Below are 57,671 nucleotides of genomic sequence, written 5' to 3' on the forward strand. Positions count from 1 at the left end.
AAAATAAAAAAGATTAAAAAAATATTCACCAACAAACACTAGATATAGTGTTTTTTTCTTATATACCACTAAAAAATCACAAAATCTAGTCTTTTATTTTAAAAAAACAAGTGTAAAATGAAGTTAGACTTTTGAGTTGGGATGTGTTTTTTTGAAACTAACAGTTTTTTGTGGCTCCCGTTTTGGTAATAAAGAAAGCTATAAATTTATTGCCCAAACGTTAGGAAAATATATGGCTCAAGAAGAGATTGAGCTGGTTTATGGTGGATCAGAATCGGGTATCATGGGAGTTTTCAGTCAGACTTTACTAGAAAACAATGGGAAAGTCACTGGTATCTATCCAACAGGGCTTTTTGATTCTGAGTTACCGAATACAAATGTAACAACTTTTATTCCTACCGAGACAATCGACGAACGAAAAGTATTGTTATTTGAACAAGGAGATGCTGTTTTGATCTTTCCTGGAGGATTGGGAACCTTAGAAGAGTTTTCTCAACTTTTATCTTGGATGGCCATTGATTTAACAGCGAAGAAACCAATTGGTATTTTAGATATCGGAGGATATTATGAAGGTTTAAAGACGTTATTAGAAACGTTTGCCAAAGAAGAATTTATGGATGCCAAATGGCTGGATTACGTCTTTTTTTCAAATAACCCATTAGAACTAGTCGATTTATTACGCGCAGAAGTAAGTGAAACACAACAATTATTAGAGGAGGCAAATTAATGAGTCAAATTTATTTAGCAGGTCCATTCTTTTCAGAGGAGCAAGTCGAGCGTGTTGCTCGTATCGAAAAAGCATTGGAAGAAAATCCAACGGTGACTGGTTTTTATTCGCCAAGACATCATCAAGAAAGTAATTATGAAATGTTTAGTGCAGGTTGGGCACAAGAAGTTTATGAAAAAGATATGGCAGAATTAACAGCAGCTGATTACGTAGTAGCTATTTTAGATTATGAACATCAAATCATTGATCCAGGGACAGCTTATGAATTAGGGGCAGCAACAATGATGAAAAAACCAATGATTGTTTTCCAAGAAGAGACTGTTCCAACTAATTTGATGATTACTCAAAGTTTGCATACTTATTTAAAAACAGTTGACGAAGTACGTGACTACGATTTTAAAACATTACCAGTAACGAAATACGTAGGCGAGTACTTATAGAAATAGAAAGAGGAAGGATTGCATGTCAGTGATATTAATTTCAGGAACGATTGGTGCAGGAAAAAGCAGTTTGACAGATATGCTTGCGAAAGAAATCGACTCAAAACCATTTTATGAAAGTGTTGAGGACAATGAAGTGTTACCACTTTTTTATTCAAATCCAGAACAGTATGCTTTTTTATTGCAAATTTTCTTTTTGAATAAACGATTTTTAGCGATGAAAAATGCTTTAGTGGATGATGATAACGTGTTAGACCGTTCGATCTATGAAGATAGCCTGCTATTTCATTTAAATGCAGATCTAGGTCGAGTGACCGATATTGAAGTGCAACAATATGATAATTTATTGGATACGATGCTTAACGAGTTAGACGATGTTGCTCCTAAGAAACGTCCAGACTTGATGGTTCATATCAAAGTGTCCTTGGATACAATGTTGGATCGCATCAAAAAACGGGGTCGTGATTATGAACAGCTGGAAAGTGATGAGACACTTTATGACTATTATCGCTCTTTAAATCAACGTTATGATCAATGGTATGAAGATTTTGATGTTTGTCCGAAGATTCAAATCGATGGTGACCGCTTCGATTTTGTTGAAAAGCCAGAACATGCAAAAGAGGTCATTGAACAAATCCAACAAAAATTAGCAGAATTAAGCGATGTAGAGGCAGGGAAATACTTTACTGAGAATCAACATGCAAAAGGACAAGGACTGGGTCAGTAAACAGTCATAATGTTCCATTTTAAAAAGATGATGACATCGTTCATTTTAAGAAACAAGCTGGAAAACCTCCAAGATAGTCGAAACGATTTGGCGGTTTTCCAGCTTGTTTTTGATAGAGCGGTTCCTGAAAAGACATGATTCGAAAGAACACAGTTCGATAGTAATCAATTTATCAAGGAAAAAGCTGTTTTTGGCTAAGTGAAAAAGATAGTAAAAATAGATCAAAAGATTTGAACGTGTCTTTTGACATCTTCAAATCTTTTGACCTATTGGTATCCTGCCATACTTATACAAAATAAGGCCGAGACTTTATTTAACAGTTAAAACATCCGCATGTCTTTCTTTCGTATAGGATTCAAATGACTTAAATGAATCTTTTACAGTTTTATGACAGTGATCGCAAATACTTAAGCTTCCTTGATCACTAAATTCGGTATGAATATTTTTACTGGTTGTACAAGTACAATAATCATGACTATCAAATATACTCATTTTTTTCTCCTTTATCACATTGTGCTTACCCAATATACCAGAAAGAAATGGCAGAAACAAAAAAATTAAGAGAAATTAACAATTTCTCTTAATTCCGGTTAATTCCTAGCGAGTGAGCCATGTCAGCTCTCGTTTTTTTGTACGAAGTGACAAGAAAACAGCCAGAACAGTTGCAAGTTTTTTCAAAAATAAAAGCTGTTCTAAAAGTTTTTCCTTTACTGATCAGGTCAAGTCGGTCTTTTTAGGTCTTTTACAAACTATAAATATTTCCGTCCTGATCTTTGATTCGGTAGTTTCCGATCTTTTTGAAGGTAACGGATACTTCTTTACCATCTTCTTTACCAGAGATGGTATAAGTGTCTGCTTCGGTCTTGATCTTGATATCATTGAGTACTGTTTTTTCTTGAGAAGTACTTGCGGTATCTTTTTCAGTTCCTGTATAGGTACGTGTCCATTCCATTTTATGATCGCTAAAAATGATTTGCCCACTGACTAAATTCATGTCTTTGCGGACTTTTAATGAATAGTTACTGTTACTGATATCCTCTTTTTCAGCTTGTAGAGTCGATGAATCTGTCGTTTGGTCTGCTGAATTACCAGAGCCACCGAATAGGCTGCATCCTGATAAAGTAAAACAGCTGACAAGCGAAAGAACCATGATGACTAATTTCTTCAAAATATTTCCTCCATTGTATGATACAGCTTTAACTACAAACGGTGTGAATCCTCTAGTCAACCAAGTTGGCTGGATTTCTGTCGTTGCGTTTACTGTGACTAATAAATTAGTATAGCTTCTATTATAAGATTTAGGAATACTAGCTTTTGTCTATTCCATTGAAAAAAGGTGTTTATGTCTCTTCTATTCAATCTCATTTCTTTACAGATGTCAACTCCCCTTCAAAAGGACTGGTTTGCTCAGTACAGCAAATGAAGTAGGGGTGTACGAGTCGTTTCAACTAAATAAAACGTTTGCTAAATTAACTTGTAACTGGTGTAAACGTTTGCTATATTGAGTAGGGAACAAGTATTATTTAGCAAATAAACTGAACTCTTTAATAGAAGGTGTGAGTGGATGACAAATTATCAATTTCCAAGTAATTTTTGGTGGGGATCAGCCGCAAGTGGCCCGCAAACAGAAGGTCGTGTTGCTGGCGATGGTAAAGGAGAGAATATTTTTGATTATTGGTTTAGCCAAGAACCAGAAAAGTTCTTTAATCAAGTAGGTCCTGAAAAGACATCACAAGTGTACACGAAGTATAAAGAAGACGTTCAATTAATGAAACAAACTGGACACAATAGTTTTCGTACTTCGATCCAATGGAGTCGCCTGATTCCTGAAGGGACTGGCGAAGTGAATCAACAAGCTGTTGATTTTTACCATGCGTATTTCGATGAATTGATCGCTAATGGCATTGAACCATTTGTGAATTTATATCATTTTGATATGCCGATGCCTTTGCAAGAAAAAGGCGGATGGCTCAATCGGGAAACGGTTGAAGCGTATGAAAGGTATGCTAAGATTTGTTTTGAATTATTTGGGACGAAAATCAAAAAATGGTTTACCCATAATGAACCAATCGTGCCAGTTGAAGCTGGGTATCTTTACCGTTGGCATTACCCGGAAGAGTCCGATATGAAAAAGGCGATCCAAGTAGGCTATCATGAAGCGCTGGCTTCTGCATTAGCCGTCAAAGCGTATCATTCCATGGCGTTAGATGGTTCAATCGGAATCATTTTGAATCTAACACCAAGCTATCCTCGGGATGAAAACAACCCAGAAGATGTCAAAGCAGCTAAATTAGCTGATGCCTTTTTTAATCGTTCGTTTCTTGATCCAGCAGTTAAAGGTGAGTTCCCACCAGAATTGATCGCCATTGTGAAAGAATTAGACATGGTACCAGCGATGCAAGAAGATGACTTAGCGATCATTAAAGAAAATACCATTGACTTATTAGGGATCAATTATTACCAACCAAGAAGGGTCAAAGCAAAAGAAACACCGATTGATCATGAAAATGGACCAATGCCAGAAGATTATTTTGATAATTATGAAATGCCAAATCGTAAAATGAATCCTTATCGTGGTTGGGAAATTTATGAAAAGGGAATTTATGATATCTTAATCAATGTTCGAGACCATTATGGTAATATTGACTGTTTCATTTCTGAAAACGGTATGGGTGTTGAAAATGAAGCACGTTTTATCGAAGAAGATGGGATGATCCACGATGATTATCGCATTGAATTTGTCCAAGAACATCTAAAATATGTTCATCAAGCAATCGAAGAAGGTGCTAATTGCTTGGGGTATCATATGTGGACGTGTATGGATAACTGGTCGTGGACCAATGCTTACAAAAATCGTTATGGATTTATTTCCGTTGATTTAGCGAATGATGGTAAACGGACGATCAAAAAATCTGGTCACTGGTTTAAAAAACTATCTGATACCAACCAATTTACAATATAAAAAAGTCAACGTTCCTCTTGCTCCGTTTAATAAACGGTCAAGAGGAATATTTTTGTTTGTTTGAAAAATTAGAATACAATGAAAACGCTTTTGAATGTATATAAATAAAGAATGTTATTTGATATCTTTATAAAGTAAGTATGCTTTTTAAGTGATTTTTTCAGTTTTTATCAATTGTAACCGTTTCTATATGATTAAAATACGAACGTTATCTTTTTTTGGAGGAAGTGTGAGCAGATGGTTTTCTTTTCAAGATATTTACACAGAATTAAATCAATCTACACATAGAAGCGTTAGCATTGATTATAAGGTAGAAATTATTAACACCTGTAAAAAGAAATTTTATTACGTGAGGGGCTATGAAAAATGATTGAGGTTATCAATCTGAAGAAAGTATTCGATAATGGGTTTGAAGCACTGAAGTCTGTTGATTTTCAAATCGAAAAAGGGGATTTGGTTTGTTTGCTTGGCCCTAGTGGTTGTGGAAAATCAACGATTTTGAATTTGATTGCGGGGTTATTAAGCCCTAGTCATGGGGACATTCGTTTTAGTGGAGAGTCGGTGGTACGAACGGAACCGAAAGATCGGAATATTGGTTTTGTATTTCAAAATTATGCTTTATACCCGCATATGACTGTGGTTGAGAATATTATGTTTCCATTGACGGTTGGCGAAAATAAAATCAAAAAAGCAGAAGCTAAAAAAATATCACAGGAATATATGAAACTAACGAATATCGAAGAACTCCAAGATAAAAAACCAGGGACTTTATCAGGTGGACAACAACAACGTGTGGCTATTACACGAGCCTTAGTCCAGAAACCAGAAGTTTTATTATTAGACGAGCCCTTAAGTAATTTGGATGCACGCTTGCGATTAAAGATACGAGAAGAAATCCGTCGTTTGGTAAAAGAAGTTGGAATCACTACGATTTTTGTGACGCATGATCAAGAAGAAGCACTTTCGATTAGTGACAAAATTATTTTACTGAATGAAGGTGTGATTCAACAAAATGATATTCCGCAGAATTTATACTTAGACCCGGCTAACCTTTTTGTTGCCAATTTTATCGGTAACCCGATCATCAATACGTTACCGGTCGAGGTCAATGTTCGTGAAGGGAAAATCAGCCATACGGATTTTCAAATTCCTCTGACGAAACTGGAATCCGCTCAATTAAGAAAACCATTAGTGGATGGAAAATATATCTTAGGGATTCGACCAGAAGACGTTTTTCCAACGACTAACGGATTGTTCGAAGTACAAGTTTCTGGAGTTGAATTGATCGGACGTGAACAGATTTTGAATTTTTCGCTCGCTGCGAAACGTCTGAAATCGATCGTTAGTATTGAAAAGCTCATCGAAGAAGATACGGTACTCTCTTTTGATTTCCAGTACCATAAAATGTTTCTTTTCGATGACCAAGGGGAGCGGGTGTACTAATGTTCAAAAAAGCATATGATCCAGAAAATCAACCGAAAGCTTGGTTCTTCTTACTGCCATCATTGGTCATTATTGTTTTGTTCAGTATCTATCCGTTGTTCCGTTCACTAGCGATGAGCTTTCAAAAAGGCTCCTTAATCAATCAACAATTTGCAGGAATTGAGAATTATCAGCGTGTGTTGTCAGACCCAGTCTTTATCAAAGCATTAAGAAACACCGCATTATTTGCTTTTACAGTTGTTCCTATTTCATTGCTCCTTTCACTGGGAATCGCTTGGGTGATCTTTGAAAAAGTGAAACATAAGACTTTTTTTGAAACGATTTTTTTCATGCCTTATGTGACAAGTACGATTGCTATCGGGATCGTCTTTCGCTATTTTTTCAACGGGTCCTATGGGCTCATTAATTATTTGCTGAATTTTTTAGGATTTGAATCAATCAATTGGTTAGATAATGTTTCGATGAGTATGACAACGTTGATCATCTTTGGGGTTTGGACCAGTCTCGCATTCAATATCATTATCTTATTGGCTGGTTTAAGAAATATTGACGAAGAGCATTATAAAATTGCTCGAATGTTTGGAGCAGATGCTTGGGAGATTTTTAGTCGGATCACGTTTCCTCAATTGATCCCAACGATCACCTTCTTGTTGACTGTCAATATCATCGGAGCGTTTAAAGTCTATACTCAAGTCTATGCTTTGTTTGGTGGGCAGCCAGGGATCGCCAAAAGTGCTACGACAGCGGTCTTTTATATTTACGATAAATTCCACATCGCTGGTCGACCAGGGATCGCTATGGCGGCGACGGTCATTTTGTTCCTCGTCATTTTACTGATCACATTTATTCAAAATAAATTGTTGAAGAAAGTAGGGAGAAGAGGATGAAAAAAGTTGTTACAGGACTCTCATTGCTATTTATCGGAATTTTAGGGATCGTAACGATTTTTCCATTTATTTATATGATTTTAGCTGGGTTGATGACATATAGTGAGGCAACGAGTATTCCGCCAACCATACTGCCAACATCATTTCAATGGGGAAATTATACGGAGGTATTTGAAAAAGCACCATTTTTACGTTATTTCTTCAATACCGTCTTTGTTTCGTTAGTAACTACGATCGCTACAGTCATCACATCTGTTTTAGCGGCTTTTGCGTTAACAAGTCTGGAATTTCGTTTTAAAAAATTGATTATCGGGATCATGATCTCATTACTAATGGTTCCTTATGAGTCCATTATTTTTACGAATTACAATACGATTTCACGAATGGGATTACTAAACAGCTATAGTGCATTGATCATTCCTTTCTTGACCAGTATTTTTTATATTTATTATTTGAACGGGTATTTAAAGAGTATTTCCAGTACCTTTTATAAAGCAGCTAAAATCGATGGTGCCAGTGATCTAGAGTATATTTGGAAAATTTTAGTGCCGATGTCTAAACCAGCATTAGTCACGGTGGGTATCTTGACGTTTATTTCAAGTTGGAATTCATTTTTATGGCCACTGCTTGTGACGAACGAGAAAAAATTCCGCCTGTTAAATAATGGTTTAGCTGCTTTTACCTCTGAAAGTGGGAGTGACGTTCATTTACAAATGGCGGCGGCGACGTTAACAGTTATCCCGATTTTGATTATTTATTTGATTTTTAGAAAAGAAATTATACGAGGAGTGGCGAAAAATGGAATCAAAGGATAAAACAGTGATTACTTTCCATAGCGGAATCTTAACGATCGGTGGAACGATCATTGAAGTTGCCTACCGCGATTCACACATCTTTTTTGATTTTGGCACAGAGTACCGTCCAGAATTAGACTTAGCTGATGAATCTTTAAATACATTGCTTGAACATCGATTGATTCCTGACTTGAATGGATTATATGATCCAAGGCTGTTTGATCAAGTACAGCACATACAAACAGGAGAAAGAGAGCCGTATCAGCATACAGCCGTTTTCTTATCTCACGCTCATTTGGATCATTCAAAAATGATCAATTATCTTGATCCAGCAATTCCTTTATACACTTTAAATGAAACGAAGCAAATCTTACATTCCCTTCATCGAAACAACGATTTCTTGATTCCTTCTCCTTTTGAAAAAGAAGGGTTTGTACGTGAAATGAATGGATTATCTCCTTATGAAACTGTTCAGATCGGAGAAATCAGTGTGGAGATTCTACCAGTCGATCATGATGCGTATGGTGCAGCTGCTTTACTAATCAAAACGCCTGACCGATTCTTGACTTACACTGGTGACTTGCGTCTTCATGGATATGACCGGCAAATGACAGAAACGTTTTGTCAAAAATCATTTCAGACTGACTTATTGATGATGGAAGGCGTCAGCATCAGTTTTCCTGACCGAGAAATAAGCGAACAAACGCCAATTGCTACGGAAGAAGAGCTAGTTCAGCGCTTTTGTGAACTGGTCGATCAATATCCTAATCGTCAAATTACTTTCAATGGGTACCCAGCAAACCTTAAACGCTTTGAAATGCTGGTGAAACAATCCCCGCGAACGATGGTTTTAGAAGCGAATATGGCTGCATTAATGAAAGAAGTTCTAGGAATGGATGTGCCCTATTACTATTTAACGGATAGTCCAGTCATTCCGATTCTTCAGTCAGAATTAGAATATCCCTACGAAGTTTTACGCAACGATGAAACAACTTTTGTTTGGCAAGTCGTTGATAATATAGAAAACTTGCAAGGAGGAGGTTTATACATTCATAGTGATGCCCAACCATTGGGAGATTTTGATCCACAATATGCTGTCTTTTTAAAGATTTTAGCTGAAAAGCAAGTTGAATTTGTTCGATTATCGCTGTCTGGACACGCATTTCCAGCTGATTTAGCTGAAATCATCGACAAGATACAACCAAAAGTGTTAGTGCCGATCCATACGTTAAAACCCGAGAAATTAGTCAATCCTTATGGAGAAAGAATTTTGCCAAAACGTGGCGAACAAATTATTTTATAAGAGAAAAGGGAGAGTAAAAAGAAGATGAAAATGAAAAAATGGGCTTCTGTGTTTGTGGCTGCAGCAGCAGTATTTGCGTTAAGTGCTTGTGGAAAGAATGAAAAGGTAGATAGTTCAAGTGAGGATATCGTAACAGAAATCAATGAAAAGACAACGATCAACTTCTGGCATGCGATGAATGGTGCGCAAGAAGAAGCATTAACTAAACTTACAGATGACTTCATGAAAGAAAATCCTAATATCAAGGTAGAGTTGCAAAATCAATCGCAATATTCGGATCTTCAAGCAAAAATCAATTCGACATTACCTTCACCTAAGGATCTGCCGACAATCACTCAAGCTTATCCAGGATGGCTATGGAATGCCGCTCAAGATGAGATGTTGGTTGATTTAAACCCTTATATCGAAAATGATACGATTGGCTGGAAGGATCAGGAAGAAATCCGTGATTCATTATTAGAAGGTGCTAAAATTGATGACAAGCAATATGGTATCCCTTTTAACAAATCAACGGAAATGCTTTTCTACAATGCAGATCTATTAAAACAATATAACGTTGAAGTACCGACGACACTAGCAGAATTAAAAGAAGCTTCAAAAACGATCTATGAAAAATCAGATGGGCAAGTGGTGGGTGCTGGGTTTGATTCATTGAATAACTACTATGCGATTGGTATGAAAAATCAAGGTGTTGATTTTGACAAAGACTTAGCTTTAGATGGGAAAGAATCACAAAAAGTGATCGATTACTATGCTGAGGGCGTCAAAGATGGTTATTTCCGAATTGCTGGATCGGATAAGTACTTGTCAGGTCCTTTTGCAAATGAACAAGTGGCAATGTTTGTTGGCTCGATTGCTGGAGAAGGTTATGTGAAAAAAGATACTGAAGGAAAATTTGAGTATGGCGTTGCGCCGCGTCCTGAAAAAATCAATTTGCAACAAGGAACGGATATCTATATGTTCAGTAGTGCCAGTGCTGAAAAACGCACAGCTGCTTTTGAATATATGAAATTTTTAGCGCAACCGGAAAACCAACTGTATTGGGCAAATATGACTGGTTATATGCCAATCGTTGAATCGGTTCTTGAAAGTGATGAATACAAGAATTCTACAGAAACAAAAGTACCACAATATTTAGAAGCAGCTACTTCTGATCTATTCTCGATCCCTGTGATTGAAAACGCAGATCCTGCTTATAATGAGGTACGTTCGATCATGGAAAACATTTTATCGAATACGAATCAAGATACGAAGAAACTGATAAAAGATTCCGTTCCTCAATTGGAAGATGCTTGGAATCAATAAACAATCGAACGAAAGAACGTTAAGAACGTTAGCTTGTTTGCTTTAAGCGGTTGTGACAAAAGTGTTTAACATCAAGAAATAAGAAGGAGTTTCCGAAATTTTCTTCTCAAATTTTGGGTCAATTTCGGCTTATTTTTCGAAGATGCTGCTTTTGTCTCGCTGTGAACAAGAGGCTGTGAGAGAAGCGTTTAGCAAGAGGTCGTGAAAACATCGGGTAGCTCTGATGACAATAAGAAAGAATTTTTTGAAACAGCTTCTCATGTTTTGAAAAATTCAGGCTTATTTCAAGGAGCTGATGTTTGAACACCGTTTAGCAAGAGGCTGTGAAAGAAGCGTTCAACTCCGAGCGAATAAGAGAGGATTTTTTAAAATAGCTCCTCATATTTTAGAAAATCATCGCTTATTGTTGAGGAGTTGCTTCTTGAACGCCGTTTATTCGTTTTTAGAGAGACTAAAAGAGACTGAGGCAAGTTTTGGTTCAGTCTCATGAAATGGGAGACAAGTATGAAAATAACATTGTTAGCAACTAGTGACGTCCATGGGTATATCTATCCAACGAACTATGCGACGGATCAAGAACAACCTTATGGCTATGCAAAAATTGCCAGTAGGATCAAACAAATCAGAGAAGCTAGCCCAGACCCTCTTTATGTCATTGATAACGGTGACTTCATTCAGGGGTCACCTTTTAGTTACTACTTAGCAAAACACCAAGATCACCACGTCTCAGAATTAACGAATGTCTTAAATGAAATGGATGTGGATGCTAGTATATTAGGAAATCATGAATTTAATTATGGCTTATCTTACTTAGAACAAGCTATCGCTAGTTATCATCATCCTGTATTATCCGCTAATATTTTAACGAGCAAAGGCGATCCTTATTTTGGACAGCCCTATGTGATGATTGAAAAACAAGGGATCAAAGTGGCGATTTTAGGGTTGACCACGCAATATATCCCCCATTGGGAACAACCTGAAACAATTAAAGACCTACAATTTGTATCTGCAGTTGAAGCAGCGAAACAGTATGTACCTAAACTTAGAGAATTAGCAGATGTAGTGGTTGTAGCTTATCATGGTGGATTCGAGAAAGATTTAGAGACTGGCGAACCCACCGAAGCATTGACTGGCGAAAATGAAGGCTTCCAACTACTCCAAGAAGTAGCTGGGATGGATGCGTTGATTACTGGGCACCAACATCGAGTGATTGCTGCGAAGGTAAATGGTGTGCCGATTATCCAACCGGGCTATCGTGGCGAATTTTTAGGTAAAATCGAATTATCCTTGGAACGAACGGTTAATGGTTATCGTGTTTCGGACGGAAAAGCAGAACTGATTTCCTTAGTAACTGACGAGGCAGATGAAGACATTCTTTCGCTTGTTCAAAAAACAGAAAATGAATTGCAAACATGGCTTGATCAACCAGTGGGAGAGGTACAAGGAGACATGAAAATCACTGATCCGATGCAAGCACGAATCGTGGAACATCCTTATATTGAGTTTATTAATCGGGTGCAAATGGCTGCCAGCGGAGTATCGATTTCTGGAACGGCTCTGTTCAACAATGAAGGTCAAGGATTCAATGAAACTATTACAATGAGAGAAATTATTACCAATTATATTTATCCTAATACTTTAGCAGTTCTTAAAATTACAGGGCAGGATCTAAGAGATGCCTTAGAACAAACAGCAAACTTCTTGGCAATAGAATCAGGCGAGATCGTATTTAATCCTGCGTTCATTGAACCTAAACCACAGTATTATAATTATGACATGTATGAGGGCATTGATTATGAGATCGATTTACGTCAACCAGTAGGGCAAAGGATCACTAAATTAGCCAGAGTAGGCAAACCGATCCATCCTGAGGAAGAGCTGGAAGTAGTCATGAATCAGTACAGAGCGGTCGGTGGTGGGAATTATCACATGTTTTCTGCCGATAAAATCATTCGTGAAATCCAAATCGATATGACTGAACTGATTGCTGATTATTTAAGAAAACATCAACAAATTCATGCTGAAGTAAATCATAACTTTCGGGTAATCAAGTAAACAAGGGGGACAGAAATTAGTGAAGTCTGTCTATTCAAGTCTATTCAAGAAAAGAGCAAGCCAAAACGAAGGTAAATAAATCGAAGCATGCAATTAACAAAATTGTTTATCAAAACTAATCCAAAAGGTAATTGTTGTAAATGATTAACAGTCTCAAGTGTTGTAAGTTTCAGGTTATTTTCAATGTACTTATAACGTTTTTTTGGTGAAAGTATGATCTTAGAAACGTTCTAAATTTGCTTTACTATAAATTTAGTTACAACCTTTTTTATAAAACGATCCATCAGTATGGGTTATTTATAAAAAAATTTTCGTTATTTAATATCTTTTTTTACTTTTTTGTCTTTACTCTTCATTTTTTGTATATAATGGAATAGGCAAATTTGAATGGGAGTGGAGAAAGGTATGAGAAAAAAACGTCCTTTTCTTCTCTTTTGGTTAGTTGGTTTTTTCTTACTGCTTTTTTTATCAGCCGCAGTTTCAGGAAAAATGACAGCAGATATCGCTCAACTAGAAACAGAAAAAATCATTGCAAGTAAAGAATCAGTAGATAAATTTAAAAAAGAATTTTCTACTTATTGGTGGAAGGATTACAAGATAGTAGCCAACTATGATAAGGGAGAATTAGAGCTTTATTTGCCAAAAGACAAGGAAAGTAATCAGTTTATCAATATTGATGATGTCTTAAGTGCTATTTCGTTAAGACAATATCAATTCAACGATAAACATTTGACCGTCTTACTTTTAACCAATGACGGAGAAAAACTAGCTCGATTAAAGAACGGAAAAGTAATAACCAGCTATTCAGATAAGGTGAATCGTGAGGTTGTTAGTACCCGTCTGAAAGATTGGATAAAAATGAATAAAGAAGTCAAAGAAAATTCTGATACGACTCAGGTTGAGCCGACTCAGGAAAGTTCTTCTGAACGTTCGGAAACAATTCAAAGTACGACCCAAAGTAAGTCCAAGACGCAATCGAGTCGTACAACTAAAAATAGCACAAAAAACAGCAAAGCAAGTCAGCAACAGAAGGCAAAGTAACACGAGTATTTTAGTAAGAGTACGCAAACTGGGAAATAGATGAGACAGCCCGTCTTTTCCAGCTCAAGTACTGAGAGGTGCATGATAGTCATTCATTTGAAATGATGAAAGTTCATTTGTTTTTACTAAGTTACTGTTTTCTGCTGAATCTTTGACTGATTGTTCTTGCTTCATTCGATAACTAGAACTATTGTAGTTCAGGTTGACCAAAACAAAAACAGCTAACAAAAACTCCTCAGGATGGACATATTTAGTCTGAGGGGTTCTTTTTTTTGGCATAGATATCCATAATTGCTCCCTTCATTTCTAAAAAAAATCTTAAAATAACCCTTTTTTTAGGAAATTTTCATTTTTTAGGAGCAGAATAAAAAAAAATAAAAGAGAGAAGTGATACTTGTGACACATTTGAAAAAATTGTGCCAAAATCGTTTGCTGATTGTTTTGACAGCTAGTTTTTTCTTTTGGCTGAAAACGATCTTTGCCTATTACGTTGATTTTTCATTGGGCGTTGAAGGCAGCATCCAATACTTTATTCTGTGGATTAACCCAATTGCAACGACATTGTTGTTTTTTGGTTTAGCATTATATATAAAAAAATTGAAACCCGCATTGATTGTTCTTTTAATCATTGATATTTTAAATACGCTTTTGCTTTATTTGAATATTATTTTTTATCGAGAATTTACAGATTTCGTGACCGTAAAGTCTATTCTAGGCTTTTCTAAAGTTTCACAAGGTTTATCAGGAAGTTCCTTTGCATTAATGAGACCTCATGACATTTTGTATTGGTTGGATATATTAGTATTTGTAGGACTCATCATCTGGATGTTTGTTAAAAAAATACCAGTAAAAAGTCCTACAGTCTCTAAACCAGTGGCGATCGCAGTTACTTGTCTGTCAGCGTTGATTTTTTCAGGAAATTTAGCGCTTAGTGAAGCAAATCGTCCCCAATTGTTGCAACGGACGTTTGACCGTTCTTACATCGTCAAATATTTGGGAATCGATGCCTATACTATTTACGATGCTATCAAAACAGGGATGACAAGTAGTGTTCGTGCGCATGCAAGTAGTAATGGTGTGGAAGAAGTGAGAAAATACACCGAAAATCATTATGCTGCTCCTAATCCAGCAACATTTGGCGTGGCTAAAGGGAAAAACATCATTGTCCTGCATTTAGAAAGCTTCCAACAATTTCTAATCAATATGAAGGTAGATGGTCAAGAAGTAACGCCATTCTTAAATAGTATCTATAAGAATCAATCAACGATCAGCTTTGACAATTTCTTCCATGAAGTTGGGCAAGGAAAAACAAGTGATGCAGAAAATATGTTAGAGACGGGAACTTTTGGTTTACCACAAGGTTCTTTGTTTACCGAGCTAGGTTCAGATAACACGTTCCAAGCTGCTCCAGCAATCTTGGCGCAACAGCAAGGTTATACGAGCGCGGTTTTCCATGGGAATGTCGGGAGCTTCTGGAACCGAGATCATGTGTATAAAAATTTAGGCTATGACAACTTCTTTGATCGTTCTTATTTCAATAGTTCAGATGAAACGTTGGGATATGGTATTTTAGATAAGGACTTATTCAGAGAATCAGCTAAATATTTGGAACATTTACAACAACCGTTCTATACTAAGTTTCTTTCGGTAACCAATCATACGCCATACTATACAGACGATAAACATTTTAATTTCCCATCATTGAAGACTGGCAATAGCAGAGTAGATGATTACGTCCGGACAGCTCATTATTTAGATCAATCGTTGGAACAATTCTTTACGTATTTGAAAAAATCCGGTATCTATCAAAATTCGATGTTTGTCATCTACGGAGATCATTTTGGAATATCCAATACGGATAATAAAGACTTGGCGAAAGCTTTAGGAAAAGACCCTGCTACTTGGGATGATTTTGATAATGCTCAAATGCAGCGAGTGCCATTGATGTTCCACATTCCAGGTTATAAAAAAGGTGAGATCAATCATGAATATGGTGGCGAAATTGATGTGTTACCTACCCTGTTACACTTAGTAGGAATCAATGATAAAGACTATATCCATTTTGGTACAGATTTGCTTTCACCACAGCATGATCAGTTGGTTGCCTTTAGAAATGGTAATTTTGTGACACCTAAATATACCGTTTTAGATGGAAAAACTTATGATAACCAAACAGGGGAAATCATTGATCCTAAAAAAGCTGGTATCCAAAAAGAAGTGGAAAAAGATCAGAATCAAGTCAAAACGGCTTTAAGTTTATCTGATAAGTTGAATCAAGAGAATCTATTACGTTTCTATGTACCAGATAACTTTAAAACGATTGATCCTAAAAAGTATGATTATAAAAATGATGCAGAGAAAAATGAAACCATTGAAAAACAAAAAGGAAGCAAGTCCACGAGTGTTTATTCTAAAAATGGAAATAAAACAACGACTAACCTTTACCCTGCAGAAACAGATGAGAATAATTAAATGAATAGTTGATAAAACTTCCAAAAAAGTCGATTTGTTTTCACTTTTTTGGAAGTTTTTTTTATATAATTCGTAAACTTTTTTATTTTAGCGTATGTAATTAGTGAAGGAAACAAATTTTTTACAGCGATTCTTTTGGAAGTGAAAAATCCGAGGAAATTTGGATAGGTGTAAAAAATGATGGCTGAATTCAGTTGAATCAAATAAAAATAGAAAAGGAAAATAGGATAAACTTGTCAGCTATAGGTTGACCGAAGAATAAAAATCAGAAACAACAAGGAGGGGAAACGTTTAATCAAAACAACAACTGGTAATGAACGAACATGTACATATAGAAGCACAGATCCAAGCAGCTAATTTATTTTTCAACACTTTGGCTAAACATTTCTTATCATACAAACGGTCATGTGATACGTGTTGTAGAAGTGTTACAAGAAGGATGAAAGATCAACTGTTTCGTACATGGCACTCACTCAGTTATTGGTTTTGGTAACGATCAATTATGTATGATGGAGAATTAATCAAGCAACTTCGAGTGAATCGAAAGTTGACACAAACACAGTTAGCAAAGGGAATCTGTTCTAAAACATCTCTAGTAGGAATCGAAAATCATACCGTAAAGAAGATCTCTTTTTGTACACTAAAAGCCTTCTTGGAACGCTTAAATATTTCTTTGGCCGAATATGAATGGTTACGTAATCAGCTTGAAGAACCCAAAAAAACGAAGAAAAGTCGGCATCTTTTAAATAAAATCCAAGAAGAGAACTTTGATCCTTATAAGGAAATTGCCAACAACCGAAAGCAATATAAAAAAACAGCTGATTTATACTATTTAATGTTAAATCTACAGATGTTTTGGCAGACGAATGGAAAAATGGAGTTGCAATTAGAATTTCTAGGATATGAGTGTCGTACGATTGAAGAATACTTTATGAAAATCAGGGAATATGGTCATTTTGAGTTAGATATTCTTTCCAAGTATCCCTATATTTTCAGTGATTCATTTCTAGACAATCATTACTTGAAAATCAAAAAAAGAATGCGACAAATGACCGATTCTTTGAATGAAGACTATTTATTTACATTTTTAATGAATCTCACGCTTTATTATATCGATAAAAAACGTTTCAAAAAAGCGCGTAGTATCAACCTCGATATGTCTCGCAGTTTGGCACACAAAGAAAAATCAACAATCATTTATGAAAGTTTGATGACAGAATACTACAGAAAGCTAATTGCACAAGCCTTAGGTGAACCACTTTCAAAAGAGTTGAATACTTTTTTTACGGTCATCGAATATACCCTAGGCAAGAAAGAGCGCAAACGTCTTGAAGAGAAACTCTTGGAAGTGATAAAAGAAGAAGAGAAAAAAATGATGCTGTTTGAACAGATTGCCAAGATAGAACAAGAATAAGTAAGACAAGTGAATAAGAGTAGAAAAGACCTTGCAACAATCATTGACTAAACGAACTGTCAGGTACTTTTCTGCTCTTTCACTCAACTATCAGTAAGAGCAAATCTGTTTGGTCATTCAGGATGAACGATCTCAGATTTTTGCTTTTTTGTATCGAATAATGGGAAAAAACGATTGATTTCATTGGTTGCAGCATCTCTTGAATCAGATGCATGAATGATATTTTCAGTTCCAGGTAAGGCATAATCTCCACGAATCGTTCCAGGAACAGCATCTACAGCTTTAGTTGCACCGACCATCTTACGGACGATATCGATGACATCCTCTCCAGCTAAAACAAGATAGACTACTGGTCCCGAGGTCATATAATCAATCAATTCATCGAAAAAGCTCCGACCACTTAAGTGATGATAATGCTCTTGTGCGAGTTCTTTTGTCATTGTTGCAAACTTCATTTCAGTAATTGCTAATCCTTTTTCTTCAAATCGTTGGATGATCCGCCCAATTAAATGACGTCTGACACCATCCGGTTTGATAATGACCAATGTACGTTCCATCTGATACACCCCTTTTTTTGTTATACCTTTATTATACTGGTGTCTGAGTAAACCCACAATCAAAGTGAAAAAGCTGATCAACATGCGGGCTATTAAATTCAATAAGAATTTTCTAACCCCATCAATCAAAAACAATTTATTTACCATAAATGTTTGGAAAAAGCAAAAAATAAGTTTGACAATCGGTGCATAAGTTGTTATATTTACGAAGGAAAACTAAATAGGATTTGTTAGGTGAGGCTCCTATACAAACACAGGCTACTGCCCAAAAACGTCGAGAGACGCCAATGGGTAGAACAGGAATTGTCGAGACAAGGCTTTTCATAAGGTAGCTAAAAGCAAGGAATTGCTTTTTACGTTGTACAGTGTCAAAACTCAACGATGAGATCAAAGAAGCTTTTTTTTATGTGCTTTTTCGACCTTTCGCTGAATTTTTGATGAAAGGTCTTTTTGTGTTGAAACAATCCTAACAAACAAAAAATGGAGGTGGTTTCGTTGGGAAGTTGATGCTTTTAAAACGAAAGAGAAACAAGAACAATTTTATCAAGTTAAAGGAGATGAGAACAAATGGATGACAGTCCTGCGAAGAAAATAATGCGAGAGAAATTGCTGGCTGAGGCTATTATCTATCTGTTTTCAGCCCCTTTAAATACAGCATTTTCTCCATTACTCAACTAACTAAAAATAACCCAGCTTAAATAAGTATTGCTTATATTTACTGGGTCTAAGGAGAAAAATGAGATGGAAAAAAAGAGAGATACACAAAAAATGTATGCTGCATTTGCAGGAAAGACAAAACAAGAATTATTGAACTTCTTTCATTCGACTGATCAAGGAATGAAAGACGAACAAATTGAAGAATCAAGAGAAAAATATGGTGAAAATTCAATCTCTTATGGGAAGAAAACACCCTTTATTGTAGAAGCTTTAAAAGCTTATATTACACCATTCACCTTGGTATTGATTGCACTCGGAGTGATTTCATTTATCACAGAATACGTGTTAGCCGCTCCTGGGGATAAAGATTTATTTGGAGTAATTATCATCTTTACGATGGTCATTGTCAGTGGAACCATGACGTTGGTTCAATCTGTTCGCTCTAACCAAGCCGCAGAAAAATTAAAATCATTGGTAAAAGTAACCGCAGCAGTTAAACGTAACGGTGATTATACTGAGATTCCAATGGAAGAAATCGTTTGTGGAGACCTTGTTCGATTATCAGCAGGTGATATGATTCCTGCAGATATGCGTCTGTTGTCAGCCAAAGATTTATTTATTTCACAAGCTGCCTTAACTGGTGAAAGTTACCCTGTCGAAAAGCAAGCGATTGTTTACGATGATGAGACTTTGAGTGAAACTAGTTATGAAAATTTGGCTTTTATGGGAAGTAACGTTATCAGTGGGAGTGCTGAAGGTATTATTGTATCTGTTGGTAATGAAACATTATTTGGACATGTGGCTCAAACGCTCTCTGAAAAGCCGATCAAATCAAGCTTTGAAATTGGTATTCATAAAACATCCATGTTATTGATCAAATTCATGGCTTTAATGGCACCAACAGTTATCGTTATCAATGGGTTGACTAAAGGGGATTGGTTGGAAGCTTTTCTATTCGGTTTATCTGTAGCAGTCGGTCTTACACCTGAAATGTTACCAATGATTGTTACTACGAACTTAGTTAAAGGCGCTAGTGTGATGGCGAAAAAAGGAACAGTCATCAAAAATTTGAATGCGATCCAAAACTTTGGTGCGATCGACGTGTTATGTACGGATAAAACTGGCACATTGACTCAAGATAAAATCATTTTAGAATACCACATGGATTGTTCTGGTAAAGAAGATGATCGTGTTTTACGCCATGCGTATTTAAATAGTTACTATCAAACAGGATTAAAAAATCTGTTGGATGTAGCAATTATTGATGAAGCCAAACAAACATTAGCAACCGATAAAATCAATTACCGCAAAGTGGATGAAATTCCATTTGACTTTGAACGTCGTCGGATGAGTGTCGTTGTAGAGGACACCGCAGGTAAAACACAAATGATTACCAAAGGTGCGATCGAAGAGATGTTGAGTATCTCTAATTACATCGACATTGATGGGATCGTTAGTCCATTAACCAATGAAAAAAGAGAATCAGTTCTTGCAAAAGTGAGAGATTTAAATGAAGATGGTCTACGTGTAATCGGAGTGGCTCAAAAAACAAACCCAAGCGTAGTTGGCGAATTTTCAGTGAAAGATGAATCAGATATGGTATTGATTGGATACCTTGCTTTCCTTGATCCTCCAAAAGAAACGACGAAACAAGCACTAAAAGCATTGAAAGATCATGGTGTCGCAGTCAAAGTCTTAACTGGTGATAATGAATTAGTCACTCGTTCGGTTTGTCGTCAAGTGGGTCTGGAAATTAATGAATTGATCACTGGCGAAAAGATTTCAGAAATGGATGATCGCGAATTAGCACAAGTTGCTGAAAATCATGAAGTATTTGTTAAATTGAATCCTCAACAAAAGGCTCGTTTAACGACAGCTTTACGTCAAAATGGCCATACCGTGGGCTTTTTAGGCGATGGTATCAATGATGCACCGGCAATGAAAGTAGCGGATATCGGTATTTCGGTTGATACAGCAGTAGATATCGCAAAAGAATCAGCCGATGTGATCTTACTAGAAAAAGATTTAACGATTTTAGAAAGAGGTCTTTTATCTGGTCGAGAAACATTTGGGAACATCATGAAATACATCAAGGCAACTGCAAGTTCAAACTTTGGGAATATGTTCTCTGTCTTAGTTGCCAGCACATTCTTACCATTCTTACCAATGTTGCCACTGCAAATTCTCTTTTTGAATTTGATTTACGATGTGTCTTGTATCTCACTTCCATGGGATAAAATGGATAAAGAATACTTACATGAGCCTAAAAAATGGGAAGCATCAAGCATTGGGAAATTTATGGTGTATTTTGGACCTACGAGTTCGATTTTTGATATCACTACCTACTTATTGATGTACTTTATCATTTGTCCAGCAGTTGTAGGTGGAGATTTCCATACATTAGATGCACAACAAAAGATCGTATTTATTGCGTTGTTCCATGCAGGTTGGTTCGTTGAATCATTATGGTCACAAACATTAGTCCTACACGCACTACGGACACCAAAGATTCCATTTATTCAAAGCAATGCGACATTTGCGATGTTTACGATTACGACATTAGGAATCGTTGTAGGTTCGATTCTGCCATTTACAGGCTTTGGTGCAGAACTAGGTTTGATGCCGTTACCAGGAACTTACTGGACTTGGTTAGTCGTAACGATTTTAGCTTACTTGACATTAGTGACAATGGTCAAAAAATTCTATATTAAAAAATTCGGCGAACTATTGTAATGGTTGATGAATACCATTTAAAAAGAGGTTGTGAAGTCATCGGTTAGCTCCGAAGACAATAAGAAAGAATTTTTTGAAACAGCTTCTCATGTTTTGAAAAATTCAGGCTTATTGCAAGGAGTTGATGAATGAACACCGTGAAAAAGAGGTTGTGAAGTCATCGGTTAGCTCCGAAGACAATAAGAAAGAATTTTTTGAAACAGCTTCTCATGTTTTGAAAAATTCGGGCTTATTGCAAGGAGTTGATGAATGAACACCGTTTACCCGTCCATTCTCACCTCTAATCATGAGTTCGGGGCACTTCAAAAGTGCCTCGGGCTCATTTTTTTCTATACCTTTCATTTTATTATGAAAGGAAAATATGATTCGTTCTGTGCAAATAACAATGAAACATGCTAAACTATGGATATTGTTTTCTGAAAGGAATAGTGAAAAATGAAAGGCGCAATATTTGATTTAGATGGACTATTAGTTGACACGGAGAAAACCTATCGTGATGGTTGGTTATGGGGATTCCAACAGTATGATTTAGCGATTCCCAAAGAAGTAGTAGATGCTTGGGGAGGTAAAAACTGGAAGCAAAGTTTTGACATTTTAGTGAAAGCAGCTGGAAGCCCTGAAAAAGTTCAAGAAGTTCGTGCCAAGCGTGAAAAATATTTTTATCAACAGCTTCATAACGGTGGGATACAATTAAAACCCTATGCGAAAGAAGTTTTAGCTGAATTAAAAAAACGTGACTTACGACTTGGATTAGCGACAACGACAGTTACTAAAAGAGCGACTGATATCTTAGCCCAATTTGATTTGGCTAATTATTTTGATACGATGACATTCGGTGATGAAGTAAGTGAAAACAAGCCTTCACCTGTTCCTTACTTAACCGCTTTAGAAAGAACAAAATTAGTTGCTTCAGAAGCATTTGCAGTGGAAGATTCTTTAGTTGGAGCTACTTCTGCTTCCCGAGCTGGGATGGGCGTTGTTTTAATTCCAGATACTAGTTTTGAACGAAATTATACAGCAGAAGAAAAAGAAAAATTAAATTTACTTGCTGAAGGAAAAGACTTACGAACTGTTATTGAAATGTTAGATAAAAAAACAACAAAATAATTCAATCATTTTTTTTGTAAACTTCTTCCTTGACTTTTAATTATGAGTACGGTAAATTATTCGCAACAACTAAATAAGTATATTCGTTGATAAGGAAAGTAAACTTGAACGATTTCTTAGAGAGGCTCTGTTTGGTGAAAAGAGTCAAATCCGCAAAGTTGAAAATGGCCTTGGAGAATAATTTGTCGATAAGTAGATAAATTCGGTCGTCGTTCAACCGTTAAACTGAACCCCAATCTCTCAGGAATGAGACGTTGGCTAGAGGGAAGGAAACTTCCGAATAAAGGTGGTACCACGATTCGTCGTCCTTTTACTAACATTTTTTGTTGGTAAGAGGATTTTTTTTATATATTTTTTTGCAATGATGTAGTAAGTACAGTTGGAAATCTTTTAACAGAGAGCTTCGGGAGCTGAGAAGAAGCAAAGAGGAACGATTGGAAAATGGCTACTGAGCATTTTACCCCAAGCATTTTGTGAGGCGGTAACGGCTGCGACCGGTATCTCGCTAGAGTATGTTTGTACTTGAAGAGGAGCGACATGTGAATGTGGCTTGAATATGAGGTGGTAACACGCAAAAAGGCGTCCTCAAGGAAATGATTGAGTTCATTTTCTTGAGGATGCCTTTTTTATTATACAACAAGGAGGAGAACGAATGATTGAGTTAAAAAACATCAGTGTCCATTTTGAGCAAAAAGGAAAAAACATTCCAGCTGTCAATGAAGTGAATTTATCGGTGTCCCAAGGAGATATCTATGGCATTGTGGGCTATTCTGGGGCAGGAAAAAGCACATTAGTTCGTGTGATGAATTTCTTACAGAAACCAACGAAGGGGGAAGTAATCATCCAACAGACGAATTTAGGTGATCTCACACCAAGAGAATTAAGAAAAGAACGGAAAACGATTGGTATGATTTTTCAACATTTCAACTTAATGGAAAGTCGCACAATTTTTGACAACGTTGATTTCTCCTTAAAGTATACTGGGAAATCAAAACAGGAACGTCGTCAGAAAGTAAGTGACTTACTGGATTTAGTAGGGTTAAAGGAAAAAGCTTCTGCCTATCCCAGCCAATTATCTGGTGGACAGAAACAACGAGTAGCGATTGCGAGAGCTTTAGCAAATGATCCCAAAATATTGCTTTGTGATGAAGCGACGAGTGCCCTTGACCCAAAAACGACTCATCAAATTCTAGCGCTGCTCAAAAAATTAAATCGCCAATTAGGATTAACGATCGTCTTGATCACCCACGAAATGCAAGTAGTGAAAGAAATTTGTAATAAAGTGGCGGTGATGGAAGCTGGACGAATTATCGAAAGTGGAAGTAGTGTTCAAATTTTTAGTCATCCAAAAGAAGAACTAACGAAAGATTTTATACGTACAGCGACTCACTTAGATCAAGCATTGGAAAAGATTACTGGACAGCAAGGCTTTGCAGAAGAGCTTACGGATAAGTGGCTAGTTGAACTGAGTTATGTGGGGAGCCAAACGAATGAACCATTGATTGCCCAGTTGTATAGCAAATACCAAGTAACAGCAAACATTCTTTATGGCAATATCGAATGGCTGCAAGAAACACCGATAGGTAGCTTGGTGGTAACTTTAGCGGGAGATAGCATTCAAAAACAAAAAGCTCTAGATTATTTGATCCAATTAGGTATCAAAGTCAATCTCTTACAAAAACATGAAACACAAGAAAGAATCAAACTCGTTGAAGGAGGCGTTTAAGATGAACGAATGGCTCAAAAGCTATCTGCCAAATGTTTATTTGATCCCAGATGAATTCATTGAAGCGACAAAGCAAACACTATATATGACTTTCTGGTCTGCTTTGATTGGGGGAATCTTGGGCATTATATTAGGGGTGGTTTTAGTCGTTACCCGCCCTAAAGGATTAATTGAAAACCGCTTATGTTTTGAACTTTTTGATAAGGTGATCAATATTGTACGATCCATTCCATTTATCATTTTACTCTCTTTACTTGCATTGACGACTCGTTTTATTGTCGGAACAACAATTGGAGCAACGGCAGCACTAGTTCCTTTGATTGTCGGCATCGTTCCTTTTTTTGCTCGACAAATCGAAAATGCCTTGCTTGAAGTTGATCCCGGTGTTATCGAAGCTGCACAAGCAATGGGAACGAGTCCATTGGGTATCATTTTTCGTGTTTATTTACTGGAAGGACTACCTAGTATCATTCGTGTCTCAGCTTTAACGATCATCAATGTTATTGGCTTAACCGCAATGGCAGGTGCTGTAGGAGCTGGTGGTTTAGGAAATTTAGCTATTTCTCGGGGCTATAATCGATTTCAAACAGACGTAACGGTTGTTGCGACATTATTGATTTTGGCATTGGTGTTTTTAAGTCAATTTATCAGTAATTTTTTAATTAAAAAAATATCACATTAATGGAGGAGAAAAAATGAAAAAAGTGATTCGATTTGCTGTAGTGACATTCGTCGCATTATTTTGGTTGGCAGGCTGTAGTCAAGGAAAGGCAGATACAAAAACAAAAGAAACAACTGTCAAATTAGGGGTGATTGGTGAAGATACAGATGTTTGGGACGATGTAAAAGCACGTCTAAAAAAGGAGAATATTGAATTAGAATATGTAAAGTTTACCGATTATAATCAACCAAATGCGGCCTTAGCTGATGGCTCAATTGATTTGAATGCCTTTCAACACCAGTTCTTTTTAGATAACTATAATGAAGAACATGGCACAAATCTAGTTTCAATCGGAAACACCGTAAATGCCCCATTAGGAATCTATTCCAATACGATCAAAAAGATTGAGGAAGTAAAAGAAGGTGCAAAAGTAGCCATCCCTAATGATGTAACCAATGGGGGACGCGCTTTACTTCTTCTTCAATCAGCGGGGCTGATCAAAGTTGATCCATCGAAGGGACAGACTCCGACGATTTCTGATGTGACAGAAAATGATAAAAAACTTAAGCTCACAGAATTGGATGCTTCGCAAACAGCACGTGCGCTAAACGATGTGAGTCTTTCGGTCATCAATAGTGGGGTAGCAGTCGATGCAGGGTTCACACCAACGAAAGATGCAATTTTCTTAGAACCAGTGGATGATCGTGCCCGCCCTTATGTCAACATCATTGTTGCCCGAAAAGAAGATGAAACAAACCGTACGTATCAAAAAATCGTTGATACTTATCAAACTGAAGCAACTGCTAAAGTCATTGAAGAAACGTCAAAAGGTTCGAGTGTTCCAGCATGGAAAACCTTTGGTCGTAAATGAGCATCATCAGAAAGTACAGCTCAAATGAACTAGAAATTTTTATCTGAAGCCAGCATACAAGGAGGAATTTTTTTATGACTACATCAACTATTTCAACGAATCGATCCAGTTTATTGAAAGAAGCGATCCAAGAACGATTACCAGAATATCAAGCACTTGCCTTGGATATCCATCAACATCCAGAAGTGAGCAATTACGAATTTTATTCATCTGCTGCATTGATTCGCCAGTTAGAAAAAGAAGGCTTTACAGTTGAAAAGGAGGTCGCTGGACACCGTACAGGATTTGCTGCTAGCTATCGCTCAGATAAGCCAGGTCCGACGATTGCATTTTTAGCTGAATTTGATGCACTTCCTGGAATTGGACATGCGTGTGGACATAATCTTTTTGGAACGTATTCCGTATTAGCCGCGAGTATCATTAAGAAACAAATTGACGAAATTGGTGGTGAGATCCGAGTGTATGGAACACCAGGGGAAGAAGGAGGAGAGAATGGTTCAGCGAAAGGGAGCTTTGTTCGTGAGGGATTATTTGACGATGTGGCGGCTGCTTTATGTGCTCATCCAGCTTACCGTTACGGAAAAACAACCGAATCGCTAGCTAATGATCCAGTTGATATCAAATTTTATGGAGTTGCTTCTCACGCTGCTGCTGCACCCGAAAAGGGAGTTAACGCATTAGAAGCACTGATCCAAGTTTTTAATGGTATCAACGCACTACGCTTACAATTACCTAAAGATGTCAATATCCATGGGATCATCACTAACGGCGGAGTTGCTGCTAACGTCATCCCTGAATATGCTGCAGGACGTTTTTATTTACGTGCTGGCAATCGCCAAACATTAGATATAGTCTTTAAAAAAGTGGAACAAATCGTGAAAGGGGCTGCGTTGAGTACGGGCACAAGCTATGAATTTGGTTTGTTTCAAAATGCGGTAGATCATATGATTCCGACACCTTCTTTCGATGAGTTGTTTTTTACACATGCAAAAGCAGCTGGAGTTCCAGAAACGGAAATCGATGTAACAGAAAAGACCAGCTTAGGGTCCTCTGATGTAGGGAATGTCAGTCAAGTGATTCCGACGATTCAACCAACTATTTCGATTTCAGATGAGTATATCGCTGGACATTCAGAAGAGTTTAAAGCAGCCGCAAAAAGTGAAAAAGGGTTGGCATCGATCGCCATTGCAGCAGAACTATTAGCGGCTACCGCTTTAGATTTATTCGAACAACCAGCTTTATTGACAAAGATTCAGGAAGAACACCAACAACTTTTAGAAAAAAGTCAGTTAACTGGTTCGACTTTTTAAATAAATAATGATTTATGATTTGAAAAAAATAGTCATTTTGTATTGACAAAAAATCTCGCAGAAGGTAAACTTCATGAAAGTCAACTTTTCACATAGTAGCGTTTCAGGTGTTTTGTTCAGAAAGTCGGTGGTAGCTGCGAACCGATCAAGCCGAAATGTCGAATTACATGAAAAGGAATAAAAACTAAATAGTTAAATCAAAGTGAAAAACAGAACTGTTTTTAATTAAGGTGGTACCGCGGAGTCATTCGTCCTTAGTTGAAAATAGTTCTTTTTGTTTGATTAGAGGGGGAAATGCCCATGAATTGTGGCGGAGTCATTCGATATCTATTCTTTTTTAGTACTTCGATTAACTAAAAAAGGAGAATGATTATGAAGAAAAAAGGAAAACCGAGTTTTAAAGAAGCTGTATTTGTCTTATTGGTGATTGTGGCAAGTATAGCAATTGGGGTTGTCGGATTAAAATTATCACCAAACATTACGATCTTAGCAGCAATTGGAATGATCATGCTTTACGCTGTAGTGAAAAGATACCCAACAGAGTGGTTACATGAAGGAATTATCAATGGAATCAAACCGGGAATCATTCCGATTTTTATCTTTATATTAGTCGGCGCACTGATTGCGGTGTGGATCCAAGCAGGAATTATCCCGACACTTATGGTTATTGGTTTTAAATTGATAAGTGTCAAGTGGTTTGTTCCTTCTGTATTTGTTGTTTGTGCTATCGTCGGTAGTGCAGTAGGGAGTGCTTTTACTGTCATGTCAACGATTGGGATCGCATTTTTCGGTATTGGTACGACATTAGGAATTAATCCAGCGTTAGTCGTGGGATCAATTGTTTCAGGTGCTGTTTTTGGAGATAAAATGTCTCCTTTGTCAGAGTCAATCAATCTAGCCGCAGCAATCGTTGATGCCGATCTATTCAAGCACATCAAACATATGATGTGGTCTACGGTTCCAGCTTTTGTCGTTTCCTTCTTTTTGTTCATGGTTCTTGGACACACAAATAGAGAAACTAGTCTAACGGCTATCCGAGAAGTCACTGATATCTTGGAAGCAAACTTTACAATTTCTTTTTGGTCGTTGATTCCATTGTTCTTAATGTTATTATGTGCTTGGAAAAAAGTACCAGCTATCTTGACTATTCTGTTAAATATAGCTGTGGCGGTGGGGATGATCTTTATTCAGAATCCGCAAACTTCTCTTAGTGGTTTAGCGACAGTGATTGAATCTGGATTCGTTGCAACTACTGGCAATCAACAAATTGATTCATTACTTAGTCGTGGTGGGATCGAAAGTATGATGCCAACTGTTTCTTTGATCATTTTAACATTATCACTTGGTGGATTACTCATTGAATTCGGTTTGATTTCCACTGTTATGGATGTCGTTTCTAAGAAAATGACCAATACACCAAAATTGATTTTCACCACATTGATGACAAGTATTGGTGTCAATCTCTTTATTGGAGAACAATTTTTATCAGTTATCTTACCTGGGAATGCGTTCAAAGAAACTTACCAGAAAGCTGGGTTTGACCCAACTGTTTTAGGTAGAACGTTAGAAGATGGTGGCACAGTGATCAATTACCTTGTACCTTGGGGAATTGCGGGCAGCTTTGTAGCTAGTACCTTTGGGATTCCAACCCTCACATACTTACCATTTGTCTTTTTCAGTTTACTCTCACCAGTTTTTTCAATGGTTAGCGCCTTTACTGGATTAGGGATCGCAAAAATAGACGAAAAGCCGAATGGAACGCTTGGTATCGATACAAACGAATAAACTCTCGGAATATTTGAATCAAAAAAACGCTCAAAACAGCAATGTTTCGGGCGTTTTTTTACGATATACTTATTTTTGTTCTTCAATCAACTTCTTCATTTGTTCGATTTCTTTTTCTTGCGCTTCGATGATGTCGTTTGCTAATTTCTTGACTTCAGGATCTTTCAAATTGGCACGTTTACTGGTTAAAATAGCAATCGAATGATGAGGGATCATGGCTTTCATCCAAGCGACATCACTGACTGTTGTTTGACTACGGACCATAAACAAAGAACCGGCAAATACTAAGACACTGACCCCTAAAATGATTTTGTTCAATGTTTTATTCTCATACATTTTCCACATAAATAAGAGCATGATGATCGCCATTACAGCGCCCATCATCAATGCCATGAACACCCGTGTACGACTAAAGAAAAGATGATCGATCGAGTAGACATTCAAATACATCATACCAAACATGATGACGGTCGATACCCCAATCATTAATAAAAATTTCCAATACTTTTTCATTTAAAAACACTCCTTTTATTTTTTTCCCCAACTTTTATCTTCTCAGCTTACAAAAAAACAAGCAACTAAATTGTTTGGTACAACTTAGTTGCTTGTTTTTGGCTTAAGGAACTCAAGCTATTTATAGGGCTTTTAAGCAAAGATATCATTTTTCTTGCGGTAGCTAAAGAAAATCACCAAGTAAAGAAGGGCAGTCAATAATGTCACACCAATTGAATTAGTGAAGAAGATTCCCACAAAGATCAATCCTAAAACTACGATTGCTAATAAGTTTACCCCTTTTTCAAAAAGAGAACCTTTCTTTAATGCAAGGATAAAGGCTGCAATACTGATCATAAGCCAGATGACTAAGACAGTGTAGGAAAGAGAACCAGCCAAATAGCCAAATAGTTTGTCACCAACAAAGTAAGAAAGAACAACGCCTAAATATAAAACACTTGCGCAAAATAATACGGAACGTTGTGGAACATGGTGTTTATTTAAAACAGATAGTTTTTTTGCTGCACCTTTTTTGTCTTTTAAACGGAAATACAGCAAACGTGAAGAAGCATATACACCTGAGTTGATGGAAGAAAAGAGCGCTAAGATGATCACAAAGTTTACAAGATCAGCGGCAAATGGAATATGCATTTTTTCAAATACCATCACAAATGGGCTAGCAGATGAGTTTGCCAAGGTATCCCAAGGGAAAATGATTAACAACAAGAACAATGGAATGATATAAAATGAAATGATTCGTCCCATTACTCCACGAATTGCCTTAGGAATCGCTTTTTTGGGATTGTCGGCTTCACTTACTGTGATCGCAATCAATTCTGAACCACCATATGAATAAATAACTACGAGTAACGAGTTGACGATTCCTTTCATACCATGAGGGGCAAAGCCACCATGATCCGTAATACTGTTTAGTGTAGGAAAGACCCCAATGTCAAACATTTGATGACCTACCAGGTATATCCCGAAGATAATCAACAATATGATTACGCTGATTTTAGCAAATGCCAACCAATACTCAGTTTCAGCAAATAACCGCACAGAATATAAATTAATCAACGTTGTCAACACGGCTAGAATTAAGACAAAGGTCCAAGGTGGAATCGTTGGAAACCATAATTGTAAGAAGGATGCTGCCGCTACAGCTTCGGCAATAATATTGATCGTCCATAATGAATAGTAAACCCAGTCGATAAAGTCAGCAGAATGGGCACCTAAAAAAGGTCGAACAAGCCCCGATAATCCATGCTGGGTATCCCCGTCATCTAAAACTAATTTACCAAGACCATTCATTACGATGAATAAAACAGCCCCACCAATCAAAAAAGCAATCAAGACACCAGGACCGGCAATCCCAATAGCTTCGCCACTTCCTTTAAATAGTCCCGCACCAATAGCACCCCCCAGTGCTAGCATCGTGATGTGTCTGGAACTTAGTTGTTTTTTTAGTTTGTTTGTTTCAGTTTTCTCCATAAGCAACCCCTTTTCTAAGACTAAACTATTGACGACGAAACAATCGTAGTCAAATGATTGATAACTATATTAAGTAGAAAAATAACTTTTTATATCATAGCAAATTATCTGACAATTTCAACAATTCTGTAAATAAAAATTTCTACTTTAATGAAAACATCATATGTTTGTCATAAATTTCCTATGTAAGCGTAAAACTTGATAGTAGGAGCAAACCCTAATAAGAGAGCGTTTTGTTTGTCTTTTCCTAAGGGAAGAAATTATGATAGCAAAAAATCACTAATTTTCATGTTACTATTGAATTAATCAAATGAACCATAATGGTCATAGGAAAGTGAGGAAACCAGAATGTCAAAATTGCCTATCTTATTGGTTGCAAAAGATAAAGCGTTGTATTTTTTACCCTCGATTGATTCTTTAGATGTCATTTCGGGAAAAGATTTATTAGATCCAGTGTATTTTAATTTTTTCCATCCCAAATTGAAAGAATATGAATTGATCGTTTTTTTAGATTATGGATTCGAAACGGAAATAGCTGCGAAGATCCGCCCTTATACAACAGCTAAAATCGTTTTATACTTTTGGAATCATTTGAAAGAAGAGGAACACTTTCGAATGCTTCAACAAGCACAAAACGAATCGGCCGTCGATGAAATATACCATTTTGACCGGATAGAGGCGCAAAAACTTGGATTACGCCACAATAGTTCATTTTATTCTAAAAAGATGAAGATTCCTCAGGTGGAAGTCACTTCTGATTTGTTTTTTGGTGCCACTGATAATGGTCGTAAGGAGCTAGCAGAGAGCTATCGCAAGGAATTTGAACAACGTGGACTTACAACCAATTATTATATTTTACCTTCACGAGGAAATGAGCAGGCGAATTATCTTTCTTACGCAGATTATTTAGCATTGACCGCACAATCACAAGGAATTTTAGAACTCATGAGAGCAGGACAAAAAGGAGTCACTTTACGAACTTTTGAATCTAGTTTTTTTGAGAAAAAGTTAGTGACTGACAATGAAGCAATTAAAAGCTACTATTTTTATAATCCTCAAAATATCTTTTTACTTCAGGAACGAAATTTGGATGAATTGCCGGAATTCCTGCATTCACCTTTTCAGCCCGTTGATCCGAACATTTTAAACTTTTTTGATGTCAATAATTGGGCTCAAAGGTTCTTATGGCTAGATAAAGTAGACTTTGAAAAATATGAGTATCATAAAGAAGATTAAGAATGTATGGGTGAAAAAGCTGGAAAAAATTTTTAGAAAAACAGTCGTTCTTTTAACGATGTAAACCTTTTCTCATTATACCAGATAAATCGCTTATTTTTACGTTAATTATTTCAGTGGTAGCCGTAATAGTTGATAGTTATTTCTTCCTATTTAATAGTAAAATAGGATCCATAGGTTTAGTTGGCGTATCAGATATGATAAATGTATCGTCATTTGTTTAATATCTGATTGTTCAACAAGCGGATCTTTTGGTTTGATGGAGGAAAAATGAATAGATTAGAACGAAAAAAAATAATACAAGTGATTTTAGGGACAAGTATGATTGCATTAGCGATCACATTATTGATCACTGCACATAAAGGCGCAGATACGATCAGTGTTTTTTTATTAGGTATGTTGACGTTGATTGATATTCCCTTTTGGGTAGCTAGTTTGTTGTTTAATGCAGTAGTGTTAGGAATCGTTGCTATCTTCAATCGAAAAGAATTAGGGATCGGTAGTTTAATCAATGGTTTTGGATTGGGATTACTGATTGGACAGATTGAACCATGGCTAAATAAACTTTCAGTTAACATGACTGGCTATTCGATCATGGCAGTTCTTTTAGCCCCTATTTTATTTGGGGTTGGAGCGGGATTATATGTTTCTTCAAACAAAGGATCTGCCGCACTAGAAGCACTGACTCAATTGCTTTATAAATTTACGGGATTCAGTTTAACTTTTATTCGGATCGGTTTAGATGCACTAATGGTCGTTGTAGGCGTATTATTAGGTGCCCCTATTGGTATCGGAACACTTCTATGTGTACTAGCGATTGGACCAATCTTTGGATTAACACTAAAGCAATTGAATAGAGTTTAAACGTGTGAAGCAATTCTGTGCAAATCGAACATCATATTTATATGTATTACATAGAAAGAGTCGGATTGATATCCAGACTCTTTTTTGTTTTGTTTACTAATGATTCAGTTTAATGAAAAAAATAAAGAGAAAGTTTATTTTTGTTCAAAAAGTTGAACGATAACAAAATAAAAAAACAAAAAACAGCATTATTTTTGTGCGGATTTTCTCTGGAAATCCATCAGACAGCTAGATAAAGTGATTAAAAAAACGGATACATATTAAATAAGGTAAGACTTTTAAGAAGTAATTAGACCAATATTTTAGTTTATTTCGGATTTGACGATACAAAACGCAAAAAGATAAACAAAAAACAGATGTTAAAATTTCTTATACTCAAACCATAGAAAAGAGGTGAAAACGAATGAATCATTTACCTATCAATACAGGTGATACAGCATTTATGATTTTATGTACCGCAATGGTTTGCTTGATGACTCCTGGCTTGGCATTTTTTTATGGCGGGCTGGCACGGAAAAATAACATCACAACTATTATGGCACAGTCGTTTCTTTCAGTAGGAATAACAACTTTGATGTGGATATTTGGTGGTTTTGGATTAGCTTTCGGTAGAGATATCGGTGGACTAATTGGTAATCCAGCTGACTTTTTTTTAATGAAGCATGTCTCTAACGCACCTAATTTATTACATGGAGCAACGATTCCTTTTTTGATGTTCTTTTTATATCAATTGATGTTCATCGTAATCACCGTTCCATTGATGACGGGGGCCTTTGCTGGAAGATTGAATCTTAAAGGTTATGTTTTGCTTTTGATTTTTTGGAATCTTCTGATTTATTTCCCTGTTTGTCACTGGATATGGGGAGGCGGATTTTTAGCACAATTAGGCTTCCGAGATTTTGCTGGTGGTGCTGTCATCCATACAACTGCAGGTTTCGGCTCGCTGGCATGTATTTTGACACTTGGACAAAGAAAGATCCCTACTTCTGAACGATCAGGACATAGTAGTTTGATGGCAGCAGCTATTGGAACAGGTCTTCTTTGGTTTGGTTGGTTTGGATTTAATGCTGGAGGGGCACTCCGAGCAGATTACCAAGCGGTCAATGCTTTTGGTTCAACTTTTGTTGCGTTGGCATTTGCGATGATGACGTGGTTGATCTTAGCGAAAATCAGAGGGAATGGTTTTGATTTTGTCGACATTTTAACTGGTTCTGTCGCTGGACTTGCAACAGTTACACCGTGTGCAGGCTATATCAATCCAAGAAGTGCCATCATCATCGGAATCATTGCCGGAATTGTTTGTCAGTATGCTGTTGCATTTCGTAAGAAGAAAAATTGGGATGATGCACTTGATGTATGGGGTGTACATGGCATGGGTGGTTTTACTGGAACCATCTTAATTGGGCTTTTTGCTACAAATGCTCATTTGCTCTCTGATTCACACAGCTGGTTCCTATTAGGTGTTCAAATCATCGGTGTTTGTCTAGTTGCCTTATACGCTTATGCGCTCACAGCAGGTATCTTAAAGAGCATCATGTGTCTAACGATCATCACGACGACGAAAGAAGAACAAGAAGAAGGATTAGATTTCACGTTTTTTGAAAATAAATAAATTAAATATAGTAGAAAAGAGGAAGTTTCATGCAAGAAAGCAAAGCGAAAATTCCTGCGAAGAAATTAACATTTTTTGGTTTTTTAGCCATGACGATCTCAATGGTTGTCTCACTTTATGAGTACCCAACATTTGCGACATCGGGCTTTAGTTTGGTTTTCTTCCTGTTGCTAGGCGGTTTGTTATGGTTTATTCCGGTAGCATTATGTGCGGCTGAAATGGCAACTGTTAAAGGCTGGGAAAAAGGCGGTGTCTACACTTGGGTAAGTCGCACGCTAGGTAAAAGATTTGGATTTGCTGCCATCTTTTTCCAATGGTTTGAAATCACAGTTGGTTACTTAACGATGTTGTATTTCCTGACAGGAGCATTATCTTATGCAACAGGAATCTCTGCGATTCAAAATAATAAGTTTTTGAAATTAGCGATTCTTTTAATTATTTTTTGGGCTATTTTATTGTCTCAATTAAGAGGGACAAAATATACTTCATTGATCGCTCGGATCGGGTTTATTGCAGGGATTTTGTTACCAGCACTAGTTCTATTCGGATTAGGTATCCACTATGTGGCTTCTGGCGCACCCTTACAAACGACACTATCAATGAAAACATTGATACCTGATTTTTCAAAATTACCAACATTAGTCGTTTTTGTTTCATTTATTTTAGCGTATATGGGGGTAGAAACTTCTGCTAGTCATGCAAATGAAATGGAAAATCCTAAAAAGAATTATCCACTAGCGATGTTCGTATTAGTTATATTAGCGATTATTTTGGATACATTTGGTGGATTGACAGTGGCAACAACTGTTCCTCAACAAGGATTATCACTCAATACAGGGGTTATTCAATCTCTTGAATTTTTATTGCGACACATTGATCCTAGTCTTGCTTGGATTGCAAAAATTCTTGCTATCTTAGTGTGCTTAGGGGGTATTGGAGAAATTGCATCATGGGTCACTTCACCATCTAAAGCCTTACATGTGGCTGCCGAAGAAGGTTTATTACCCGCACATTTTGCGAAAGAAAATGCTTATGGTGTACCGGCAAACTTAATGATTGCTAATGGGATCGTTGCATCCATTTGGGCAACTGTCTTTACATTAAGTGGTGGCGGAAATAATTTATCCTTCCTTGCAGCTATGTCACTAACAGTAGTTATCTATTTGATGCTGTATTTTATGTTTTTTATTGGCTATTTAAAATTAGTTTACAAAGATGATTCATTAGAACGGGCTTATCAAGTGCCAGGTGGAAAAGTTGTCAAAACCATTGTCGCTTGTTTAGGATTATTGACTTCACTATTTGCTTTTTGTATTTCTTTTGTACCACCTTCAAGTATTGCTGCAGGACAACATGGAATCTATGAAACGATTTTAGTCATTTCATATCTCATTGTTGCAGTTATTCCTTTTACGATTTATGCATGTCGTCATAAATTTCAACATGCAAATAATAAATAAAAATTGAAAGCTGGTTATTAAAATGGATGTCAAAGAATTAGAACAATTGATTGGGAAAAATTTCCACTACTATCAAACAGGACATGTAGCAGATTATATCCCAGCGCTTGCGCAAGTAAATCCGGAACAATTAGGAATGGCAATTTATGATTTGAAGAAAAATCAATTAATCGAAGCGGGTGATTCGCAAGTTCGTTTTGCGATTGAAAGCATGTCAAAAGTCCCCGTATTATTATTAGCCATCCAAGATAATGGCATCGATAAAGTCTTTCAAACGATCAATACAGAACCAACAGGTTTTGCTTTTAACTCGATTTTGAATATGGAACTCAATCATCGTCATCATCCAATGAATCCATTTGTGAATGCTGGTGCGATTGCAACCACTTCTTTGATTGCCGGAAAAGATCCAGAGGACAAATTCAATCGTATTTTAGCTTTTATGAAAGAAATTTGTGATGATCCTCAAATTACATTGAACGAAGAAATTTATCATTCTGAATCAAGAACTGGGGATATTAATCGCTCCTTGGCTTATTACATGAAAGGTAATCAAATGATCGACGGAGATGTATCAGAAATCCTCGATGTGTATTTTAAACAATGTTCAGTAAATGTGACTGCTAAAGGGATTGCCAAGTTAGGCGCTGTCTTAGCGAATAAAGGTATTGCTCCTTGGAGTGGACAACAAATCATTACAGAAGAAAGCGCAACGATTGTCAAATCAATTATGACAACTGCAGGATTGTACGATGAATCAGGGGAATTTTCTGTTCATGTCGGTGTTCCAGCTAAAAGTGGTGTCGGTGGGGGCCTAATGGTAGCTGTTCCTAATTATTATGGCATGGGTGTTTTCAGCCCAGCATTAGATGCTTTTGGTAATAGCGCCGCTGGAATCCAACTTTTAAAAGATGTTGTCGAAAAACTCGATGTTGATATTTTTGACTAAAATTAGCGAGAAAGTATTAAGCAGAATGATGAAAGACAGATTCCTCCTTAGTTGAATCTTTTTTACTCGATGCAAAAAATGCTTCACTGTCATTTATTTATAGTTAATGATTGGTTTGTTCGGGCTGGGAAGAAGCTTTTTCCCAGCTCAGACTTTTTTATTTTGTTTTTGTAAACGTTTTCCTTTTAAGGAAATAAAAAAAATGGGTTTTAAGTAATATGTTTAAATAAGTATATATATAAATTAGAGGAGCGAAAAAGGCATGTTGGAAAATTACATTGAGCGGAATATTTCGAGAAAAGTCTATCTTTGTGAGCAATTATTTGAATTTCAAGAAATAGATATCGAATATATTGCCAAAATGTTAGGTGTGACAATGCCTACTGTGTTACACGATCTTGAAAGTATCACCGAATGTTTAGAATATTGTATCGAAGACATTAAGCGAGAAAAGCATATCTATAGAGTCATATTTAAACATGGTATTGAATTATCAGAGTTAACACAGTTTTTATATGGACAATCGTATTTTTTAAAATTTTTAAGTTATTATTTTAGAGGGCAATTCACTAGTACGGAATTATCAGATCTTGAGTTTATCTCTTTAAGTAAAGTTTATACGATCAAAAAGACAGTCTTAGATTTCTTTAAAGCTAATTCCTATTTAAGAAATAAACAAATTATCATTCCTGAATTTGACGTGCGAAATCTTTTACTTTCCTTAGTGAGATACATTAATTGGGAAGGGTATGAAAATAAAAATCATCAAGTAATAGATGCTTGTCACCAATTGATTGATTTTGTCGAAACACATTTTTTCAAACGAAGATATTCTGAGGAAGATAGATTTTTGATTGTTCGAGGAATTGAAATAGCGATTGGACGTAAAGAATATCCTCTTTATTTTGATGAAGAAGATAAAAAGTCAGCTGAAAAAAAGCCTTTATTTCATATTGTTAGCCAAGGGTTAGCTGAACAAAAAGAACATTTAGATATACAAGAAGAAGACGTGTATTATATTTTTTCGTTATTTAACACACGAAATTATACGAACGAAAATATGGAATTATTGAAAAAAGATTTTGAAGTTGTTTATACCAGTTTCATTGAAAACACGCCTTGTCTCCATGAGCTAATCGAAAAAATTGTAACTAGAATTGACAAAAATTGTAAAAATGATTTTATTTTAAAAAAATCATTTTTACAGTTTATTCGTACGATCTGGGCAGATGGTCAAGTATTTCTCCCTGATCAAATCTATTTATTAACTACTGCAGAAAAAAAACTGTATGAGGATATCATAGTTATTCTCAATGATTGGAAGGAAACATACTATCCAAAAGTAAGATGGAATCACAACTTGATCAGAAAATTTGTCAAAAGTATGACATTGATTACAGACGAAAAAGAAGAACAACCTACTGAAATTTTCATTGTGGCTCCTAGTGTTGTAAAGCAAATTTTTTATCGTGAACTACTCATGTCCGAAATGAATGAATATACTGAATTGAATCCAATGATTTATCATTCGTTAGAAGAATTACCAGATGAATGCTTGTATTTTACGCACAGAATCGTGTATTGTGATTATACTGTATATCAATGTGGATTTGACACTGAAAACACGAGGGTGATACCAATTTCTTTGAACAGGAAATATGAGCATCTTAATACCACATGGTCGGTTGTTTCAAATAAAAAGCACTTATAAACAGCAAGAATCAAATAGCAATAATCGAAAGTGGGCGTTCAAGAAGGAAGTGAATTCTTGAACGTCACTTTTCTGTTTTTAGAAAACAACATCAATGGTTTCCAAGTTCCATCCGAGTATTGTTTTTTGCAAATTTTCAACTTGTATTGGTTGTCAAAAAAAGAGAAACATGTCTTACTAGTAATGAGAGCAACGTACAGAGGAGGAACGACAATGACGATCTTAGCAGCCATTGATTCATTTAAAGGAAGTGCCTCATCGTTTGAATTAAATCAAGCAGCTTTGAACGGCTGGTTTTCAAAAAAAGGAGAAAAAATCAATCGCCCGATTGCTGATGGAGGAGAAGGAACAGCAGAGGCGATCTATCATGCTTTAGGTGGTGAATGGCGGGTAATCGAAGGGGTAGATCTGCTTTTTCGAAAAGTGAGCTGCAGATATTTACTCACGGTTTATGCGGGAAAACGCCTGGCAGTGATTGAATCAACTGAAGTAATCGGTCTTGATTTATTAAAGGAGCCAACTGATCAAACGATTCGATCAGCTTCTAGCTTTGGCTTGGGAGAACTTTTGAAAGATGCTTTGACACAAGAGGTTGATCAGGTGATTGTCACATTAGGTGGGAGTGGCTGTTCAGATGGTGGCTTGGGTCTGTTGCAGTCGCTAGGAGCCAAGTTAGTTGGGGCTACAGAGGGAAATCCACTGCTGACGACGAAACGAATCGAGTGGGGCAAAAGCCGTGAAAAATTCAAAAAGGTTCAATTGCTAGTTGCTGCTGATGTGACAAGTTTTTACAGTGGCCCACAAGGAGCAGCTCAAATTTATGGTAAGCAAAAAGGTGGTACAAAAACAACTTTAGCATTTCTTGACAAACAGGCAACGAATTTAACCGAACAGATAAAACAAACGACTAATATTGATTTAAATGCTGTTTCTGGAAGTGGGGCTGCTGGTGGAATCGGTGGAGCGTTATTGCTTGTCGGTGGTAAAATGGTTTCTGGTTTTTCACTTGTTGCTCAACTGATTGGTTTAGAAGAAGCCATCAAACAAGCAGATCTCGTGATCACAGGTGAGGGACGAATCGATCAGCAGACGATCAATGGGAAAGTACCATATGGTGTAGCTAAACTGGCAAAGAAACATGGGAAAAAAGTTATTGCGTTATGTGGCAGTCGCGAAAAAAATCTTGGACGATTAGATGAATTTCTGCCAAGTGTTTTTAGTATCCAGCTAGGACCGATTGAATTGAAAAAAGCCTTAGATCGTCAAGAAACCCTCGAAAAAGTAGCGATTATGACACATAATCTCAGCCGATTAGTGGAAGATGATTTATCTTAGTTGACAGTTTAAAAATAATTATGTTAACCTAGTGACAAATAAAACGAAGTGAGGGATCTTGCCATTGAAAAACTAAGTCAATGATTGAAAGCTGCATTAAGGCTATTTTATTAATGAGAAAAGTGCATAAATTACATTAATCACGATGTTTGAGTGAAGAGAAACGGTCTAATGATTGCCCGTTGAAGCTTGCTCATGCAGAATTTAATGTGAAAAACACTTACTCAATAAAAAATAGCAGGCAGATTTTCAGAATTGGCGAGTTTTCATTGGTGGGGTCTCTTTTTGTATCCCTTCTTTGGCGACCAGTTCTGAAAATAGGACTGGTCTTTTTTATAGGAGGATATAAATGTCGAAGATAGAAATTAAAAATTTAACTTTTGGTTATGACAATCAAGTGCTACCCTTATTTGATCAAGCTACATTGAATTTTGATACCACTTGGAAATTAGGATTGATCGGTCGGAATGGACGTGGAAAAACGACATTATTGAACATTTTACAAGATAAACTACCTTATCAAGGACAGATTATCCATCAGCAAGAATTTAACTATTTCCCTCAAGAAATTGGAGAAGAAGCACAATTTACTTATGATGCGTTGAATGAGATAGCTGATGTCGAACTTTGGGAAATCGAAAGAGAACTACAATTAATGGAAACTGACCCAGAGATTTTGTGGCGACCATTTCACACACTGTCTGGTGGTGAAAAAACAAAAGTACTCTTAGCACTGCTTTTTGTTGATGATCAGCATTTTCCTTTGATCGATGAGCCGACGAATCATTTGGATTTAGTCGGAAGAAAACAAGTAGCTAATTACTTGCAGAAAAAAAATCAAGGATTTATCGTGATCAGCCATGATCGCGGATTTATCGATGAAGTGGTCGATCATGTATTAGCAATTGAAAAAAGCCAATTAGAACTGTATCAGGGGAACTTTTCAGTATATGAAGAGCAAAAGCAGTTAAAAAATGAGTTTGAGATTGCCCAAAATGAAAAAATCAAAAAAGAAGTCACGCGCTTGAAGAAAACTGCAGCAGAAAAAGCAGAGTGGTCCCGATCTCGTGAGGGAGATAAGACGAAAAAAAGCGTTGGGTTTATCGATACTGAAAATCGTAGAGTGAATCGTGGTGCAATTGGTGCGGATGCCGCTCGAACGATGAAACGCTCGAAAGCAATCGTGAATCGGATGGAAACGCAAATCGGGGAAAAAGAAAAATTATTGAAGGATATCGAATATGTAGAGCCTTTGACAATGAATGTCAAAAAAACACATCATAAACGATTGCTGACTGTGGAGAATTTACAGTTGGGGTATCAACAGCTGCTTTTTTCGCCCGTTAATTTTACGATCGACCAAAACGAATGTGTGGCGTTGACAGGGGCAAACGGTATAGGGAAATCTACGATCATCCATTATCTTTTAGACGATTTTGATGGAATAACTGCAGGTACGATCCATAAGCCTAATCAACTAACGATCAGTTACGTGCGTCAGAATTATGAAGATAATCGCGGTACGCTCAGTGAATTTGCAGAAAAGCAAAAAGTTGATTATCAAACATTTTTAAATAATCTCCGCAAGTTAGGGATGGAAAGAGAAGTCTTTCATAACCGAATTGAACAGATGAGTATGGGGCAACGCAAAAAAGTTGAACTAGCCAAGTCACTTTCTCAAGAAGCGGAATTATATATTTGGGATGAACCGTTGAACTATTTAGATGTCTTCAATCAAGTCCAGTTGGAGCAACTGATTTTATCGTTTAAACCTGCAATGTTGGTTGTGGATCATGACCAAGTCTTCTTAAATAAAATAGCTGATCGACTCATTTCACTCAAATAACTCATTGTCATCAATAAGTAGTGAAACTTGTTTTGCTCATTAGTTATGTTACAATCGAGCCAGAACAAACAAAGGAGCGTTGAATAATGTTATATGTAACTAGACATGGCGAGACAACTTGGAATGCAGCAGAACGGGTCTGCGGGAGAGCGGATGCCCCATTAACAGAAAAAGGGCAAAAACAAGCGGAGAAATTGGCTGAAAAAGTTTCAGAATTACAAATCCCAGTCACGAAGATTATCCATTCCCCTTTACAACGTGCAAAAGATACAGCGCAAGCCGTTGCCGATAAACTTCACTTGCCAATGGAAGTAGATGAACGATTAATCGAAATGGATTTTGGGGAATACGACGGGATGCCAAGTCATGAAACAATCTTTCAAGAAGCACGACAAGAATTTGCGGTGCGTTTTCCAAATGGTGAATCAGTGTTAGATGTTTATGCTCGAGTTGTTCCATTGATCGAAGAATGTCTTGCTGATGAAGAGAATGTCTACCTATTAGTTTGTCATAATGCGTTGATTCGTATCATGAACGCTTATTTCCATCCTATGCCAAATGAGACATTCTTTGATTTTTTTGTTGAAAATACGGAATTAGTTACTTTTCCCAGTAAACATGAGCTGAACACTATAAAGTCTTAACTCATTTTTGGCGGGTAGCAGCGGAGTCAAACATTCGTATCATGAATCAAAAAAATAGTTGATTTCTGAAACCGATAAGCGGAAGAATGACAAAAATAGTTTTTGCTATTTTTGTCATTCTTCCGTTTATTTACGTGGCTTTTTGTCAATAAGGACTGATGAGTTGTATAAAATCAAATAGAGGTCAGAATGAACCAATGATTGATGCGTATTTTTGTTCTGTCATTCAGCGCATGAAACACTTTTTAGTCGGTGTGTCGTTCTTTCTTTAGTTATATAATTAGCCATTAATCTTTGAAATCGCCTATCATTATCAATCAACGAAAACGCTTTTAGAAATAAAATTAATTTATTTTTATAAAAATGTTGAAATTTTATTTCACAAGAGGTATACTCTGTTCATAGAAATGAATACGGATACATCGCGTGAGGGGGAGACAGATGTTTGGTTTTTCGATTTTTATGAATGAAGCTTTAACGATAGAAAAAAAAGCTTATATCCAAAAGATGGCAAAGAATGGGTTTGATGGGATATTTACTTCTATGCATATTCCTGAAGATGATGCTAGTTTATATAAAAAACGGTTAACAGAACTAGGCGAATGTGCCAAAGAAAATCAATTGGATCTAATGGTAGATATTTCTGGAGATGCTTTAAAACATGCTGGATTTTCGATGGCAGATTTAGAGCCATTAAAAAAGATTGGCGTTACTGGGTTACGAATGGATTATCATCTTTCAAATGAACAAATTGCGAATTGGAGCCATCAAATTAAAATCAGTTTAAACGCCAGCACGATCACTCCACAAGATGTCACAGAATTACAAGTCGCTAATGCAGATTTTTCTCAACTTGAAGCATGGCATAATTACTATCCGCGTCCCGAAACTGGATTAGATCGGAAATGGTATCAAGAAAAAAATCATTGGCTAAAAGAACAAGGCTTTACAATCCAAGGTTTTGTGGCAGGCGACGAAGCCTTACGTGGTCCGTTATATCAAGGTTTACCTACTTTAGAAAGTCATCGACATGTCCATCCTTTAGCTGCTGCGCTAGATTTGATGTCATGCGATACAGATTTGATTTATATCGGTGATGGCGGACTTTCAGAAGAAGTTCAAGAACAATTTGCCATGTATCAAAGAGAACAAACAATTTTACTACATGCTGAAGTAATTGATGCCCAGTTTTACGAGTATATTTTAGGAAACAATATGAATCGGCAAGATGAGGCAAGAGATGTTATCCGCAGTGCGGATGCACGGTTTAGAAACATCCCTCAAATTCCTCCTCGTGATACGAAAGAACGAGCAAAAGGAACGATTACTTTAGATAATGAACGATATCTTCGTTACATGGGGGAGATTCAAATTACTAAAAAGGATTTACCAGCAGATGAAAAAGTGAATCGAGTCGCTCAAATAAGCGAAGCCGAGTTACCGCTACTTGAGCAAATCCGTGCAGGGGTAAATTTTAAAATAATTAGAAGAGAAGGAAAAACAAATGAAGCAAATTAATTTAGAAAATCTAACAACAGAGCGACGAAATCAACAAACATTTGGACTTGATGAAATGAGTGTTACCCAAGCAGTTCAGCTAATGAACCAAGAAGATCATAAAGTAGCCGAAGCCGTTTCAAAAGAATTGGCTAGCATCGAACCAGTGATCCAACAGACGATTAAATCTTTCCAACAAGGTGGTCGATTGATCTACATGGGTGCCGGTACAAGTGGTCGTTTAGGTGTGCTAGATGCTGCAGAGTGTGTACCAACATTTGGTGTAGAACCTGAGATGGTCATTGGCTTGATTGCTGGTGGTGAAGCAGCCATGACAGTTGCGGTTGAAGGAGCAGAAGACTCTTTAGAGTTAGGGAAAGAAGATTTAGTAAACTTAGGATTAACTGAAAATGATATGGTCATCGGGATTGCCGCAAGTGGTCGTACACCGTATGTGATTGGCGGTTTAGATTATGCTCGTACAATCGGTGCGACTACTGCTACAATTTCTTGTAATAAAAATGCTGAAATCAGTCAACATGCCGATTATCCGATCGAAGTTGATGCAGGACCTGAGTTTCTAACCGGTTCAACTCGCCTAAAATCTGGTACAGCACAAAAATTGATTTTGAATATGATCTCAACAATTAGTATGATCGGGATTGGCAAAGTGTTCAATAACTTGATGGTCGATGTGAAACCGACCAACGAAAAATTGATTGAGCGTTCAAAACGAATCATTATGCAAGCAACAGAGGTTGACTATCAAACCGCTGAGAAGTATTTTAATGAAGCAGATAAAAATGTGAAATTAGCGATCGTGATGATTTTAACCAATAGTGATAAAGCGACAGCAGAAGAAAAATTAGTTGAAGCAAACGGCTTTGTAAAAGGAACCTTATGAGGGGGAAGAACCAATGGCTAAAAATGAATTGACTTTAGAAGAACTAGCAACGCGGATCTATGCTGGTGTAGGTGGAATGGGCAATGTCGAAAGCATTGTCCACTGCATGACCCGTGTTCGAATGAAGATCATTAATGATGAGCTTGTCGATGTTGCAAAATTGAAAGCGATACCTGGTGTATTAGGCGTTGTTGAGGACGAACAACTGCAAGTGATCATCGGTCCTGGTAAAGTGAACAAAGTAGCACAAACGATGGTAGATCAAGCAGGTGTAAAATTAGGAGAACAGATTTCTTCAGGAAATAGAGCTTCTGATAAGTCGTCAGCCTCAGGAAAAGATTTGGTAAATGAGAGAGCGCAAGCGATGAAAGCTGCTCAAAAAAATAAACAAAAACCATCAAAAATCAAATCAATCTTGAAAGATATTTCGAACATTTTCGTCCCTATGATTCCAGCATTTGTCGGTACTGGGATTGTGGCAGGGATTGCTGCGGTACTAGCAAACTTAGTGACAGCGGGTACATTAGATGCAGCAACTTGGCAACAATACATTGATATCATGAACATTCTAAAAAATGGTATGTTCAGTTTCTTAGTGATTTATACAGGGATCAATGCAGCTCAAGTTTTTGGTGCAACACCAACTCTTGGTGGTGTTATCGGTGCGGTAGTCTTATTAACAGGCATGAATCCAGAAGCGCCACTTAAAAACTTATTCACTGGTGAAGCGTTAGCTGCAGGTCAAGGTGGGATTTTAGGAGTTATTTTTGCTGTCTGGTTATTAGCAATCGTTGAAAAGAAATTGCATAAAGTTGTACCAGATTCCATTGATATTATTGTTACCCCTACATTATCATTGATTGCTATTGGCTTAGTCGAAATTTTCTTCATCATGCCACTCGCTGGTTTCATCTCAGATGGAATGGTTGGCGGAATCAACTGGGTATTAGGTGTAGGTGGTGCCTTTTCAGGATTTGTCTTGGGGACACTATTCTTACCGATGGTTATGTTCGGATTGCATCAAATCTTAACACCGATCCATGTCCAAATGATTGATGAAACAGGAAAAACACTATTATTACCTATTTTGGCGATGGCTGGTGCCGGACAAGTCGGAGCAGCATTAGCATTGTGGGTTCGTTGTAAAAAAGATAAAGAATTGACTGAAATGATCAAAGGTGCGTTACCCGTAGGAATCTTAGGAATCGGTGAACCATTGATCTACGGTGTGACACTGCCGTTAGGACGTCCGTTCATTACCGCTTGTATCGGTGGTGGTATTGGTGGTGCTGTTGTTGGGATGATTGGAAATGTAGGTGCTATTGCGATCGGTCCTTCTGGTGCTGCTTTGATCCCATTGATTTCAGATGGAAAATGGTTAGGGTATGTCTTAGGGTTACTCGCTGCTTACGCAGGTGGTTTCCTAGCAACATTCTTCTTTGGTATTCCTAAAGAGCAATTGGAGAAAGAAGAATTAGCTGAAGAAACAACAACTGAAATGACACCAATGACGGAAAATACAGGAGCAGTCAGCACAAGTGAAATTTCATTAGCTGCTGTAGCTGATGGAGTAGTTGAATCACTTGAAAAGGCAAGTGATCCCGTATTTGCTCAAAAAATGATGGGAGAAGGTTACTTTGTTGAGCCAATCAATGGGCAGATTTATTCACCAGTAAGTGGAACGATCAGCTCAGTGTTCCCCACTAAACATGCGATTGGTATCACAACCGCTAATGGATTAGAAGTGTTACTTCACATGGGGATCAATACAGTTGACCTTGGTGGTACACCATTTGAGGTGAAGGTAACAGAAGGTCAGTTGGTGACACCTGATACACTTGTTGCTCAAGTCGATTTAGCAGCAATCAAAGCTGCCGGTAAAGAAACTTCGATGATGGTTTTAATTACCAATATGGAGAAAGTAAAAAATTTCGTTTTAGAAAAAACAGGTGAGACAAAAGCCAAAGCGAAGGTCATGACTGTTGAAGCTACAAAAAATTGAACGAAGTAAAAACAGATAAAGAATAGAGAAAATTCGAGCCTGGGACCAAGTGCGGTCTCAGGCTCTTTTCTATGATTAATAAGAGGGAAAAATAATTGTAAGAGAAACAGTTTGATTCATTTAAGACGATAAATCACTGGTGAACCAAGCTAAAAGTTCAATTGGAGAAATTAGAAGAAATACACGAAGACAAAGTGGCTAGAATAGTAAAATAAGCCCGATTTTGATGGTATGTACTAAAAGTAAAATCAGGCTTATTTCATTTTTGGTAGATGATTGTCCCAACATCGCCTATCTATTTAGCAACAAGTAATAAATGATTTTTCAAACTATCTAGTTCGTTTTCTTTCTCTTTTCCAATCATGAATTCCTCTTTGTCTATAGTTACCTTATTTACTTTTGAAATCTGAATCTCTTGTACAACATTATTGTTTTTATAAAACTTTATTTGATAGTTGAATCTTTTTTGCTTTGATGTCAGTTTCATATTATAACGTTGAGCATGTTGATCCGATTTATTAAACAGAACATTAAGGTTTCCTATTAATGTTTTTAAAAAATTGGGGTCTGTAGCTTTCCAACTTTTTTCTTTTCCTTCGTCATCTTTAACAAAAATCACTGCTTTATCGACTTCTTCTAAAGAAACCACAGGATCATTCTTTTGCTTGCAAGCACCTAAAAATAATAAATAAAACATTGAAAATAACACAACAAGAAATTTCTTTTTTTTAATGTTTTTTCACCACCTTGTTTATAATCTAGTGTCAAAAAAATATAAAATAACATATAAAAAATCTGGATATTTCTATTTTTATTATACCTTTTCCTTTTTGTTCTGTTAAGTTAACGGTTGCAATATGCTTGGTTATATTAAGATTATTTGAACTGAATAGCTTTAAAAAGAGTATGGAAAATTTTATTTCTTCCATTTTGACTAGTGATTCTCTTTCGAACTGTCTATGTTTAAGTTTTTGATAACAAATTTTTCTGACAAAAGTAATCTAAATGAAGGGGAGATCCATTGAAATAGAATTAGAATCTGATACGATAACTTTTTATAACGGAAGTCTATGAATGGGGCATCATGTGGATGACGAGTGTTTTATCTTAGCCAGAGCTTCCTAACAAGTTCACACAATAAATCACAGTGTTGGAGGTGGCACAGTTTACTTCTATTGTGATGTACAATAATCGCAAGTGATGGATGAAGGATATTCGATAAGCGGATTACTAAATGAGTATAAAGCCTAAAAAAGAAAAATAGAGAGGAAACTTAGTTGGTAAGTTTCCTCTCTAATCTATGTTTTGATCGAATTTTTTAGAAATTATTGGTTAGCTGTTTCGACTAACTTTTGATATACTCGCTCAACATCTGCTGGGGTTCCCCGTAATTCATAGTCGGCGAGGAAAGGGAAGCCAAATTGGCTGGCGTATTGTTTAGCTGTTAAGCAATATTGATTATTAAAATTTTTGTTTCCACTCCCTACGACACCCAGACAAAGCGTATGATTGTCTTCGTATTCCAGATATTCACGCATGGTTTCTGTTAAAATTTCTGTATCACCGTTATCTAACCCATTTCCTCCATCTAAGTAAGTGGGTACAAAAGTGAAGAAAGGTTCACTCTCTTGTTGAAAGTCACTATTTTCATGAATTTCTTTTAGCGTGATTTCTGGTAATTGAGGATTTAACTCATGTTGGTTCGCAGCATATTCAGCAAGTTTTTTAGCGAAAGCTCGTGTGTTTCCAGAGATCGATATATATAGAATGTTCATTACATTTCCTCCAATCCTTGTCTCCAGTATAGCATTTTTTTATCAATTTTTGGAAAAGGTTTTCCCTAAATGAATATGCAAGATTCTTGTATAATTAGAAAAAAATAGTTACAATTATATTTCTATTAGAATTTTTATGAATAAAGTAAAACAGGTGAAGATTTGTTATACTTTTGGTAAAAGCGGTTTATTTTGGAGGATGCTTAAAATGGATACAGAGCAACAGAACAAAGGAATAGGGTTGTTTCCACTAGCGGCCTTAGTGATTGGGTCAGCGATAGGAGGTGGCGTATTTGGTATTATGACGGACATCTCCGGATCGGCTGGTGCCCCAGCTATTTTTAGTTGGGTGCTAGTTGGAACAGCTATGTTGATGCTCTCGTTATCAATCAATAATATCAATAAAAAACGTCCAGAGCTGGAAGGTGGTATTTTCAGCTATGCAGAAGCTGGTTTCGGACGTTTTGCTGGATTTATCAGTGGTTGGGGTTATTGGCTTACTTGTTGGTTGGGGAACGTAGCCTTTGCTACGTTGCTAATGAGTGCTTTAGGTTACTTTTTCCCAGTATTCGACGGAGGTCAGAATATCGCTTCGATCGTTATGAGCACTTTGTTTTTATGGGGATATGCTTGGCTAGTCAATCGTGGGGTCGAAAATGCAAGTTATGTGAACGCTATTGTAACGATCTGTAAACTTGTCCCACTATTTTTATTTATTGTTGTAGCAATCAGTACCTTTTCACTGCAACAATTTATCGATAATTTTTCTAGTGATATCATATTGAGTGCGAATGGCCAGCCCGTGCCATTTTCTAGTCAGATATTGAGCTGTATCATGGTGATGTTATGGGTGTTTGTTGGGATCGAAGGAGCTTCTGTGGTTGGTTCTCGTGCAAAGAAAAAATCAGATGTAGGGAAAGCAACGATCCTTGGTATTTTTGGTTTAATCATCATTTATGTTTTAGTTTCGATGTTACCTTATGGGACAATGTCAATGAAAGAATTGCAAGGAATCCAAACACAGCCAGCGATGGGCTACGTGTTTGAAATGATGGTAGGAAAATGGGGAGCAATCTTGATCAACGGCGGTTTGATCATTTCGCTTGTCGGTGTCTGGTTATCTTGGACGATTTTACCGATTGAAACCATGAGGAATATGGCAGATGCTAACTTATTACCGAAACGCTGGGGTCAAGTCAATAAAAAAGGTGCACCAACATATGCTATTGTTTTAACGACGATTTGTACTAATGTTTTCTTACTTTCTTTATTGTTCACGGATAGTGCGTATAATTTTGCTTACACACTTGGGACAGCAGCGATATTCTTTACTTGGTTATTCTTAGGTCTTTATCAGATGAAACTATCTTATCAAAGAAAAGAATGGGGGCAATTCTTTATCGGCTTTTTAGCCAGTGCATTTCAAGTCTGGGCAATGCTCGTGGTTGCTTTCAATGAAGTGATGTTAGTGTTAGTACTCTTCTTACCTGGGATCTTCTTTTATTTAAGAGCCCGGAAAGAACAAAATGAGCCAATCCCTCATCTTCACTTAGATAAATTTTTATTAGTCGGTGTCACAATGATCGGACTAACAGCAATGATTCTATTTGCTACAGGCGTTTTACATGTTTAAATACACAAATATGTTAAATTAAGTCATTAAAAAAGCCAAATAAACGGTAATTCATGGTTCTAATAAAAGAATTGTTAGCAAAACCGGTTATCTGGCTTTTTTTGATGTGTTCATGCACCTACTATTGTTTTGGTCTGATCAACCATTCCTGATAATGTAGGATCAATGTCCACTGGTTATTTTGATTCCGACCAGACTAATCAATAATAAGCCAACGAAAAACCAAGTGGCTAATGTCAGTTTATCATGAAACAAGACGACACCAATGATCACTGAACCAACGGCACCGATTCCGGTCCAAATAGGATAGGATAAACTCATTGGTAACTGTTTGATCGCCTTTGATAAGAGATAAAAGCTGGCGATCATGCCAATGACTGTGTAGAAAGAATAATTCAATTTAGAAAAACCATCACTCCATTTCATCATCGTAGACCAAAAAACTTCCAAGATTCCCGCTAAGATTAATTCAAACCATGCCATATTAATCACTCCATTTACACAAAAAAGAGGAGTAGCATTCCTCCAAAGACCTAATGGAATGCTTATCCTCTTAATACTACCCGGCGATAGTTGTGTCATTATTTTGTTAATTGAAAGGATAACACAGAATAAAAAATAAGGGTAGTGATAAGCTAAAACGTGAACCAATTTGAATCGGCTATTCGATTTAGAAGTCGTTTTTTGAAGGAAAACACCTACGCTAAAGTGTTATTTTAGATAATGAAGCACGTTTTTGTTTGTTTTTTGTTCATTTGTTAGTTACAAAAATAAGATCTCAAAAAATTTGAACTGTAAACGAGTTGTTTCAATCGTAAGTGATTTTTCTAATTTTTTTATTGAATTGACTGAATTTTTAAAAAATACGATGAGATAATTGGATTTTATCTATATTTTCATGGCTTTTTGATTTATAATAAAAAAATATCTTGTAATTTTAAGGAGGAAGTCAAATGGAGAACTATCTTAGTCTTTTAGGTGTCTTGATCGTCATTATCGGTTTTGCACTAAAATTAGATTCAATTTTGATCGTAATGGTCGCACTGATTGTCACCGCATTGACAGGCGGTTTAGGAATTGAAGGGATGTTAGAAACTTTAGGAACAAGTTTTGTCAATAATCGAGGAATGGCTATTTTTATCATTATTATGTTGGCAACAGGTACACTGGAACGTAATGGTTTGAAAGAATCAGCAGCTTCGCTTATTAAGCGCTTTAAGAAAGTATCAGCTGGGATGATCATTGATATCTATGGGGTCTTCCGTATGATCTTTGCAGCGTTCAATGTCAGCTTTGGTGGAGTTGCCGGTTTTGTTCGCCCAATCATCATGCCAATGGCTTTAGGAACAGTCGAATCAAAAGGCCTGGAAATTGATCCACAACATGAGGAAGAATTAAAAGGCATGTCTTCTGCGATGGAAAATATTTGTTGGTTCTTTGGTCAAGTATTATTCGTTGGTGGAGCAGGTGCGTTGTTAGTTCAATCGACTTTAAAAGGTCTGGGTTATGAAGTGACACTAGGACAACTTGCTTTGGTTGAAGTACCAGTTGCTGTCGTTGCACTGATTGTTGCAAGTATTTATTTCTACTTAAGAGAAAAGAAATTAGCGAAAAAATATTATTCAGGAAAGGGGCAATAATATGAGCTTTTTTACAGATCCTGAAATTTTATTAGGGGATAAATTATTAGAAATATTATATATCATCATGGGGTTAGTTCTGATTTATACAGGAATCAGAAATATTAACGATAAAACGAATCCTCATCGATACGGTTCTGCTTTTTTCTGGACAGTATTAGGAATCGTAATTGCTGGTGGAAGATGGTTACCTGCGATCGTCAACGGTCTTTTGATTTTTGCCATGACAGTTCCAGCGATTGCCAAGAAAGTCAGCAAAGGAGAAAGTCGCTTACCTTCTAAACAATACATGGAAAAAATGTCTGATAAATTAGGAATGAAAATCTTTATTCCGGCATTGAGTATTGGGATCTTTGCAATCTTGTTCGCACTCTTTACTAAGCTTGGCGCATTAGTTGGTGTTGGTGTCGGTGTTTTTGCCGCAATGGTGATCATGATGTTCTTCTCACGAGACAATCGACCAACTACTTTCTTAGATGATGCTGCGGATATGCTAGGAACAGTAGGACCTTTAAGTATGTTACCAATGCTCTTGGCATCATTAGGAGCGGTTTTTACAAGTGCAGGAGTAGGGACAGTTATTTCTAATGCAGTCGGGCAAATCGTTCCCGAAGGTAATGTGAATGTCGGTATTATAATCTATGCATTGGGTATGGTTATCTTCACGGTGATTATGGGGAACGCCTTTGCAGCGATTACGGTAATGACTGTAGGGATCGGTGCACCGTTTGTATTCAGTCACGGCGCAAATCCAGCACTAGTGGGAATGGTTGCTCTGACCTGTGGGTTCTGTGGAACCTTGTTAACACCTATGGCTGCAAACTTCAATGTCGTGCCTGTGGCAATGTTAGAGATGAAAGACAAATACGGCGTAATCAAGAACCAATTATTCGTAGCGATCTTCATGTTAGTGTTCCAAATCGTTTATATGATTTTATTTAAATAAGAAAAAACTCTATAATAATAGTTAGTTTATATTGAGAATAATGGAGGAATGTAAAATGAAAGTACTAGTAACTGGTTTTGATCCATTTGGTGGAGATAAAGTGAATCCTGCTTATGAAGCAGTGAAAAAAATGCCTGATGAAATTGCTGGAGCACAAATTATCAAAGTGGAAGTCCCAACGGTTTTTGCTAAAAGCAGCCAAGTTGTGGAAAAAGCAATCGAAGAACATCAACCGGAAATCGTCATCTGTGTTGGACAAGCTGGTGGACGTTCAGCTGTTTCATTCGAACGAGTAGCAATCAATTTAGCAGAAGCTAGAATTGCTGACAACGAAGGAAACCAACCTTTTGATACAGCGTTAGAACCAGATGGACCAGCTGCTTATTTCACTTCTTTACCGATTAAAGCAATGACAAAAAATGTCCATGAACATGGATTACCTGCTTACATTTCGTATACAGCTGGTACCTTTGTTTGCAACGACATCATGTATCGTTTGCTTCACTTGATTGAGACAAAATTCCCGACGATTCGTGGTGGATTTATCCATGTGCCATTTTCACCTGATCAAGTGATTGATCGTCCAGTAGGCACACCATCAATGTCATTAGATGATATTGCCGCTTCTTTGACTTATGCAGTAGAAGCAGCCGTAACAAATGATCATGACATTTCTGGCAATGCAGGAACAACTCACTAATTTTTGCAAATAATGTAGTGAAAAACAAATCATTGTGTCGACTGGTCGAATTAGACCAGTCGATTCTTTTTTTGAAAGGAAACATAAGTAATGAACGACTGGCAAAAGGTATTTAAAGAATGGTATCCCAAAGAAATCAATCAAGTCTATCCAATTAAGATATCAAAACAGTATACAAGTAATCAGCGTTGGGAAATCTATGAAAAGTTGACAACGAAACAACGTCAATTAGTTGATCAACATCGACGCTACTTGATCAATTCCCAATTTATAGAAGAAAATTATTTAGCAGCGACTGATTGGGTCTTTTCCGATTTTAAAATCAATCCTTTTTTTCGTACCAAACGGCGACAACAAAAATTATATTGCGAATGCGGTCGTGAATTAAAAGTGCAATATATCGTTCATTCACCAAAGACCGGTAAGAGCCTTTCTTTAGGGATCAATCACTTTGCTGAACATTTACACGTAAGCCCGCAAATCGCAACATCTATCAATCAAGGGATGACTAAAGTCGATTTAGCACTAGACGAATTATTGTGGCTGAAACAGCAAAACGTGGCGTTTCCAGAAGATTTATGGCAAGAATATTGTTTTATGCTCTACCAAAATCGAAAATTAAAAAATCCCTATTTGCCTGATCAAAAACTAGTTGCCAGGGTTGTGGATTTTCGTGAAGCAGATATGCCAATTTATCTTGCTGATTATCAAGCGCTGAAACAAGAGATCTCACGTATTGCAACGCAATTAGAGGGAACCCCTAAAAAAATTCGTGGGAAGAAAGAACTATTTGAAGATTTTTCAGAAGAATTAGTGAAAGATGTCGAGACTTTTTTAACGAATTACCGAACTTTTTTGCAAAAAGACTGGGCGTTGATCGCTGTTGACGGGGGTGAACAACTATCATTGACCTTCTTTGAAACATTCATCCAGCAATTAAGAGCAACTGGACGCCAACAAAATCCAGAACAACAGAGTAAAATGACCGAATATGCACGCAAGCAGCGATTTATCCAATCCGAGGTGTATCTTTTCATCTGGCAGCAATATTGTCGCTATGGTTTCACAGAAGGCTTCTTTGATAGTATTCCTAGAGTCATGAGAAATGGTTTCTTGAAGGTCTTACGAAAAGAAAAAGAAATGAAGCAAACAGTGATAGCCAACGAAAATGTGTCACAGAAAAAGGTAGTCACCGAGGAAGTATGGGATAAAATTGCTGTTGAGTTGAAAACGAAAAAAGTGATGACCATTTTAACAGAACTAAATGAAAATGACTATTCCTTATCGAAAGAACAACAACATGCGTTACAATATTTCCAACAATTAGAAAAAGTTTTGCAAACAGAAAGTTCAAAAACTAAGCAATTATTAAAAAGACTATTGTGAAAGTCGATAGGGTAAAAATAAGCTAGCTACCACCAATCAATTGTTGGCGGCAGCTAGCTTATTTAGATAAGTACCAAGAAAAAGGGAACATCGAAACATGCTTTACCAGAAGTCTGTCGATTATATTCAGATCAAAATGATCATGGCACGGTCTTAAATCAGCACACTCTTTTCATGCTCTTGATCATATTCTTTTTCCATTTTTAGCATTCGTTCACGTTCTTTTTGGTTATACCAAGGAGAAACTGTGAAAGCCAAGACATCATTCAATAGGTAAACGGAACTATTGACAAACATAGCTAAACTAGCTGAACCATGTCTAAATGAGATGTACCACAGAACCATCTGTGCTAATCCTGAAGCCAACCACCAATAATATTGGTTATTGTAACGCAAGAAACTGATCACACCAGCTGTCAAACTGATTGAAAAGGCAATAGCATCGATCCAAGGACGTGGATCGTCTGTTAAGCGCCCAATCAAGAAACCTGAAATAGCATAAACCAAGATCGTAGCAAAAATTGCGACTAACCATGTTTTTCCATTGAACTTACGGATTTTTGCTGCCATGTTATGATTCCATTCTTTACTTAATAAAACAGGGATATCTAAGGTGATCATATAGGCGATTTGTTCGCCGATACTCAAGTAATTTTTAGCAGAAAAACCAACGATGATGAAACAAATAGCTGATAAAATTCCTAAAATACCATTAACAGATTTCGCTGCATTGATTGATAAGATACACAAGACACCAAGTGTAGTACCGATAAAAGTGATCACCGCTAACCAAGTAATAGGGCTATTCACAAGGGTCATAATCTGACACCCAAGACTAAAAAAGAAAAGATAGTAATTTTGTTGAGGCCAACCTTTGAGTTGGTGTGCTAAAAAGCGAAAATAATTTATCATTGATAAAAGCTCCTTTAAACACTAAATATAGTATGTGTTCGATTTGTTGACACAACCTATTGTATTACTTTCAAAAAATATTTCTAGTCTTTCAATTTAAAATAATATGTGTTATGATACTTTTTGCTTTGTTTTCTGGAAACATGAAAACTTTACATTGAATTGATGAAAGAATGGGAAGTCAACCGACGTAGGTGAACTTTCCATTTTTTTCTTTATAAAAAACTTTTGACCAAAGAAAATGTTAAAATATGAAAAAGAATAAAAGATTAAAGGAGTAAAAAAATGAATTTATCTGCTATCCATCATGTCGCAATTATTGTATCTGACTATCAAAAATCACGGGAATTTTACGTTGATAAGTTAGGCTTTGAAGTAATCCGTGAAAATTATCGCGCGGAAAGAGAAGATTATAAATTAGATTTAAAGCTTGGAACAGCTGAATTAGAAATATTCGGGGTAGCTAATGCGCCTAAACGTCCAAGTTATCCAGAAGCATGTGGATTAAGACATCTGGCTTTTAAAGTGGAACAGATTGAATCTGTCATTGAAGAGCTTCGTTTAAAAGGGATCGAAACTGAGCCAATTCGAATCGATACATTTACTGGGAAAAAAATGACTTTTTTCTTTGATCCAGATGGCTTGCCGTTAGAATTACATGAATAAGTAACAAAATTGTCACTTTTTCTTTCTGTCATTCGATTTTTTTTAATAAAAAATCTTGATATGCTAGTAAAAAAAGGAAAAGGGAGACACTGATGAAGATGAAAAAAATTTTATTTGGGTCAGCTATTCTCATACTTATTGGGCTAACGGCTTCGTTAGGATTATTGACTGCTACGTTTCGTTATGATGATATTAGTGAACAAGAATATCAAATCTCACTGAAAAAAGCAGTGGGAATCTTTAAAAAAGAAACAAATAAAACAAAAGTTCAGATGGTTCAGTTTGTACCAAAAGAGGATGTCCAACAACAAACAAACAATACCTTTCAATATCTTTTCGTAGATTCTGAACAAACGCTTGTTGTCAATCCTACAACCGGAAAGCCAGCTGTTCGTTCGAGTAAATTAGCTGAAAACCAACCATTCTTTGACATCAAAAAGATCTACTCAAGCAAATCTCCTCAAAAGGCAATGAAAGAAGCTGTTAAACAAAGTGGAAAGCGCAATGCTAAAGTAAGAAGTTGGGTTTTGCTAATGAAAAGCGACAAATTATACTATGAGATCAAATTAGCAGAGGATAATGAAGAATCTGTTTTGTTGATTCGTGCCTAAAAATCAATAGCTATCATTTTTCTTTTTTACAATATAAGAGTAAGCTAAATGTGTAAAAAAGAAAGGAAGTCATTGCTATGGAAAAGATGAAATGCCCAAATTGCGGGAAAAAGTTTACTTATGAAGAAGTCAACAATGTAGTTGAACATGTTGATAAAGAAATGCCGATCGTTTGTCCTTATTGCCGGACAGAAGCTGCTCGCATCGTTTCACATGGTTATTTTGTTACCCAAAAAATCGAGGATTATTTAAAATAACTCTTTTGATCTTTATTTTTCAGTGATAGAATGAAAAAAAGGAGAGAATGAAATGATTCGTTTTGCAAAAAAAGAGGATGCTCAAGAGATTGCTCCGCTTATTTTAGTTATTTTAAATGATATGG

At 36.6% G+C, this 57,671-nt stretch carries 51 protein-coding genes, 1 riboswitch and 2 other annotated features (1 of these 54 cut by a window edge); of the genes, 42 read left to right on the plus strand and 9 right to left on the minus strand.

The annotated features are described in order from the left end of the window. Positions 1 to 151: 151 nt before the first annotated feature. From IGJ18_RS03375 to IGJ18_RS03385, 3 genes are read left to right on the plus strand one after another with little or no spacing between them, the layout of a single operon-like run. Positions 152 to 727 (plus strand): TIGR00730 family Rossman fold protein, encoded by a 576-nt coding sequence (locus IGJ18_RS03375; RefSeq protein WP_063626655.1) that lies wholly within the window; start codon positions 152 to 154, stop codon positions 725 to 727. After that, on the plus strand, positions 727 to 1,167 hold the full coding sequence (locus IGJ18_RS03380; protein ID WP_010719926.1) for a nucleoside 2-deoxyribosyltransferase: 441 nt from the start codon (positions 727 to 729) through the stop codon (positions 1,165 to 1,167). Before IGJ18_RS03375 ends, IGJ18_RS03380 begins: the two co-directional genes overlap by 1 nt. Before the next feature lie 22 nt (positions 1,168 to 1,189). Continuing rightward, entirely contained in the window at positions 1,190 to 1,894 is a 705-nt protein-coding gene (locus IGJ18_RS03385; protein ID WP_010719925.1) for a deoxynucleoside kinase, read from the plus strand. 742 nt (positions 1,895 to 2,636) lie between these two features. On the opposite strand, the gene IGJ18_RS03390 is transcribed toward IGJ18_RS03385, so the two are convergent. Beyond that, positions 2,637 to 3,062: a hypothetical protein gene (locus IGJ18_RS03390; RefSeq protein ID WP_438842893.1), complete on the minus strand. Its 426-nt coding sequence runs from the start codon at positions 3,060 to 3,062 to the stop codon at positions 2,637 to 2,639. Positions 3,063 to 3,458: 396 nt separating this feature from the next. Between IGJ18_RS03390 and IGJ18_RS03395 the strand changes: the two genes are divergently transcribed. The 8 genes from IGJ18_RS03395 (at position 3,459) to IGJ18_RS03430 (ending at position 13,684) form a co-directional block, all read left to right on the plus strand. Then, the gene (locus IGJ18_RS03395) at positions 3,459 to 4,856 is read left to right on the plus strand and encodes a glycoside hydrolase family 1 protein (protein ID WP_438842894.1); all 1,398 of its coding nucleotides are present in this window, start codon (positions 3,459 to 3,461) and stop codon (positions 4,854 to 4,856) included. Positions 4,857 to 5,222: 366 nt separating this feature from the next. After that, positions 5,223 to 6,299, plus strand: a complete 1,077-nt coding sequence (locus IGJ18_RS03400) for an ABC transporter ATP-binding protein (protein WP_053765873.1) — start codon at positions 5,223 to 5,225, stop codon at positions 6,297 to 6,299. Next, positions 6,299 to 7,186, plus strand: coding sequence for a carbohydrate ABC transporter permease (locus IGJ18_RS03405; protein WP_010719920.1), 888 nt, complete (start codon positions 6,299 to 6,301; stop codon positions 7,184 to 7,186). The genes IGJ18_RS03400 and IGJ18_RS03405 overlap by 1 nt, the downstream gene beginning before the upstream one ends. Continuing rightward, the gene (locus IGJ18_RS03410; protein WP_053765872.1) at positions 7,183 to 8,001 is read left to right on the plus strand and encodes a carbohydrate ABC transporter permease; all 819 of its coding nucleotides are present in this window, start codon (positions 7,183 to 7,185) and stop codon (positions 7,999 to 8,001) included. The genes IGJ18_RS03405 and IGJ18_RS03410 overlap by 4 nt, the downstream gene beginning before the upstream one ends. After that, positions 7,985 to 9,283 (plus strand): MBL fold metallo-hydrolase, encoded by a 1,299-nt coding sequence (locus tag IGJ18_RS03415; RefSeq protein WP_409534493.1) that lies wholly within the window; start codon positions 7,985 to 7,987, stop codon positions 9,281 to 9,283. The genes IGJ18_RS03410 and IGJ18_RS03415 overlap by 17 nt, the downstream gene beginning before the upstream one ends. A gap of 24 nt (positions 9,284 to 9,307) precedes the next feature. Beyond that, entirely contained in the window at positions 9,308 to 10,588 is a 1,281-nt protein-coding gene (locus tag IGJ18_RS03420) for an extracellular solute-binding protein (protein ID WP_063626665.1), read from the plus strand. A 504-nt stretch (positions 10,589 to 11,092) separates the two neighbouring features. Continuing rightward, the gene (locus tag IGJ18_RS03425; protein ID WP_438842895.1) at positions 11,093 to 12,643 is read left to right on the plus strand and encodes a bifunctional metallophosphatase/5'-nucleotidase; all 1,551 of its coding nucleotides are present in this window, start codon (positions 11,093 to 11,095) and stop codon (positions 12,641 to 12,643) included. A gap of 405 nt (positions 12,644 to 13,048) precedes the next feature. After that, a complete protein-coding gene (locus IGJ18_RS03430) occupies positions 13,049 to 13,684 on the plus strand; it encodes a hypothetical protein (RefSeq protein WP_053765869.1) in 636 nt (211 codons plus the stop codon). Between the two features lie 63 nt (positions 13,685 to 13,747). On the opposite strand, the gene IGJ18_RS03435 is transcribed toward IGJ18_RS03430, so the two are convergent. Further along, complete coding sequence (locus tag IGJ18_RS03435; protein ID WP_438842896.1) at positions 13,748 to 13,963, minus strand: hypothetical protein; 216 nt, start codon at positions 13,961 to 13,963, stop codon at positions 13,748 to 13,750. A gap of 117 nt (positions 13,964 to 14,080) precedes the next feature. On the opposite strand from IGJ18_RS03435, the gene IGJ18_RS03440 reads away from it, so the two are divergent. After that, positions 14,081 to 16,156: an LTA synthase family protein gene (locus IGJ18_RS03440; RefSeq protein WP_438842897.1), complete on the plus strand. Its 2,076-nt coding sequence runs from the start codon at positions 14,081 to 14,083 to the stop codon at positions 16,154 to 16,156. Between the two features lie 502 nt (positions 16,157 to 16,658). Further along, on the plus strand, positions 16,659 to 17,570 hold the full coding sequence (locus IGJ18_RS03445) for a helix-turn-helix domain-containing protein (RefSeq protein WP_010738334.1): 912 nt from the start codon (positions 16,659 to 16,661) through the stop codon (positions 17,568 to 17,570). A gap of 113 nt (positions 17,571 to 17,683) precedes the next feature. Here IGJ18_RS03445 and ndk read toward each other — a convergent pair whose 3' ends face one another. Continuing rightward, positions 17,684 to 18,127, minus strand: a complete 444-nt coding sequence (gene ndk / locus IGJ18_RS03450) for a nucleoside-diphosphate kinase (RefSeq protein ID WP_010719910.1) — start codon at positions 18,125 to 18,127, stop codon at positions 17,684 to 17,686. A 219-nt stretch (positions 18,128 to 18,346) separates the two neighbouring features. After that, positions 18,347 to 18,521: riboswitch (M-box (ykoK) riboswitch) on the plus strand. 347 nt (positions 18,522 to 18,868) lie between these two features. Between ndk and mgtA the strand changes: the two genes are divergently transcribed. From mgtA to nhaC, 8 genes are all read left to right on the plus strand, one after another. Continuing rightward, positions 18,869 to 21,517: a magnesium-translocating P-type ATPase gene (mgtA, locus tag IGJ18_RS03455; RefSeq protein WP_010738332.1), complete on the plus strand. Its 2,649-nt coding sequence runs from the start codon at positions 18,869 to 18,871 to the stop codon at positions 21,515 to 21,517. A 124-nt stretch (positions 21,518 to 21,641) separates the two neighbouring features. After that, positions 21,642 to 21,770, plus strand: a complete 129-nt coding sequence (locus IGJ18_RS03460) for a hypothetical protein (RefSeq protein ID WP_265579936.1) — start codon at positions 21,642 to 21,644, stop codon at positions 21,768 to 21,770. 182 nt (positions 21,771 to 21,952) lie between these two features. Continuing rightward, entirely contained in the window at positions 21,953 to 22,624 is a 672-nt protein-coding gene (locus tag IGJ18_RS03465) for an HAD family hydrolase (protein ID WP_123875039.1), read from the plus strand. 77 nt (positions 22,625 to 22,701) lie between these two features. Then, positions 22,702 to 22,937 (plus strand) — a binding site (T-box leader). Positions 22,938 to 22,976: 39 nt separating this feature from the next. Beyond that, positions 22,977 to 23,214, plus strand: a binding site (T-box leader). Positions 23,215 to 23,276: 62 nt separating this feature from the next. Then, positions 23,277 to 24,350: a methionine ABC transporter ATP-binding protein gene (locus IGJ18_RS03470; RefSeq protein WP_063626676.1), complete on the plus strand. Its 1,074-nt coding sequence runs from the start codon at positions 23,277 to 23,279 to the stop codon at positions 24,348 to 24,350. 1 nt (position 24,351) lies between these two features. Next, positions 24,352 to 25,032: a methionine ABC transporter permease gene (locus IGJ18_RS03475; protein ID WP_010719905.1), complete on the plus strand. Its 681-nt coding sequence runs from the start codon at positions 24,352 to 24,354 to the stop codon at positions 25,030 to 25,032. 13 nt (positions 25,033 to 25,045) lie between these two features. Continuing rightward, positions 25,046 to 25,882, plus strand: coding sequence for a MetQ/NlpA family ABC transporter substrate-binding protein (locus IGJ18_RS03480; protein ID WP_010738329.1), 837 nt, complete (start codon positions 25,046 to 25,048; stop codon positions 25,880 to 25,882). A 74-nt stretch (positions 25,883 to 25,956) separates the two neighbouring features. Then, complete coding sequence (locus IGJ18_RS03485) at positions 25,957 to 27,192, plus strand: M20 family metallopeptidase (RefSeq protein WP_010738328.1); 1,236 nt, start codon at positions 25,957 to 25,959, stop codon at positions 27,190 to 27,192. 372 nt (positions 27,193 to 27,564) lie between these two features. Further along, entirely contained in the window at positions 27,565 to 28,977 is a 1,413-nt protein-coding gene (gene nhaC, locus IGJ18_RS03490) for a Na+/H+ antiporter NhaC (RefSeq protein ID WP_438842898.1), read from the plus strand. Between the two features lie 69 nt (positions 28,978 to 29,046). Here the strand turns inward: nhaC and IGJ18_RS03495 are convergent, their stop codons facing one another. Both IGJ18_RS03495 and IGJ18_RS03500 read right to left on the minus strand, forming a co-directional pair. Continuing rightward, positions 29,047 to 29,490 carry a DUF305 domain-containing protein gene (locus tag IGJ18_RS03495; RefSeq protein WP_034699754.1) on the minus strand — a complete coding sequence of 148 codons (444 nt, stop codon included), beginning with the start codon at positions 29,488 to 29,490 and terminating at the stop codon, positions 29,047 to 29,049. Between the two features lie 132 nt (positions 29,491 to 29,622). After that, a complete protein-coding gene (locus tag IGJ18_RS03500) occupies positions 29,623 to 30,960 on the minus strand; it encodes an amino acid permease (RefSeq protein WP_010719900.1) in 1,338 nt (445 codons plus the stop codon). A 348-nt stretch (positions 30,961 to 31,308) separates the two neighbouring features. Between IGJ18_RS03500 and IGJ18_RS03505 the strand changes: the two genes are divergently transcribed. The 12 genes from IGJ18_RS03505 (at position 31,309) to IGJ18_RS03560 (ending at position 47,020) form a co-directional block, all read left to right on the plus strand. Beyond that, positions 31,309 to 32,196, plus strand: a complete 888-nt coding sequence (locus IGJ18_RS03505) for a hypothetical protein (RefSeq protein WP_010738325.1) — start codon at positions 31,309 to 31,311, stop codon at positions 32,194 to 32,196. Positions 32,197 to 32,466: 270 nt separating this feature from the next. Further along, positions 32,467 to 33,060, plus strand: coding sequence for a YczE/YyaS/YitT family protein (locus IGJ18_RS03510; protein WP_010719897.1), 594 nt, complete (start codon positions 32,467 to 32,469; stop codon positions 33,058 to 33,060). A gap of 403 nt (positions 33,061 to 33,463) precedes the next feature. Then, a complete protein-coding gene (locus IGJ18_RS03515; RefSeq protein ID WP_178286674.1) occupies positions 33,464 to 34,672 on the plus strand; it encodes an ammonium transporter in 1,209 nt (402 codons plus the stop codon). A 29-nt stretch (positions 34,673 to 34,701) separates the two neighbouring features. Continuing rightward, positions 34,702 to 36,132: an amino acid permease gene (locus IGJ18_RS03520; protein ID WP_438842899.1), complete on the plus strand. Its 1,431-nt coding sequence runs from the start codon at positions 34,702 to 34,704 to the stop codon at positions 36,130 to 36,132. Between the two features lie 22 nt (positions 36,133 to 36,154). After that, on the plus strand, positions 36,155 to 37,081 hold the full coding sequence (gene glsA / locus IGJ18_RS03525; protein WP_010738321.1) for a glutaminase A: 927 nt from the start codon (positions 36,155 to 36,157) through the stop codon (positions 37,079 to 37,081). Between the two features lie 262 nt (positions 37,082 to 37,343). Further along, positions 37,344 to 38,792, plus strand: coding sequence for a hypothetical protein (locus IGJ18_RS03530; RefSeq protein WP_034866326.1), 1,449 nt, complete (start codon positions 37,344 to 37,346; stop codon positions 38,790 to 38,792). 213 nt (positions 38,793 to 39,005) lie between these two features. Then, entirely contained in the window at positions 39,006 to 40,127 is a 1,122-nt protein-coding gene (locus tag IGJ18_RS03535; protein ID WP_438842900.1) for a glycerate kinase family protein, read from the plus strand. Between the two features lie 349 nt (positions 40,128 to 40,476). Beyond that, a complete protein-coding gene (locus tag IGJ18_RS03540) occupies positions 40,477 to 41,973 on the plus strand; it encodes an Lsa family ABC-F type ribosomal protection protein (RefSeq protein ID WP_034699765.1) in 1,497 nt (498 codons plus the stop codon). Between the two features lie 86 nt (positions 41,974 to 42,059). Then, a complete protein-coding gene (locus IGJ18_RS03545) occupies positions 42,060 to 42,617 on the plus strand; it encodes a histidine phosphatase family protein (RefSeq protein ID WP_010738316.1) in 558 nt (185 codons plus the stop codon). A 441-nt stretch (positions 42,618 to 43,058) separates the two neighbouring features. Continuing rightward, positions 43,059 to 44,135: a DUF871 domain-containing protein gene (locus tag IGJ18_RS03550; protein ID WP_438842901.1), complete on the plus strand. Its 1,077-nt coding sequence runs from the start codon at positions 43,059 to 43,061 to the stop codon at positions 44,133 to 44,135. Then, positions 44,122 to 45,018 carry an N-acetylmuramic acid 6-phosphate etherase gene (gene murQ, locus IGJ18_RS03555; RefSeq protein ID WP_010738315.1) on the plus strand — a complete coding sequence of 299 codons (897 nt, stop codon included), beginning with the start codon at positions 44,122 to 44,124 and terminating at the stop codon, positions 45,016 to 45,018. The genes IGJ18_RS03550 and murQ overlap by 14 nt, the downstream gene beginning before the upstream one ends. 13 nt (positions 45,019 to 45,031) lie before the next feature. Beyond that, entirely contained in the window at positions 45,032 to 47,020 is a 1,989-nt protein-coding gene (locus IGJ18_RS03560) for a glucose PTS transporter subunit IIA (RefSeq protein WP_081123014.1), read from the plus strand. A gap of 295 nt (positions 47,021 to 47,315) precedes the next feature. Here the strand turns inward: IGJ18_RS03560 and IGJ18_RS03565 are convergent, their stop codons facing one another. Then, positions 47,316 to 47,717, minus strand: coding sequence for a hypothetical protein (locus IGJ18_RS03565; RefSeq protein WP_438842902.1), 402 nt, complete (start codon positions 47,715 to 47,717; stop codon positions 47,316 to 47,318). 628 nt (positions 47,718 to 48,345) lie between these two features. Beyond that, complete coding sequence (nrdI, locus tag IGJ18_RS03570; RefSeq protein ID WP_010719884.1) at positions 48,346 to 48,795, minus strand: class Ib ribonucleoside-diphosphate reductase assembly flavoprotein NrdI; 450 nt, start codon at positions 48,793 to 48,795, stop codon at positions 48,346 to 48,348. Positions 48,796 to 49,003: 208 nt separating this feature from the next. On the opposite strand from nrdI, the gene IGJ18_RS03575 reads away from it, so the two are divergent. Next, positions 49,004 to 50,428 (plus strand): basic amino acid/polyamine antiporter, encoded by a 1,425-nt coding sequence (locus tag IGJ18_RS03575; protein WP_010738312.1) that lies wholly within the window; start codon positions 49,004 to 49,006, stop codon positions 50,426 to 50,428. A gap of 162 nt (positions 50,429 to 50,590) precedes the next feature. Here the strand turns inward: IGJ18_RS03575 and IGJ18_RS03580 are convergent, their stop codons facing one another. Next, positions 50,591 to 50,911 (minus strand): DMT family transporter, encoded by a 321-nt coding sequence (locus tag IGJ18_RS03580; protein ID WP_010719882.1) that lies wholly within the window; start codon positions 50,909 to 50,911, stop codon positions 50,591 to 50,593. 470 nt (positions 50,912 to 51,381) lie between these two features. Between IGJ18_RS03580 and IGJ18_RS03585 the strand changes: the two genes are divergently transcribed. From IGJ18_RS03585 to IGJ18_RS03600, 4 genes are all read left to right on the plus strand, one after another. After that, a complete protein-coding gene (locus IGJ18_RS03585; protein WP_010719881.1) occupies positions 51,382 to 52,068 on the plus strand; it encodes a DUF969 domain-containing protein in 687 nt (228 codons plus the stop codon). 1 nt (position 52,069) lies between these two features. Then, a complete protein-coding gene (locus IGJ18_RS03590) occupies positions 52,070 to 53,014 on the plus strand; it encodes a DUF979 domain-containing protein (protein ID WP_010719880.1) in 945 nt (314 codons plus the stop codon). A 55-nt stretch (positions 53,015 to 53,069) separates the two neighbouring features. After that, positions 53,070 to 53,714 carry a pyroglutamyl-peptidase I gene (gene pcp, locus IGJ18_RS03595; RefSeq protein ID WP_053766154.1) on the plus strand — a complete coding sequence of 215 codons (645 nt, stop codon included), beginning with the start codon at positions 53,070 to 53,072 and terminating at the stop codon, positions 53,712 to 53,714. 90 nt (positions 53,715 to 53,804) lie between these two features. Then, positions 53,805 to 55,100, plus strand: a complete 1,296-nt coding sequence (locus IGJ18_RS03600) for a hypothetical protein (protein ID WP_438842903.1) — start codon at positions 53,805 to 53,807, stop codon at positions 55,098 to 55,100. 153 nt (positions 55,101 to 55,253) lie between these two features. Here IGJ18_RS03600 and pnuC read toward each other — a convergent pair whose 3' ends face one another. Then, the gene (pnuC, locus tag IGJ18_RS03605) at positions 55,254 to 56,012 is read right to left on the minus strand and encodes a nicotinamide riboside transporter PnuC (RefSeq protein WP_010738309.1); all 759 of its coding nucleotides are present in this window, start codon (positions 56,010 to 56,012) and stop codon (positions 55,254 to 55,256) included. Between the two features lie 285 nt (positions 56,013 to 56,297). Here pnuC and gloA2 point away from each other — a divergent pair, with 285 nt between their 5' ends. From gloA2 to IGJ18_RS03625, 4 genes are all read left to right on the plus strand, one after another. Continuing rightward, positions 56,298 to 56,678 carry an SMU1112c/YaeR family gloxylase I-like metalloprotein gene (gene gloA2 / locus IGJ18_RS03610; protein ID WP_010719876.1) on the plus strand — a complete coding sequence of 127 codons (381 nt, stop codon included), beginning with the start codon at positions 56,298 to 56,300 and terminating at the stop codon, positions 56,676 to 56,678. Positions 56,679 to 56,770: 92 nt separating this feature from the next. Further along, entirely contained in the window at positions 56,771 to 57,289 is a 519-nt protein-coding gene (locus IGJ18_RS03615) for a hypothetical protein (protein ID WP_010719875.1), read from the plus strand. A gap of 77 nt (positions 57,290 to 57,366) precedes the next feature. Then, positions 57,367 to 57,546 carry a hypothetical protein gene (locus IGJ18_RS03620; protein ID WP_010738307.1) on the plus strand — a complete coding sequence of 60 codons (180 nt, stop codon included), beginning with the start codon at positions 57,367 to 57,369 and terminating at the stop codon, positions 57,544 to 57,546. A 52-nt stretch (positions 57,547 to 57,598) separates the two neighbouring features. After that, positions 57,599 to 57,671, plus strand: partial view of a GNAT family N-acetyltransferase gene (locus tag IGJ18_RS03625; protein ID WP_010719873.1) — the beginning only. 491 nt of this gene lie beyond the right edge of the window; only the first 73 of its 564 coding nucleotides appear in the window; the start codon lies at positions 57,599 to 57,601; the stop codon falls past the right edge of the window.

It is taken from the genome of Enterococcus sp. AZ078, from assembly GCF_051714985.1.
GTDB lineage: Bacteria > Bacillota > Bacilli > Lactobacillales > Enterococcaceae > Enterococcus_B > Enterococcus_B hirae.

Bases quoted from the DNA above. Each gene is read 5' to 3' on its own strand.
- IGJ18_RS03585 (WP_010719881.1), top strand. From the start codon at position 51,382: ATGGAGAACTATCTTAGTCTTTTAGGTGTCTTGATCGTCATTATCGGT.
- IGJ18_RS03475 (WP_010719905.1), top strand. From the start codon at position 24,352: ATGAACGAATGGCTCAAAAGCTATCTGCCAAATGTTTATTTGATCCCA.
- pcp (WP_053766154.1), top strand. From the start codon at position 53,070: ATGAAAGTACTAGTAACTGGTTTTGATCCATTTGGTGGAGATAAAGTG.
- IGJ18_RS03395 (WP_438842894.1), top strand. From the start codon at position 3,459: ATGACAAATTATCAATTTCCAAGTAATTTTTGGTGGGGATCAGCCGCA.
- IGJ18_RS03380 (WP_010719926.1), top strand. From the start codon at position 727: ATGAGTCAAATTTATTTAGCAGGTCCATTCTTTTCAGAGGAGCAAGTC.
- nhaC (WP_438842898.1), top strand. From the start codon at position 27,565: ATGAAGAAAAAAGGAAAACCGAGTTTTAAAGAAGCTGTATTTGTCTTA.
- IGJ18_RS03495 (WP_034699754.1), bottom strand. From the start codon at position 29,490: ATGAAAAAGTATTGGAAATTTTTATTAATGATTGGGGTATCGACCGTC.
- gloA2 (WP_010719876.1), top strand. From the start codon at position 56,298: ATGAATTTATCTGCTATCCATCATGTCGCAATTATTGTATCTGACTAT.
- ndk (WP_010719910.1), bottom strand. From the start codon at position 18,127: ATGGAACGTACATTGGTCATTATCAAACCGGATGGTGTCAGACGTCAT.
- murQ (WP_010738315.1), top strand. From the start codon at position 44,122: ATGAAGCAAATTAATTTAGAAAATCTAACAACAGAGCGACGAAATCAA.
- IGJ18_RS03410 (WP_053765872.1), top strand. From the start codon at position 7,183: ATGAAAAAAGTTGTTACAGGACTCTCATTGCTATTTATCGGAATTTTA.
- IGJ18_RS03425 (WP_438842895.1), top strand. From the start codon at position 11,093: ATGAAAATAACATTGTTAGCAACTAGTGACGTCCATGGGTATATCTAT.
- IGJ18_RS03550 (WP_438842901.1), top strand. From the start codon at position 43,059: ATGTTTGGTTTTTCGATTTTTATGAATGAAGCTTTAACGATAGAAAAA.
- IGJ18_RS03445 (WP_010738334.1), top strand. From the start codon at position 16,659: ATGTATGATGGAGAATTAATCAAGCAACTTCGAGTGAATCGAAAGTTG.
- IGJ18_RS03430 (WP_053765869.1), top strand. From the start codon at position 13,049: ATGAGAAAAAAACGTCCTTTTCTTCTCTTTTGGTTAGTTGGTTTTTTC.
- IGJ18_RS03505 (WP_010738325.1), top strand. From the start codon at position 31,309: ATGTCAAAATTGCCTATCTTATTGGTTGCAAAAGATAAAGCGTTGTAT.
- IGJ18_RS03400 (WP_053765873.1), top strand. From the start codon at position 5,223: ATGATTGAGGTTATCAATCTGAAGAAAGTATTCGATAATGGGTTTGAA.
- IGJ18_RS03535 (WP_438842900.1), top strand. From the start codon at position 39,006: ATGACGATCTTAGCAGCCATTGATTCATTTAAAGGAAGTGCCTCATCG.
- IGJ18_RS03465 (WP_123875039.1), top strand. From the start codon at position 21,953: ATGAAAGGCGCAATATTTGATTTAGATGGACTATTAGTTGACACGGAG.
- IGJ18_RS03580 (WP_010719882.1), bottom strand. From the start codon at position 50,911: ATGGCATGGTTTGAATTAATCTTAGCGGGAATCTTGGAAGTTTTTTGG.
- IGJ18_RS03600 (WP_438842903.1), top strand. From the start codon at position 53,805: ATGAACGACTGGCAAAAGGTATTTAAAGAATGGTATCCCAAAGAAATC.
- IGJ18_RS03415 (WP_409534493.1), top strand. From the start codon at position 7,985: ATGGAATCAAAGGATAAAACAGTGATTACTTTCCATAGCGGAATCTTA.
- IGJ18_RS03545 (WP_010738316.1), top strand. From the start codon at position 42,060: ATGTTATATGTAACTAGACATGGCGAGACAACTTGGAATGCAGCAGAA.
- IGJ18_RS03560 (WP_081123014.1), top strand. From the start codon at position 45,032: ATGGCTAAAAATGAATTGACTTTAGAAGAACTAGCAACGCGGATCTAT.
- IGJ18_RS03620 (WP_010738307.1), top strand. From the start codon at position 57,367: ATGGAAAAGATGAAATGCCCAAATTGCGGGAAAAAGTTTACTTATGAA.
- IGJ18_RS03485 (WP_010738328.1), top strand. From the start codon at position 25,957: ATGACTACATCAACTATTTCAACGAATCGATCCAGTTTATTGAAAGAA.
- IGJ18_RS03510 (WP_010719897.1), top strand. From the start codon at position 32,467: ATGAATAGATTAGAACGAAAAAAAATAATACAAGTGATTTTAGGGACA.
- IGJ18_RS03590 (WP_010719880.1), top strand. From the start codon at position 52,070: ATGAGCTTTTTTACAGATCCTGAAATTTTATTAGGGGATAAATTATTA.
- IGJ18_RS03460 (WP_265579936.1), top strand. From the start codon at position 21,642: ATGAATGAACACCGTGAAAAAGAGGTTGTGAAGTCATCGGTTAGCTCC.
- glsA (WP_010738321.1), top strand. From the start codon at position 36,155: ATGGATGTCAAAGAATTAGAACAATTGATTGGGAAAAATTTCCACTAC.
- IGJ18_RS03575 (WP_010738312.1), top strand. From the start codon at position 49,004: ATGGATACAGAGCAACAGAACAAAGGAATAGGGTTGTTTCCACTAGCG.
- IGJ18_RS03540 (WP_034699765.1), top strand. From the start codon at position 40,477: ATGTCGAAGATAGAAATTAAAAATTTAACTTTTGGTTATGACAATCAA.
- IGJ18_RS03615 (WP_010719875.1), top strand. From the start codon at position 56,771: ATGAAGATGAAAAAAATTTTATTTGGGTCAGCTATTCTCATACTTATT.
- IGJ18_RS03470 (WP_063626676.1), top strand. From the start codon at position 23,277: ATGATTGAGTTAAAAAACATCAGTGTCCATTTTGAGCAAAAAGGAAAA.
- IGJ18_RS03530 (WP_034866326.1), top strand. From the start codon at position 37,344: ATGTTGGAAAATTACATTGAGCGGAATATTTCGAGAAAAGTCTATCTT.
- IGJ18_RS03520 (WP_438842899.1), top strand. From the start codon at position 34,702: ATGCAAGAAAGCAAAGCGAAAATTCCTGCGAAGAAATTAACATTTTTT.
- IGJ18_RS03515 (WP_178286674.1), top strand. From the start codon at position 33,464: ATGAATCATTTACCTATCAATACAGGTGATACAGCATTTATGATTTTA.
- IGJ18_RS03405 (WP_010719920.1), top strand. From the start codon at position 6,299: ATGTTCAAAAAAGCATATGATCCAGAAAATCAACCGAAAGCTTGGTTC.
- nrdI (WP_010719884.1), bottom strand. From the start codon at position 48,795: ATGAACATTCTATATATATCGATCTCTGGAAACACACGAGCTTTCGCT.
- pnuC (WP_010738309.1), bottom strand. From the start codon at position 56,012: ATGATAAATTATTTTCGCTTTTTAGCACACCAACTCAAAGGTTGGCCT.
- IGJ18_RS03565 (WP_438842902.1), bottom strand. From the start codon at position 47,717: ATGTTTTATTTATTATTTTTAGGTGCTTGCAAGCAAAAGAATGATCCT.
- IGJ18_RS03480 (WP_010738329.1), top strand. From the start codon at position 25,046: ATGAAAAAAGTGATTCGATTTGCTGTAGTGACATTCGTCGCATTATTT.
- IGJ18_RS03385 (WP_010719925.1), top strand. From the start codon at position 1,190: ATGTCAGTGATATTAATTTCAGGAACGATTGGTGCAGGAAAAAGCAGT.
- IGJ18_RS03500 (WP_010719900.1), bottom strand. From the start codon at position 30,960: ATGGAGAAAACTGAAACAAACAAACTAAAAAAACAACTAAGTTCCAGA.
- IGJ18_RS03420 (WP_063626665.1), top strand. From the start codon at position 9,308: ATGAAAATGAAAAAATGGGCTTCTGTGTTTGTGGCTGCAGCAGCAGTA.
- IGJ18_RS03435 (WP_438842896.1), bottom strand. From the start codon at position 13,963: ATGCCAAAAAAAAGAACCCCTCAGACTAAATATGTCCATCCTGAGGAG.
- mgtA (WP_010738332.1), top strand. From the start codon at position 18,869: ATGGAAAAAAAGAGAGATACACAAAAAATGTATGCTGCATTTGCAGGA.